At 72.8% G+C, this 42,481-nt stretch carries 33 protein-coding genes; 14 read left to right on the top strand and 19 right to left on the bottom strand.

Features of this window, described 5'->3' with window-relative positions:
- Positions 1–174 precede the first annotated feature (174 nt).
- The 4 genes from ACFYVL_RS43485 to ACFYVL_RS43500 all read right to left on the bottom strand — a co-directional run bounded on the left by ACFYVL_RS43485 (position 175) and on the right by ACFYVL_RS43500 (position 3,727).
- The gene (locus ACFYVL_RS43485) at positions 175–549 is read right to left on the bottom strand and encodes an RNA polymerase-binding protein RbpA (protein WP_142215978.1); all 375 of its coding nucleotides are present in this window, start codon (positions 547–549) and stop codon (positions 175–177) included.
- 259 nt (positions 550–808) lie between these two features.
- Positions 809–2,158: an MFS transporter gene (locus tag ACFYVL_RS43490; RefSeq protein ID WP_389255512.1), complete on the bottom strand. Its 1,350-nt coding sequence runs from the start codon at positions 2,156–2,158 to the stop codon at positions 809–811.
- 55 nt (positions 2,159–2,213) lie between these two features.
- Positions 2,214–2,984: a glycerophosphodiester phosphodiesterase family protein gene (locus ACFYVL_RS43495; protein WP_389255514.1), complete on the bottom strand. Its 771-nt coding sequence runs from the start codon at positions 2,982–2,984 to the stop codon at positions 2,214–2,216.
- 11 nt (positions 2,985–2,995) lie between these two features.
- Positions 2,996–3,727 carry a YitT family protein gene (locus ACFYVL_RS43500; protein WP_389255516.1) on the bottom strand — a complete coding sequence of 244 codons (732 nt, stop codon included), beginning with the start codon at positions 3,725–3,727 and terminating at the stop codon, positions 2,996–2,998.
- 100 nt (positions 3,728–3,827) lie between these two features.
- On the opposite strand from ACFYVL_RS43500, the gene ACFYVL_RS43505 reads away from it, so the two are divergent.
- Positions 3,828–5,327, top strand: a complete 1,500-nt coding sequence (locus ACFYVL_RS43505) for a PLP-dependent aminotransferase family protein (protein ID WP_389255518.1) — start codon at positions 3,828–3,830, stop codon at positions 5,325–5,327.
- A gap of 82 nt (positions 5,328–5,409) precedes the next feature.
- Here the strand turns inward: ACFYVL_RS43505 and ACFYVL_RS43510 are convergent, their stop codons facing one another.
- Both ACFYVL_RS43510 and ACFYVL_RS43515 read right to left on the bottom strand, forming a co-directional pair.
- On the bottom strand, positions 5,410–6,975 hold the full coding sequence (locus tag ACFYVL_RS43510; RefSeq protein WP_389255520.1) for a hypothetical protein: 1,566 nt from the start codon (positions 6,973–6,975) through the stop codon (positions 5,410–5,412).
- 36 nt (positions 6,976–7,011) lie between these two features.
- Positions 7,012–7,206, bottom strand: a complete 195-nt coding sequence (locus ACFYVL_RS43515) for a hypothetical protein (protein ID WP_018534760.1) — start codon at positions 7,204–7,206, stop codon at positions 7,012–7,014.
- A 256-nt stretch (positions 7,207–7,462) separates the two neighbouring features.
- Here ACFYVL_RS43515 and ACFYVL_RS43520 point away from each other — a divergent pair, with 256 nt between their 5' ends.
- Together ACFYVL_RS43520 and ACFYVL_RS43525 are read left to right on the top strand one after the other, a co-directional pair.
- The gene (locus ACFYVL_RS43520) at positions 7,463–7,855 is read left to right on the top strand and encodes an ankyrin repeat domain-containing protein (protein WP_389255522.1); all 393 of its coding nucleotides are present in this window, start codon (positions 7,463–7,465) and stop codon (positions 7,853–7,855) included.
- A 280-nt stretch (positions 7,856–8,135) separates the two neighbouring features.
- Positions 8,136–9,554, top strand: a complete 1,419-nt coding sequence (locus tag ACFYVL_RS43525; RefSeq protein WP_389255524.1) for a HEAT repeat domain-containing protein — start codon at positions 8,136–8,138, stop codon at positions 9,552–9,554.
- A 346-nt stretch (positions 9,555–9,900) separates the two neighbouring features.
- Here the strand turns inward: ACFYVL_RS43525 and ACFYVL_RS43530 are convergent, their stop codons facing one another.
- Genes ACFYVL_RS43530 through ACFYVL_RS43550 form a run of 5 tightly spaced genes read right to left on the bottom strand, consistent with a single transcriptional unit; the run spans position 9,901 to position 14,282 of the window.
- Positions 9,901–10,797: a biotin-dependent carboxyltransferase family protein gene (locus ACFYVL_RS43530; RefSeq protein ID WP_389255526.1), complete on the bottom strand. Its 897-nt coding sequence runs from the start codon at positions 10,795–10,797 to the stop codon at positions 9,901–9,903.
- Positions 10,794–11,432: a 5-oxoprolinase subunit PxpB gene (gene pxpB / locus ACFYVL_RS43535; protein ID WP_389255528.1), complete on the bottom strand. Its 639-nt coding sequence runs from the start codon at positions 11,430–11,432 to the stop codon at positions 10,794–10,796. The genes ACFYVL_RS43530 and pxpB overlap by 4 nt, the downstream gene beginning before the upstream one ends.
- Positions 11,429–12,193 carry a LamB/YcsF family protein gene (locus tag ACFYVL_RS43540; protein WP_389255530.1) on the bottom strand — a complete coding sequence of 255 codons (765 nt, stop codon included), beginning with the start codon at positions 12,191–12,193 and terminating at the stop codon, positions 11,429–11,431. The genes pxpB and ACFYVL_RS43540 overlap by 4 nt, the downstream gene beginning before the upstream one ends.
- A 20-nt stretch (positions 12,194–12,213) precedes the next feature.
- Positions 12,214–13,008, bottom strand: a complete 795-nt coding sequence (locus tag ACFYVL_RS43545) for a putative hydro-lyase (RefSeq protein WP_389255532.1) — start codon at positions 13,006–13,008, stop codon at positions 12,214–12,216.
- Positions 13,005–14,282 carry an MFS transporter gene (locus ACFYVL_RS43550; protein WP_389255568.1) on the bottom strand — a complete coding sequence of 426 codons (1,278 nt, stop codon included), beginning with the start codon at positions 14,280–14,282 and terminating at the stop codon, positions 13,005–13,007. The genes ACFYVL_RS43545 and ACFYVL_RS43550 overlap by 4 nt, the downstream gene beginning before the upstream one ends.
- 224 nt (positions 14,283–14,506) lie before the next feature.
- Here ACFYVL_RS43550 and ACFYVL_RS43555 point away from each other — a divergent pair, with 224 nt between their 5' ends.
- The 4 genes from ACFYVL_RS43555 (at position 14,507) to ACFYVL_RS43570 (ending at position 22,970) form a co-directional block, all read left to right on the top strand.
- Entirely contained in the window at positions 14,507–15,217 is a 711-nt protein-coding gene (locus tag ACFYVL_RS43555; protein WP_389255534.1) for a GntR family transcriptional regulator, read from the top strand.
- 310 nt (positions 15,218–15,527) lie between these two features.
- Positions 15,528–17,054: a hypothetical protein gene (locus ACFYVL_RS43560; RefSeq protein WP_389255536.1), complete on the top strand. Its 1,527-nt coding sequence runs from the start codon at positions 15,528–15,530 to the stop codon at positions 17,052–17,054.
- Positions 17,055–17,205: 151 nt separating this feature from the next.
- On the top strand, positions 17,206–18,096 hold the full coding sequence (locus ACFYVL_RS43565) for a hypothetical protein (protein ID WP_389255538.1): 891 nt from the start codon (positions 17,206–17,208) through the stop codon (positions 18,094–18,096).
- A gap of 41 nt (positions 18,097–18,137) precedes the next feature.
- Positions 18,138–22,970 carry a hypothetical protein gene (locus ACFYVL_RS43570; RefSeq protein WP_389255540.1) on the top strand — a complete coding sequence of 1,611 codons (4,833 nt, stop codon included), beginning with the start codon at positions 18,138–18,140 and terminating at the stop codon, positions 22,968–22,970.
- A 103-nt stretch (positions 22,971–23,073) separates the two neighbouring features.
- Here ACFYVL_RS43570 and ACFYVL_RS43575 read toward each other — a convergent pair whose 3' ends face one another.
- On the bottom strand, positions 23,074–23,517 hold the full coding sequence (locus ACFYVL_RS43575) for a hypothetical protein (protein WP_389255542.1): 444 nt from the start codon (positions 23,515–23,517) through the stop codon (positions 23,074–23,076).
- Positions 23,518–23,956: 439 nt separating this feature from the next.
- Between ACFYVL_RS43575 and ACFYVL_RS43580 the strand changes: the two genes are divergently transcribed.
- The 4 genes from ACFYVL_RS43580 to ACFYVL_RS43595 all read left to right on the top strand — a co-directional run bounded on the left by ACFYVL_RS43580 (position 23,957) and on the right by ACFYVL_RS43595 (position 28,678).
- Entirely contained in the window at positions 23,957–26,956 is a 3,000-nt protein-coding gene (locus ACFYVL_RS43580; protein ID WP_389255544.1) for a nitrate- and nitrite sensing domain-containing protein, read from the top strand.
- A complete protein-coding gene (locus ACFYVL_RS43585; protein ID WP_389255546.1) occupies positions 26,956–27,396 on the top strand; it encodes a roadblock/LC7 domain-containing protein in 441 nt (146 codons plus the stop codon). The genes ACFYVL_RS43580 and ACFYVL_RS43585 overlap by 1 nt, the downstream gene beginning before the upstream one ends.
- Before the next feature lie 86 nt (positions 27,397–27,482).
- The gene (locus ACFYVL_RS43590) at positions 27,483–27,998 is read left to right on the top strand and encodes a DUF742 domain-containing protein (RefSeq protein WP_389255570.1); all 516 of its coding nucleotides are present in this window, start codon (positions 27,483–27,485) and stop codon (positions 27,996–27,998) included.
- Positions 27,999–28,063: 65 nt separating this feature from the next.
- Positions 28,064–28,678: an ATP/GTP-binding protein gene (locus tag ACFYVL_RS43595; RefSeq protein WP_389255548.1), complete on the top strand. Its 615-nt coding sequence runs from the start codon at positions 28,064–28,066 to the stop codon at positions 28,676–28,678.
- Positions 28,679–28,885: 207 nt separating this feature from the next.
- Here ACFYVL_RS43595 and glpK read toward each other — a convergent pair whose 3' ends face one another.
- The 4 genes from glpK to ACFYVL_RS43615 form a co-directional block, all read right to left on the bottom strand.
- A complete protein-coding gene (glpK, locus tag ACFYVL_RS43600; RefSeq protein ID WP_389255550.1) occupies positions 28,886–30,406 on the bottom strand; it encodes a glycerol kinase GlpK in 1,521 nt (506 codons plus the stop codon).
- A gap of 30 nt (positions 30,407–30,436) precedes the next feature.
- On the bottom strand, positions 30,437–31,162 hold the full coding sequence (locus ACFYVL_RS43605; RefSeq protein WP_389255552.1) for an MIP/aquaporin family protein: 726 nt from the start codon (positions 31,160–31,162) through the stop codon (positions 30,437–30,439).
- Between the two features lie 330 nt (positions 31,163–31,492).
- Positions 31,493–31,837, bottom strand: a complete 345-nt coding sequence (locus ACFYVL_RS43610; protein ID WP_389255554.1) for an Mpo1-like protein — start codon at positions 31,835–31,837, stop codon at positions 31,493–31,495.
- A 201-nt stretch (positions 31,838–32,038) separates the two neighbouring features.
- A complete protein-coding gene (locus ACFYVL_RS43615; RefSeq protein ID WP_389255556.1) occupies positions 32,039–32,944 on the bottom strand; it encodes a M15 family metallopeptidase in 906 nt (301 codons plus the stop codon).
- Positions 32,945–33,150: 206 nt separating this feature from the next.
- On the opposite strand from ACFYVL_RS43615, the gene ACFYVL_RS43620 reads away from it, so the two are divergent.
- Positions 33,151–33,768, top strand: coding sequence for an NUDIX domain-containing protein (locus ACFYVL_RS43620; RefSeq protein ID WP_389255572.1), 618 nt, complete (start codon positions 33,151–33,153; stop codon positions 33,766–33,768).
- 203 nt (positions 33,769–33,971) lie between these two features.
- Here the strand turns inward: ACFYVL_RS43620 and ACFYVL_RS43625 are convergent, their stop codons facing one another.
- Positions 33,972–36,359, bottom strand: coding sequence for a glycoside hydrolase family 31 protein (locus tag ACFYVL_RS43625; protein WP_389255558.1), 2,388 nt, complete (start codon positions 36,357–36,359; stop codon positions 33,972–33,974).
- Between the two features lie 458 nt (positions 36,360–36,817).
- On the opposite strand from ACFYVL_RS43625, the gene ACFYVL_RS43630 reads away from it, so the two are divergent.
- Positions 36,818–38,827, top strand: coding sequence for an acetoacetate--CoA ligase (locus ACFYVL_RS43630; RefSeq protein ID WP_389255560.1), 2,010 nt, complete (start codon positions 36,818–36,820; stop codon positions 38,825–38,827).
- A 72-nt stretch (positions 38,828–38,899) separates the two neighbouring features.
- Positions 38,900–39,811 (top strand): hypothetical protein, encoded by a 912-nt coding sequence (locus ACFYVL_RS43635; protein WP_389255562.1) that lies wholly within the window; start codon positions 38,900–38,902, stop codon positions 39,809–39,811.
- A gap of 63 nt (positions 39,812–39,874) precedes the next feature.
- Here the strand turns inward: ACFYVL_RS43635 and ptsP are convergent, their stop codons facing one another.
- Both ptsP and ACFYVL_RS43645 read right to left on the bottom strand, forming a co-directional pair.
- Positions 39,875–41,545: a phosphoenolpyruvate--protein phosphotransferase gene (gene ptsP / locus ACFYVL_RS43640; protein WP_389255564.1), complete on the bottom strand. Its 1,671-nt coding sequence runs from the start codon at positions 41,543–41,545 to the stop codon at positions 39,875–39,877.
- 77 nt (positions 41,546–41,622) lie between these two features.
- Positions 41,623–42,072: a PTS glucose transporter subunit IIA gene (locus ACFYVL_RS43645; RefSeq protein WP_389255566.1), complete on the bottom strand. Its 450-nt coding sequence runs from the start codon at positions 42,070–42,072 to the stop codon at positions 41,623–41,625.
- Positions 42,073–42,481: the final 409 nt, after the last annotated feature.

The following is a 42,481-nucleotide window of genomic DNA, read 5'->3' on the forward strand; positions in this document are numbered from 1 at the left end:
ACCCGCGGGCCCGGCCCGCCACCTACCCCCCGCGCCGGCATCTTGCCCGGCCCGCGAGTGGGGGGTGGCGGCATCTTCCACACTCGCTGGTGGCGGCCCCCCCCCCCCCGCGGCGCCCGCCCCCCCCGCGGCTCTTGCGCTGTTTCTCCCGTGGCCCTTCGCCGGGGTGCGGCGTCAGGCGGACTTGCGGCTGTCCCGCGGATGCACAGCGATGTTCATGGCGCCGGAACGCAGTACCGCGAGCCTTTCGGCCAGGACCTCTTCGAGTTCCTCGCGGGTGCGCCGCTCCATGAGCATGTCCCAGTGCGTACGCGCGGGCTTGCCCTTCTTCTCCTCCGGCCCATCGCCGTCCACCAGGAGTGCCTGGGTCCCGCAGACCTTGCACTCCCACTCCGGCGGAATTTCCGCTTCCACGGAGAAGGGCATCTCAAAGCGATGTCCCTTCTCACATGCGTACTCCACCGCCTGGCGCGGGGCCAGATCGATGCCGCGGTCCGTCTCGTAGCTGGTCACCACGAGCCGCGTACCGCGGAGAGCTCGCTCACTCATGAATCGTGCCTCCCGGGCTTGTCGCCCACAGGACAGGTGTTGTCGCTGTCGTCGTCATCCGGTCAACGTCCGGTCGGCGGTAAAGATTCCCGTTGCGGGTCAGTGCGTCGCCCGTCGTGCCGCCCCTTGTTGTACCCACCAGTGACCGCTTTGTCACATCTGACATCAGATGTCACCTACTCTTTTTCCTGCGTAAGGACGCAGTAACGGTCCGCCTGGTAAGCCAAAGGCGTACACTACCGGCCTTTTACTTCAAGGTCTAAATTCTTTCCGGCACGGGGTTCCCGGCCGCCGCCACGGCCCGTCTCACGGGTACCCGCGCGAGCAGAACGAACCCCACGACGAAGAAGGCCACCAGGGAGATGATGGCGTCCCGGTAGCTTCCCGTCAGCTGGAACGTGAGACCGAACACCAACGGCCCCAGCCAGCTCATGCCCCGGTCGCTCATCTCGTACGCGGAGAAGTACTCGGCCTCCTTGCCGCGCGGCACCAGGTGCGAGAACAGCGAGCGCGACAGCGCCTGGCTGCCGCCGAGCACCAGTCCGATCGCCGCCGCCAGCACGAAGAACCAGACGGGCGCCCCGGCGGGGAGGAAATACCCCACGCCGATCGTCAGCGTCCAGGCGACGAGCGAACCGAGAATGGTCCGCTTGGCGCCGTACCGCTGCGCCAGACGCCCCATGGCGAGCGCCCCGAAGACCGCCAGCACCTGGACCAGCAGGATGGCCGTGATGAGCGTCGTCTGGTCCAGCCCCAGCTCCTCGGACCCGTAGACCGAGGCCTGCGAGATCACCGTCTGGACCCCGTCGTTGTAGAACAGATAGGCCAGCAGGAACGACAGCGTCAGCGGATGCCGCCGCATGTCCTTGAGGGTCGACACCAGTTGCCGCCAGCCCTGCCCCATGGTGAGCCGGCTGCCGTCCGTGGCCACCCGGCGGTCCCGCAGCCGGCGCAGCGGGATCACGGCGAAGGCGCCCCACCAGACGCCGGCCGACGCCAGACAGATCCGTACCGCCGTCGACTCGCTGACCCCGAAGCCGTCGTGGCCGGTGTACAGCACCAGGTTGAGCACCAGGACCAGGGCGCCCGAGGTGTAGCCGAAGGCCCAGCCCCGCGAGGAGACCCGGTCGCGCTCCTCCGGGGTGGCGATCTGCGGCAGATAGGCGTTGTAGAGCGCCATGGACACGGACACCGACGCGTTGGCCACGATCAGCAGCAGCGCGCCCAGCAGATAGCGGTCGCCGTCCAGGAAGAACATGCCCGTGGTCGCGGTGGCGCCCAGGTAAGCGGCGGCGCCGAGCAGCGGCTTCTTGCGTCCCGTACGGTCGGCGACCGCACCGGCCACGGGCATCAGCAGGACCGCGAGGATCACCGACAGGGACACCGAGTACGCGAAGACCGAACCCGCCCGCACCGGGATGCCCAGCGGGTGGACGAAGCCCTCCGCGTCCGCCGCCGCCTTGGCGACCGACGTCAGATAGGGGCCGAGGAAGACGGTCAGCACGCTCGTCGAGTAGACGGAGCACGCGAAGTCGTAGAAGTACCAGCCCCGTTGTTCCCGTCCGCGGTCCTCCGCGGCCTCCTGCGGCTCCACCGATCCGGCCCTCACACGTGCTCCCTGGTCCCCTGCCGACGCGCGCACGGGCGGAGGACGACGGACGCGGTCAGGCCCAGGCCCCCCGCTCGGTCAGCACCGACCGCAGCGTCGCGATCCGGTCCGTCATGATGCCATCCACGCCGAGATCGACAAGAGCGGCCATCCGGTCCGGATCGTTGACCGTCCACACGTGGACCCGCAGGCCCAGCGCGTGCGCCGTCGCCACGAAGCGCCGGTCCACGACACGTACCCCGTTCTGGGCCTCCGGCACCTGGGCGCACACCGCGCCCCGGCGCAGCGGGGCCGGCACCCCCAGCGAGCGCAGCCGCAGCGCGAGCACACCACGCACGCCGTACGACGTCGCGAGCCGCGGTCCGGCGAGCCGCTGCGCCCTGGCCACCCGGCGCTCGCTGAAGGACCCGACGCAGATCCGGTCCCAGGAGTTCGTACGGCGGACCAGGTCGAGAAGGGGGAGCAGCGCGGGCTCCGCCTTGACGTCCACGTTCCAGCGGGCCCCGGGGAACTCTTCGAGCAGCTCCTCGAAGAGCGGGAGGGGCTCGGTGCCCGCCACGCGCGCCTGACGCACCCGGTCCCAGGGAAGCTCCGCGATCCGGCCGCCGGTGTCGGTGACCCGGTCCAGGGTCGGGTCGTGGAAGGCGACCAGCCGGCCGTCCGCCGTGGCGTGCACATCGGTCTCGAAGTACCGGTAGCCCTCCTCGGCGGCGCGCCGGAACGCGGCGGCGGTGTTCTCCAGGCCGTCGGCCGCCCCGCCGCGGTGGGCGAACGGGACGACGGGCCCCGGGTGGTCCAGATAGCGGTGCTGAGGTGCGCGGTTCACCCGGGGAGTGTTCACCCCGGAAGTATCGCCCGCCCCGGCTCCTCGCCGCCGACCGGCCCGGAAGGGACCTCGGCCGCCCCGCCCTCGGGCCGGGCCCCGGGCTCGGCGTCGGAACCGCGGTCCGCGTCGGGCCCGGCAGTCGCGGCCGGGGCGGGGACGGCGAACAGGCGGAGGAAGAACTGCGCGAGCGGGCCGATGGCCAGCGCGTACGCGACCGTGCCCACGCCCACGGAGCCGCCGAGCAGGAAGCCGGTGGCCACCACCGCGATCTCGATGCCGGTACGGACCAGCCGGATCGAGCGGCCGGTCAGCCGGTGCAGTCCGGTCATCAGGCCGTCGCGCGGGCCGGGGCCGAAGCGGGCCGCGATGTACAGGCCGGTGGCCACTCCGTTCAGGACGATGCCGCCGGCCATCAGCGCGACGCGGCCGACGGGGGAGTGCACCTCGGGGAGCAGGGCCAGCGTGCCGTCCATCGCGATGCCGACCACGAACACGTTGGAGACGGTGCCCAGGCCGGGCCGCTGCCGGATCGGTATCCACAGCAGCAGGACGACCGCCCCGACCACGATCGAGACCACCCCGATGGTGAGACCGGTGCGCTCAGCGAGGCCCTGGTGCAGCACCCCCCAGGGCTCCAGGCCCAGCCCCGCGCGGACCAGCGCCGCCGAACTCACTCCGTACAGCGCGAGCCCCACGTACAGCTGCGAAAGCCGTCGGAAGAGTTCTGAGGATGATCCGGACACGTGACGCCCCTCGGGTAGTGGTGGTGGACCGACGCATGACACTCTGTGGCCCGTAGGGACGAGCCATCCATGGCCAATCCGGGGAAGGTGGACTGAAATCATGGCGCAGTGGACTTCGGCGGTGGGGGCGGCGCAGCTCGCCCGGCAGCTCTCCCAGCAGTCCCGTCCGGTCGGCCCCGGCACCCGCAAGCCGCCCGCCTACCGGGCGCTCGCCGACGGAGTGCGCCTCCTCGTGCTGGAGGGCCGGGTGCCGGTCGCGGCACGGCTGCCCGCCGAGCGCGAACTCGCGACGGCCCTCGCGGTCAGCCGCACCACCGTCGCCGCCGCCTACGAGGCGCTGCGGGCCGAGGGCTTCCTGGAGTCGCGCAGGGGCGCGGGCAGCTGGACGGCGGTGCCCGCCGGGAACCCGCTGCCCGCGCGCGGCCTGGAGCCGATGCCGCCGGAGGCGCTCGGCAGCGTCATCGACCTGGGCACCGCCTCGCTGCCGGCACCCGAACCGTGGCTCACCCGCGCCGTCCAGGGCGCCCTGGAGGAGCTGCCGCCGTACGCCCACACCCACGGCGACTACCCGGCCGGCCTCCCCGCCCTGCGGCAGATGCTCGCCGACCGGTACACCGCCAGGGGCATCCCGACCATGCCCGAGCAGATCATGGTCACCACCGGTGCGATGGGCGCCATGGACGCCATCTGTCACCTCTTCGCCGGGCGCGGCGAGCGGATCGCCGTCGAGTCGCCCAGCTACGCCAACATCCTCCAGCTGATGCGCGAGGCCGGGGCGCGGCTGGTGCCCGTCGCGATGGCGGAGGGGCTGACCGGCTGGGACCTGCCGCGCTGGCGGCAGGTGCTGCGCGACGCCGCCCCCCGGCTCGCCTACGTCGTCGCCGACTTCCACAACCCCACCGGCGCCCTCGCGGACGAGGACCAGCGCCGGGCCCTGGTCGAGGCGGCCAGGTCGGCGGGCACCGTACTGGTGGTCGACGAGACCATGACCGAACTCCACCTCGACGACGACATCGACGAGATGCCGCGGCCCGTCTGCGCCTTCGACCCGGCGGGCAGCACCGTGCTCACGGTCGGCTCCGCCAGCAAGGCGTTCTGGGCGGGGATGCGCATCGGCTGGGTGCGGGCCGCCCCCGAGGTCGTCCGCAGCCTCGTGTCGGCGCGTGCCTACGCCGACCTCGGCACGCCCGTCCTCGAACAGCTCGCCATCAACTGGCTGATGAGCACCGGGGGATGGGAGCAGGCGGTGGCGGTCCGGCGCGGCCAGGCCCGGGAGAACCGGGACGCCCTGGTGGCCGCGGTGCGCCGGGAGCTGCCGGACTGGGAGTTCGACGTGCCGGCCGGCGGGCTGACCCTGTGGGTGCGGACCGGGGGCCTGTCGGGCTCGCGGATCGCCGCGGTGGGGGAGCGGGTCGGCGTCCGGGTGCCGTCCGGGCCGCGCTTCGGGGTGGACGGCGCCTTCGAGGGCTACGTCCGGCTGCCGTTCACCGTGAGCGGCCCGGTGGCCGAGGAGGCGGCGGTACGGCTCTCGGCGGCGGCGCGGCTCGTGGAGTCGGGCGCGAGCTCGGGGGCGGAGACCCCGCGTACGGCCGTGGCGTAACGGCGCGCGACAGCGAAGGAGCCCGTGGCCGCACCCTTTTCGGGGGTGCGGCCACGGGCTCCTTGGCTGTACGGCCCCGCGCTCAGCCCTCGGCCGGGACGGGGGACTCCAGCTGTTCGGTCGGGTCCCGGTCCTCCGCCGGCACCGACCGCTCCGGCAGCAGCTCCAGCACCGCCTGCCGGTGCGCCTCGCTCGTGGCGTCGTCGTACGGGTCGGGCGTGGCGGGCACCTGAAGGCGCATCACCGGGCCCGAGCCCAGCCGGGCGTAGCCGCGTCCGGGCGGGACCTCCGGGGTCGGCGTGGTGTGCGGCGGGAGGCCGAGCACCTCCGCGACCTCCTCGGGGGAGGCCGGTCCGAGCACGGCACGCGCACGCGTGTGCGCGCGTACCGAGTCGCTGAGGGTGTCCACGGTGTCGAACTGCTCGGCCACCACGACCGTCACGTTGGCCGCCCTGCCGTGCCGCAGCGGCACCTGGAGCAGTTGCTGCGGGTCGGTGCGGCCGTCGGCGGCGGCCAGGTGGCCCAGGACGCTCGGCCGGTCGAGCAGGATCCACAGCGGGCGCCGGGTGTCGTCGGGCGCGGGACGGCCCGCCTGCCGGGCCAGGTTGGCGGAGATCAGCCGCCGCTCGGTCTCGGCGCAGGCCCACTCCAGGCTCGCCAGCGCGCCGGAGAGTCCGCACTCGACCGCCAGCACACCGCTGCGGCCGGTCAGACAGGCGTACTCGCCGGTGCCGCTGCCCTCGGCGATCAGCACGTCGCCGTCCTCCAGGGCCTGGAGCGCGACCGACCGCAGCAGGCTGGTGGTTCCGCTGCCGGGCTGGCCGACGACCAGCAGGTGCGGCTCGGTGGACCGCGGGCCGGTCCGCCAGATCACCGGAGTGGCGTCGCTCTCCTCGTCGCCGTCCTTGACCGGCACCGTGCGGGGGACCGCGTCGGAGTCGGTGAAGCCGAGGACCGTCTCGCCGGGTGCGGTGACGAAGCGCTGGGCGGCGATCGTCGTGGGGAGCGCGTCCAGCACCGTCATGACGAGCTGGTTGCCCTCCTCGTCCCAGGCGAAGCGGTACTCGCGCCCACGCCCGGACTTGGCGTGCAGCAACTGCTCGATGCGGGCCCGGGAGTCGGCCTCGCCGTCGGGGAAGTACGCGGGGTAGCGGATCAGCAGCCGGGTGGGGCGGCCGGAGTCGTCGAACTCGTAGTCGCTGAAGGCCTTGTCCCACTCGCCGCCGTGCGCGAAGAGCGGTTCGGGGTCCTCGGGAACCGAGAAGTAGGGCACCAGCGCCTCGTAGAGGGACTGGAGCCGTTCGGTCTCCGCCGGGGCGGGACCGGTCTGTACGGGGGCGCGTTCATGGCCCTTCCAGGCGGCCGCGGCCATCACCGTGATCAGGGCGAGCAGCGGCCCGTACGGGATGAGCGCGACCACCAGGACGACCGAGCCCACCAGGAAGAGCGCGGGACCGCGCTTCTCCTTCGGAGTGCCCGCCCACTTGGCGCGACCCGCCGCGGCGAGCTTGCGCAGGCCGCGGCTGATCGTGATCAGGGGATGGAGCACGTCCGTGGCGCTGTCGGCGGCAGTGCGCGCCAGCTCGCGGCTGCGGGCCACCGAGGCACTGCTGCTGCTCAGAATGCGGGGGAGGGGACGCCGGGCCACGTCGGACTCCTGAGGTGGGGGTGGGTGGAGGTGGGGTCAGAACTTGATCCCGCCCAAAAGGCTGGCGAGGCTCGCTCCTCCGGCCTTGATGCTCGGGGCGATGGCGGTACCCGCGAGGTAGAAGCCGAAGAGTGCGCAGACCAGGGCGTGCGACGCCTTCAGCCCGTCCTTGCGGAAGAACAGGAAGACGATGATGCCGAGCAGCACGACGCCGGAGATGGACAGGATCATGAGAGTTCTCCTGGTTGAGGGGGACAGTCACCATGAGTTCTTCCAGGCTCACAGAAAGTATCTATGCCGCAAATCGTGCAGTCGGGTTAAATTTCGTATTTTTCACTGGACTGGCAGAGCCGGATGCGCTCGCGGTGATCTTTGCCGCCCGGGGACCGGGTCATGTCGCCGGACGGCCAGTACTCTGTCGATTCACTCGTACGGCCCTTCCGCCGTGCGCCCCTGGTCATGGCATGCGAAAGGCAGGCACTCCGCGATGAGCGAAGCCCCGGACCCCGAGGTCGTCGAACTGGCGACCAAGATCTTCGAACTCGCCCGGCAGGGCGAGGCGGAGGCCCTCGCCGCATACGTCGACGCGGGTGTCTCGCCGGACCTCACCAACGAGCAGGGGCAGACCCTGGTGATGCTCGCCGCCTACCACGGCCACGCGCGCGCGGTGGAGGCGCTGCTCGCCCGCGGGGCGGACGCGAACCGCCCCAACGACCGGGGCCAGACCCCGCTCGCCGGCGCGGTCTTCAAGGGCGAGGACGAGGTGGCCCGGGTGCTGCTGGCCGGAGGCGCCGACCCCGCCGCCGGTACGCCGTCCGCGCTGGACACCGCGCGGATGTTCGACAAGAAGGACCTGCTCCAGCTGTTCGGCGCTCGCTGACCGCTTCTTGGGTAGGGAGTCCGGGGGACGTCGTAAATGTGGTCGCGGTGCGCAAACTGCTGGGCCATCATGACGACGGATTCACAAACACCAGGTGCGGGCATGAGTCGCCGCATTACGGAAATGTGGAACTGGCCCACTCCGGGCCACCAGACGAGAGGCAGAGGAAGATGGTCTACACCAAGCAAGAGACTGTGACGGGCGGCCGAGCATGTTGTCGCGCGGCGTAGGCACGGCATGATTCCCGGTTGCGTCGACAGCTTGATGTGAGGCTTTTTCCATGTTTGATCCAGTCATAGCGCCGAGCGGCACCTTGCTCGGCCTCCTGCAGAGGGGCCGGGGTGACGGCACGCTGCACGCACTTGCCGCACCCCGTCCGGAAGCCCTGGCGGCCCTGCACCACTGTGTGACCAACGACCCCCGCCACGACTGGCAGGTCGAGAACCGGTCGCTCTACTACGCCCGTCTGTACCTGGACCTCGACGGCGGCCTCGAAGAGATCGAGCGGCACCTCTTCGACGCCGAGGACGTCCTCGACACGGACGAGAACCGGACCGGACTCGCCCTCGCCGTCCTCGGCCACCTCGCCTCGTACGGCAGGGACGACGCACTCGTCCTCCTGCGCTCGTACGCGCGGACCGGCGCCAACTGGGCCTGGGCGCTCGACGAGCTGGCCCTGCGCGACGACGACAGCGGGCTGCGCTCGCTGGCGGGCCCGGTGCTGGCGCGGTTCGCCGAGTCCCCCGAGGGGGACGCGGAACTCGCCGCCGCCGTGCGCGACGCCTACGAGCCCCGGCCCTGGCGCCTGTGGTCCGAGGATCCCCGCGCCGCCGTCGGCGGCCGGGTGCGAGCGGCGCAGGAGCAGGGCTCCTTCGACCGCTGGCAGCGTCAGATGCGTACGACGGGCCCCCGCCCCGAGTGGAGCGTCGACGCGGTCTTCGCCTGGGCCCAGCAAGGGCTGGAGCGCGGCGCGGCGCTGCACGTGCCGGCTGCCCGGTGCCTGTCGGCGGTCGCGGGACCGGAGGATCGTTCAACAATCCTCCGTGTGGCACGTGAGGGTGTGGACGGTGCCCGCTGCACCGCACTCCACTACCTGGCTCAGTCACGCGATCCCGCCGTCCTCGATCTGATCGAGGACGCGGCGCAGAGCACCTCTGTCACCGTCGCCGAAGCCGCGGTCGCCGCCTTCGAGCGGATGTGCGGCCCCGAAGCGGTGGACCGGGCCCGCGGCTGGGTCCACCGGCCGGACGCCCTCGGCGCCTCGGCGGCCGGCGTACTGGCCTGCCGCGGCGGCGCCCAGGACGCCCCCCTGGTCCTCGGCGCCCTGCGTGAGGCCGTCCGGGCGGACGGCCCCGACACCCCCCGGGTGTGGACCCTGGTGGACGGCACCGGCCGCCTCGGCATCGCCGCCGCGGCCCCCGTCCTGCGCCACATCTACCGCGAGACCGCCTCCTCCCACCTGCGGCAGCGCGCGGCCTGCGCCCTGGCCGCCACCGATCCGTCCTTCGCCTCCGGCTTCGCCGTCGAGTGCCTGTGGGACTGCGAGGAGACGACGCGCGAGGTCGCCGCACGGCACGCCGAGACGGGCGACGTGCGGGTGGCCGACCGGCTGCGGCGGCTGGCCGCCGACCCGGCCGAGGAGGCCGAGGTGCAGACCGCCGTACGCAGCAGATTCGGGCCCGACGCGACCGCCGTCTGAGCGCGACCGCGGCAGAGGCAGAGGTGGGGGCGGGGTGCTCCGGAGTGGTCCGGGGCACCCCGCCCCTGCCGTTGGTCCTGTGGTCGCGGGGTCCTGCCGTGGCGGCGCACCGGGCGACCGCTCCGCGCGGGCGCGCGAGACGCGAGGTACGGGATACGGGCCGGGTTCCCGGCGTCCAGGTGCAGGACCGCCCCGCGCGGTGCGACGTACGGGATCCAGGCCGGGTTTCCGGCGTCCAAGTGCAGGACCGCCCCGCGCGGCGCGACGTACCGGATCCAGGCCGCGTTCCCGGCGTCCCGGCGCACGACCGCCCCGCGCGCGGCGCGACGCACGGGCCCTGTGGTGCTCAGCGGCCGGTGGGTGGTCGGGGGAAGCGCCCCGTCGGCACGAAGCGCAGCGGAGTGCCCGGGACCGCCTGGGCCGCCGCGTCCAGGTCCGGCTCCGGTACGACGCCCACCACCGGGTAGCCGCCGGTGGTCGGATGGTCCGCCAGGAACACCGTCGGGTGTCCGTCCGGCGGCACCTGCACCGCACCGAGCACCAGCCCCTCGCTGGGGAGTTCTCCCGGGACCGCGCGCTCCAGGGCGGGGCCCTCGGTGCGCAGACCGATGCGGTTGCTCGCGGAGGACACCCGGTACCGCGCCGTCGCCACCGTGCGCAGGGCCCGCTCCGTGAACCAGTCCGTGCGCGGCCCCGGCCCCAGGCGCAGCACCAGTTCGCGCGGCGGCTCGCGCCAGGGCAGCGCGTCCGCGTACGCGGTCGGCCCCGGTACGCCGGAGTGTCCGAGGGGCAGTACCGCGCCCAGGGCAAGTGGCGGCGGACCCAGCCCGGAGAGCAGGTCCGTGGAACGGCTGCCCAGGACGGACTCCGCCGCGACACCCCCGGCGAACGCCACATAGCTGCGCACCCCCGCCACCGCCCTGCCGACGTCCAGCACCGCCCCGCCCGGCACCTGTACCGGAGCACCCCAGGCGGCCGGCCTGCCGTCGACCGTGACCGGGCACGGCGCCCCCGTCACGGCCACCGTCACCGCCCCGCGCACCCGCACCGCGCAGCCGTCGAGGGTGGTCTCCAGGACGGCGGCCCCGGGGGCGTTGCCCAGGAGGCGGTTGGCCAGGGCGCTCGCCGCCCGGTCCAGCGCCCCCGACAGCGGCACCCCGAGATGGGCGTGGCCGGGACGCCCCTCGTCCTGGACGGTGGTCAGCGCCCCGGGCCGTACGACGGCGAAGGCCCCGTCGGTCACCGTGCCTCCGGCCCGTGTGCCGGCGACGCCACGACGAAGCGGACCCGGTCGCCGGGGGTGAGCAGTGCCGCGGGCACGCGCGCGGGGTCCCACAGCACCGCGTCCGTGGAGCCGATCAGCTGCCAGCCGCCGGGCGAGGAGCGCGGGTAGACGCCGGTGTACGGCCCCGCCAGCGCGACCGAGCCCGGCGGGACGGCCGTGCGGGGCGTGCTGCGCCGGGGCACCGCGTACCGCTCGGGCAGCCCGGTCAGATAGCCGAAGCCGGGCGCGAACCCGCAGAACGCGACCCGGAACCGGGCCGAGGAGTGGATGCGTACCGCCTCCTCCACGGAAACCCCCCACCGGGCCGCGACCTCCGGCAGGTCGGGGCCGTCGTAGCGCACCGGCAGCTCGACGGCCCGCCGCTCGTCCACCACCAGCGGCGGCACCTCCCAGCCCGTCAGCAGCCCGGCGAGGCCGACGGGGTCGTCGAGGCCGTCCAGCAGGACCGTGCGGGCGGCGGGCACGATCTCCCGCACCGGCGGCAGGGAGCCCGCGGCACGGCGGCGCAGCAGCTCCGCGTGGAGTGCCCCGGCCTCCTCGGCGTCGGCCAGTTCCACCAGGAGGGCCCGGTCGCCGACAGGCAGGGTCCTCATGCGAAGGCCTCCACCCGGATCTCCGCGGCCTCCAGCGCCGTGCGGACCCGGTGGGCGAGCCGTACGGCGCCCGGGGTGTCCCCGTGCACACAGAGCGAGCGCGCCCGGACCGCCACCGGCTGTCCGTCCACCGCGCGCACCTCGCCCGAGACCGCCATGCCCACCGCACGCTCCACGACCGCGTGGGCGTCGCTGATCACCGCACCCTCCTGGGACCGGGGCACGAGAGTGGCCTGCGGGGTGTAGGCGCGGTCCGCGAACGCCTCGGGCACGGCGGGCAGCCCCGCCCGGTCCGCGACGCCCAGGAAGCGCGAGCCGGGCAGGCCCAGCACCGGCAGGGAGCCGCCTGCGAGCCGCACCCCCTCGACGACGGCCGCCGCCTGCTCCTCGTCGTGCACCAGGCGGTTGTAGAGGGCGCCGTGCGGTTTCACGTACGACACCCGTGAGCCGGCGGCCCGTGCGAAGACGTCCAGGGCGCCGATCTGGTAGGCCACCTCGGCGGCCAGTTCGGCCGCCGGCACGTCCATGGAGCGGCGTCCGAAGCCCGCCAGGTCGCGGTAGGAGACCTGGGCGCCGATCCGTACCCCGCGCTCGGCGGCCAGCGCGCACACCCGCCGCATGGTGGGTGCGTCGCCCGCATGGAAGCCGCAGGCGACGTTGGCGCTGGTGACGACGGACAGCAGCGCTTCGTCGTCGGTCAGCCGCCAGCGCCCGAAGCCTTCCCCGAGGTCGGCGTTGAGGTCGAGGGATACCGGGGTCATGAACCGCATCATCCTCCTGTTCAGGCCACGCGGTACTGCTCGTCGCGGGCGTCGGTGATCAGCATCTGCCCCGGGGCGTGCGTCAGTGCGAACGGCGGCGCGGACGCCGTCACCGCCGCCTGAAGGGTCACCCCGCAGGCCCAGAACACCGGGATGTCCCCGGGCTCCGCGGTCACCGGGTCGCCGAAGTCCGGGCGTGCGAGGTCGGCGATGCCGAGCCCGCCGGGTTCGCCGCAGTGGACGGGAGCGCCGTGCGCCGCGGGCAGCAGGGCGGTCGCGTTCAGGGCCGTGCCGAGCAGTTCGGGCGGCACGGGCCGCATCGACACCACCAGGGGACCCCGCACCCGCCCGGCCGGCCTGCACTGGCGGGCCGTCGTGTACATCGGCACCGTGCGCCCCTGCTCGATGTGGCGCATCGGCACCCCCGCCTCGCCCAGAGCCGTCTCGAAGGTGAAGCTGCACCCGATCAGGAACGTCACCAGGTCCTCGCGCCAGTACCCGGTGACCTCCGTCGGTTCGTCGAGCAGTTCGCCGTCCGCCCAGACGCGGTAGCCGGGCAGATCCGTCCGCAGGTCGGCGCCCGGGGCCAGGGGAGTGGTCCAGCCGCCGGCCTCGGTGACGTCCAGCACCGGGCAGGGCTTGGGGTTGCGCTGGCAGAACAGCAGCACGTCGTACGCCCAGTCCGCGGGCACCGCCAGCAGGTTCGCCTGCACATGCCCGGGGGCCCAGCCCGCCGTGGTGCCGGTGCCGCCCGCCCGGAACCGCGCGCGGGCCTCCTGGGGCACGCGCGCGGGGGACACGTCCGTCACGTTCACACCAGCTCCTTCCCGCGGGTCTCCGGCAGCCCGAGCAGCGCCAGGACGGCCAGCCCGTACCCGACGGCACCGAACACCAGGGCGCCGCCGACCCCCCAGCTGCCCGCCAGGAAACCCACCGTGGTCGGGAAGACGGCGCCCACCGCACGACCCGTGTTGTACGTGAATCCCTGCCCCGTGCCGCGTACGGCAGTCGGGTACAGCTCGCTGAGGAAGGAGCCGAAACCGCTGAAGATCGCCGACATGCAGAAGCCCAGCGGGAAGCCGAGCACCAGGAGCAGGGTGTTCGCGCCGACCGGGATGTTCGTGTAGGCGAGGATGCACGCGGCCGAGAGCGCGGCGAAGAGCGCGATGTTCTTCTTGCGGCCGAGCACGTCGGTCAGATAGCCGCCGGACAGGTAGCCGATGAAGGCGCCGGAGATCAGGAACGTCAGGTACCAGCCGGTGTTGACCACCGTCAGTCCGCGTTCGCTCTTCAGGTACGTCGGCACCCACGTGGCCAGCGTGTAGTAGCCGCCCTGCACGCCGGTCGACAGCAGGACGGCGAAGAGGGTGGTGCGCAGCAGGTCCGGCCGGAAGATCGCGGTGAAGGACCCCTTGTCCCGGCTTTCGAGCCGCCGGCCGGCCGCCTCGGGGGCGTCGCTGACGTGACGCCGTACGTAGATCACCAGGAGGGCGGGCAGCGCGCCCGTCCAGAACATCACGCGCCACGCGACGTCCGCCTCCAGGAACTGGAAGACGAGCGTGTTGACCACCACCGCGAGCGCCCAGCCCGCCGCCCAGGCGCTCTGCACGGCGCCGAGGGTACGGCCGCGGTGCCTGGCGGTGGAGTACTCGGCGACCAGGATCGCGCCGACCGCCCACTCGCCGCCGAAACCGAGGCCCTGAAGGGCCCGGAAGACCAGCAGCGTCTCGTAGTTGGGCGCGAAACCGCAGGCCACGGTGAACACGGCATAGGTGCCGACCGTGATCATCAGGGCGCGGACCCGGCCGATCCGGTCGGCGGCGATGCCGGCGACGGCGCCGCCGATCGCGGACACCACCAGGGTGACCGTGGTCAGCAGCCCGGTCTGGCCGTTGTCCAGAGCGAAGTACGCGGAGATCGCGACCATGCTCAGGGGGAGCGTGAAGAAGTCGTAGGAGTCGAGGGCGTAGCCGCCGAACGCACCGGCGAAGGCCCGCCGACCGCGCGGCCCCAGAGCCCTGAGCCATGCGAAAGCCCCGCTGTCCGGGGGGAGTTCGCCCTGTTTCCGCTGTGCCTGGGTCGTACTCATCTGCACCTCGCTGGGGTGAGGGGAGAGCCGTTCAGGAGTCGTGCCGTACAGGTGCGGCGGTGCGCTGTTCTCTTGCGCCTTCGTCAACGTAGAGGATTGTTGAACAATCCGACAAGACTTTTGTAGCCTCGTTCTCCACAGCTTCGATTCTCCCTTCCTACGATTGCTCCTACGATGAGTGCAGGTGCCGGAACGCTCCGGCCCGACAAGGGAGTTGGGGTGCCGTGGTGACCACAGAGACAGAAGTCGGAGAACTGGCGGAGGACCGCCCGCTGCTCACCCGCACCAGCACGGCGGAGCGGGTGGCGGACATCCTGCGCACCCGCATCGCCGAGGGCTACTTCCCACCCGGACAGCGGCTCTCCGAGGACAGCATCGGCAAGGCGCTCGGAGTCTCCCGCAACACCCTGCGCGAGGCCTTCAGGCTGCTGACCCACGAACGCCTGCTCGTCCACGTGCTCAACCGGGGCGTCTTCCTGAAGGTCCTCACCGTCGCGGACGTGGAGGACATCTACCGCACCCGCCGCCTCGTGGAGTGTGCGGTGGTACGTCACCTCGGCGAGCCCCCCTTCGCGGTCGACGCGCTCGACGCCGCGGTCACCGCGGGCGAGAACGCGGCGGGGGAGGAGGACTGGAAGCGGGTCTCGACGGCCAACATCCACTTCCACCGCGAGCTGGTCGCCCTCGCCGGCAGCCCGCGCACCGACGAACTGATGCGCAGCGTGCTGGCCGAGCTTCGGCTCGCCTTCCACGTGGTCTCCGACCCCCGCCTGCTCCACGAGCCGTACCTGCTGCGCAACCGGGAGATCGTCCAGGCGCTCGCCGCCGGCGACCGGGCGGCGGGCGAGGAACTGCTGGCCCGCTACCTCGACGACTCGCGCGCCAACCTCGTCGCCGCGTACGGGCACTTCGCGCAGGAGGCCGGACTCGACTGACCGGGGCGGGGGCCGGGGCACCAGGACGCCAGGGCGGGGAATCGGGGGCGGGACGCGCGGCGTGGGGCAGGCGTGGGACTCCGGCCGCCAGGCGCCCCGGCCGGAGTCCCGGCCGGAGGGCGCCCCGGGCACAGGGTGCCCCGGACCCGCGCCCCGCATGTCCCGGCCCCGGTGCGGCGCCCCGGCCGCGGCGCGTCGGTGCGGGGCGTCGGTGCGGGGCGGCCGTCCGGCGGCCCCGCCACCCCTACGGCAAGCGTTCCCATCTGGGCCGTTTCGACCGTTGTCAGTGCGAGGACCTAATCTGTGCCACGTGACTTCGCCTGCCTCGACGGAATTCGTTCCGCCCCAGCTCAGCGCGGGGCCGCGGCCCGCCCAGGGCCCGGCCGCCGACGAAGGGCTCGCGCGGCGCCTTCGCGCGCTCGCCTGCACCGCGCCGCTGCACGACCTCGACGTGCGCAAGGCGAACCTCGCCGGTGAGTACACGGTCTACGCGATGGCCGAGGTGGCCCTCGCCGCGATCGACCTGATCACGCTCAACATGGACTTCGACACCGGCGCCGACCACGACCAGATCGTCGCCAGGCTCCTCCCGCGCGTCGCCGCCCAGGCCCCCCGGCGCCCGGCCGCCGAGCACGAGCGGGTCGCCCGCTGGGTGCTGGAGAACCTCGTCAACGTCGGCAGCGTCGACCGCGGGTTCCGCGCCGTCTACGGCACCTTCTCCGCCGACGGCGTCTACACCCGCCGCGACTACGACTTCAAGCTCGTCGAGGAGGTCGCCGGATACGGCGGCGGGGTGTTCCTGCGCACCACCGACGAGGCCGTCAACGTCCTGGTCGGCGCCCTCGACACCGACGTCACCAGCGCCCAGATCGCCGCCGAGGTCAAGCTGGAGGTCCTGATCAACCGGGGCCGCCTCGCCGACGCCCAGCTCGCCGCCGAACAGGCCCGTTACCGCACCGTCCAGTACGCCGAGACGCTGCGCCGCACCCTGGAGGCCACCCGGCGCAACGTCCGCGCGGTCGACTGGCTCAACGCCGTGCCCGACATGATCGCCGAGGCCCTCGACCACGTCGCCGACCGCTACCGGCACGAGAACGCGATCCTCACCAACATCCGCAGGGCCCGCGACGAGTCGGAGGAGCCCGAGCACAAGCGGCGCGCCGCCGAACTCGTCGACATCGTCAAGGACTGCATCCGCCGCCACACCCAGCTCCAGTCGCGCCTGCTGGAGGCCGGCCCGCTGTTCCGCGCCGAGCAGGACCGCCAGGCCTTCGCGCCCGCCTCCGCGCACTCCGGCCTCGACCTCTACGGACAGCTCGTCGCCCCGCTGCTGCCGCTGCCGCTGGAGCGGGCGATCCGGGTCACCGACGCGTTCTTCGCGCACGGCGCCGGACTGCGCACCCCCACCTCGGTGCGGGTCGGCGACCTGGTCGACATACTGCTCAGCCCGCCGGTGGAGCGCGAGCACCTCGGCGTCGAGATGCCCGAACCGGACCTGATCGCCACCCCGGACGACAGCCGGTTCAGCGAGGAGCAGCTCGCCGACGCCCTGGAACTGCTCGACCTGCCGCACGACGCGCCCCGGCGCCTCTCCGGACTGCTGGCCGACGCCCGCAGGCGCGACGCCGAACTCCCGTACCTGGTGGCCCTGCTGGCCGTGCACGCGGCCAGCCCGCCGGTCGGTACGGCGTACCGGCAGGGCGAGGAGCGGCTGCTTTTCGCCGTCGACGACGGCACCCAGCTCGACGACCCGGAGTTCGGCGGCGCGGACCTCATCGTCGGCACCGCCCTTCTCGACGCGGCCGGCATGGCCTCCGACCGGGCGGAGGCCTCATGAGACGTCCCGCCCCGTCCACCCCCGCACCCCACCGGTGGCCCGGCACCCCCGGCCGCGTACACCGCCCCGCATCCCACCGGCCGCCCGGCACCCCCGGCCGCGTACACCGCCCCGCACCCCAGACCCCCACCGAAGCCGAGGAGCAGCAGTCGTGAGCGAGACCCACGCAGAGCACACCGCGTGGACCGGCGACACCGTCGACGTGCCCGCCGCCCCCGCCGCGGTGACGCCCGCCGACGCCGCCGACGCCGCCCGCCTCGTCTCCTTCGGCCTCCAGCCCAAGCTGCTCCCCGCTCGCGACGCCGAATACGCCGACCTGCTGCGCCGCTACCGCGAGGAGGCCCCCTTCGCGCGCCTCGCCGACGCCGTCGCCACCGGCCTCGGCCTCGTCGTCCTGGAGGTGTCCACGCGCGCGGGGATGGCGGTCTCGGCCGGTGAGGACTCCGTCTTCGCCGTACGGATGGGGGACTACGCCCGGCGCGCCTCGGCCGAGTCCGCCGACCGCTTCCTGCACGGCCTGGCCCACCTCGCCGTGGCCGCCATGGCCTTCCCGCGCCCCGAGGACCTCGCCGACGACGGCTACGTGGGCCGCCTGACGGTCAACGGCGTCGACGCGTTCGTACGACAGGCCTGCCGGCGCCTGGAGGAGCGCGCCGAGGTGGCGGGGGAGAACACCGACCCCGCAACCGAGGCCCCCGGCCTGGAGTCCGCCTGGCGGATCTACGCCCGGCGCAGCGCCACCGGAGCCACCAAGGACGCCCGCCGACTGGCCGGCTCCACCACCGGAATCGTCGGCAAGGCCGTCGCCTTCCTTACCGACTCCGGCTTCCTCCAGCGCACCGGCGACGACGCGGGCGGCGCCTACCGCACCACCGCCCGCTACCAGTTGCAGGTGCGCGACATGGCCGGCAGCGCAGCCATGGCGGAGCTGCTGGAACTGGGCGTCGTACCCGTGACGGACGGCACGGCCACGCTGGTGCCGCCGTCCGACGCCGACGACCTCGACCTGCCGGCCGACGCCGGCCTGCCCTTCCACGCGTAGTCCCGCCGAGACGACCGAAGACACACAGAGACTGAGCCGCCATGTACGAGTTGTCCCGGGTCCGCCTGTACTCCATCGGGCCCGCCGGAGCGCGCTACGCCGACACCGTCCTCGACCTGCGCGGGGTCGGTGAACCCGTCCCGAACCCCGCGCCCGCCCAGGCGGAGTTCTTCGAGGACGAACCGGCCGGCCCGCCCCGCAGGCCCGCCCCCGCGGGCGTGCTCTTCCTGGAGAACGGCGGCGGCAAGTCCGTCCTCCTCAAGCTGATCTTCTCGGTCATGCTCCCCGGCCACCGCAACACCCTCGGCGGCGCCAGCTCCGGCGTGCTCCGCAAGTTCCTGCTCGCCGACGACTGCGGGCACGTCGCCCTGGAGTGGCAGCACACCCTCACCGGCGAGTGCGTCGTCGTCGGCAAGGTCAGCGAGTGGCGCGGCAGGCAGGTCTCGGGCGACCCCCGCAAGTTCGCCGAGACCTGGTACTCCTTCCGCCCCGGCCCCGGGCTGAGCCTGGACTCGCTGCCGGTCGCCGAGTCCACCGCCGTACGACGGCACGCCGAGGGCGCCTCCGGCGCACAGGGCCGCCGCCGCACCATGAAGGGCTTCCGGGACGCGCTCACCGAGGCCGGCAAGTCCTACCCGCACCTCGACATCCACTTCGAGGAGATCCACGACCGCTGGAACGAGCACCTCGGCGAACTCGGCCTCGACCCCGAACTCTTCCGCTACCAGCGGGAGATGAACGCCGACGAGGGCGAGGCGGCCGGACTCTTCGCGGTCAAGAAGGACTCCGACTTCACCGACCTGCTGCTGCGCGCCGTCACCGACACCCGCGACACCGACGGCCTCGCCGACCTGGTCCACGGCTTCGGCAACAAGCTGGGCCGCCGCGCCGAGCTGATGGCCGAACGCGACTTCACCGCGGGCTCCGTCGACCTCCTGGGCCGCATCGTCGAGGCCGCCGACACCCGCGCGCGGTCCCGCGACATCCACACCGCTGCCGAGCGCCGCACCCGCACCCTCGCCCGCCGTCTCTCCGCCCGCGCCGCCCAGGAGCGCGGACGTACGGCGGAACTCGCCCAGCAGGTCGCCGCCGCCGCGCACACCGTCACCGAGGCCGAGACCGCACGCGGCCACAGCTCCCTGATCGCCGCCGAACTCGCCTACCGGCACGCCTCGCTGGCCCTGGCCGCAGCCGAGAAGGGCGCGGGAGCCCAGCGCCGCGAACTCGCCGACGCGCGCACCCTGCACTCCGCCTGGCAGGCCGCCGAAGCCGTCCTGCGCCACCGCGCCGCCGCCGACCGCTCCGCGCGCGTCGCCGTCGCCATCCGCGACGCCGAGCGCGACGCCGCCCCCGCGCTCGCCGCCCGCGCGCAGGCCGCCGCCGACCTCGTACGGGCGCTGCACAGCGCCGCCGAGGACGGCGAGCGGGTCGCCGCCGAGCAGGAGGAACGCTCCGCCGCCCTCCAGGAGGCGGGCGAGGCCGCCCACCGCGACGCCACCGTCGCCGCCACCGAGGCACAGCGCGCCCGCAGCGAGATCGGCCACCTGCGCCAGCGCCTCACCGAGGTCGAGGCGGAGACCGCGGAAGCGGTACGGGCCGGCTGGCTCGACGACACCGCCCCCGACGCCGACCCGGCGCGCGCCGCGCTCGCCGCGTCCGACGCCGAGAAGACCGCCGTCGCCGCCTGGGACACCGCCCGCGAAGCCGCCCGTACGACGGCCGACCGGGCCCGCGAGGCCGCCGCCCAGGACGCCCGCGCCGAGCTGACCGCGGCCCGCGCGGCCGACGCGGCCCGCGCGGCCACCGCCGCCCACGAGGCGGAGCACCGCGCCGCCGCCTCCATCGCGGCCGAGGAACGTCTCGCCGAACTGCTCAGCCTCCCCGGAACCCGTACCTCCACCGGGACCACCGGACTCCCGCAGCCCCGCAGCGGCGACGCGGAGGGCGAGTACGGCACGGGCCAGGACGACCCGCAGAGCGCCTCCGCCCCTGTCGCCCCCCGCGACGCCGACGCCGAAGGACGCCGCCGCAGCGCCACCGCCGTCCACGTCCGCCGCAATCCCCGGCCCGCCGCCGACGGCCCCCTCACCGTCGAGGAACTGGACCGCAACGCCGAGGACCTCCTCGCCCTCCTCGACCAGGGCGTCGCCTCCGCCGAACGGCAGCTCTTCGAACTGCGCACCGCCGCCGCCGACGACTCCCGCATCCTCGGCGCCCTCGGCGACGGCGGACTGCTGCCGCCCAGCCCCGACGTGCTGGCCACCGTGGAGTACCTGGGCGAGCACGGCATCCCCGCTCTGCCCGGCTGGCGCTACCTCGCCCAGGCCGTCGACCCCGCCGACCACGCCGCCGTGCTCGCCGCCCGCCCCGAACTGGTCGACGGCGTCGTCATCACCGACCCCGACTCGCACGCCCGCGCCCGCGACACACTGGCGGGCGCCGCCCTGCTGCCCCGCTCCGCCGTCGCCGTCGGCACGGCCTCGGCGCTGCTCGCCCCCGTCCCCGGAACGGGCACCGGGTCCACCGACCAGGGCTCGGTCTTCCTCGTCCCGCCGAACCCGGCCATGCACGACGAGCACGCCGCCGACGAGGAGCGCCAGGCGCTGCGGGCCAGGGCCGCGGTCCGCGACGAGGAGATCCGCACCCTCGCGGCCCGGCTCACCGGCGACCGCACCCTCGCCGCCCGGCTCGGTGCCTGGCGCGCCGACTGCCCGTCCGGCATGCTCGCCGAACTGGCCCTGGCCGCCACCACCGCCCGCGAGGCGGCGGAGGCCGCGGAGGCCGTCCTCGCCGAGGCCCGTACGGTGCGTGCCGAGGCCGACGAGGCCGCCGCGGACGCCGCCCGGGTGCGCGACGAGCGCCAGGAGGCCGCCCAGCGCGCCCGCCGGGTCGCCGACGTGCTCGCGGGCCTCGCCCACCGGCTGCGCGAACGCGCCGGCTGGCAGGCCAAACTGCGCGAACTCGCCGACGAGGCCGCCGAGTCCGAGGCCCGTGCCGCCACCCTCCTGGAGCGCGCCAAGGCCGCCGACGAGGACCGGCGCACCGCCCAGCGCACCGCCGACGACGCCCACCGCACCTCCCGCACGCTGCGCGCCGAACGCGCCGAGATCGCGGGAGCGCCCGAGTCGCTCCCGGAGCCCGACCCCGACGCGCCGCGCGCCGCGCTCCCCGCCCTGCGCGAGGCCTACCGGGCCGCCTCCCAGCTGTACGAGAAGGTCGGCGTCGGCGCCGACCTGCGCGCCGAACAGGCCCGCGCCGAGAGCGACGAGAGCGCCGCACTCGCCGAGCTGAACCGCCTCAGCAACAAGGTCCGCAACCGGGCCGGCCAGCTCCTGGAGGGCACCGACGGCGCCGACGGACCCTCCCGGCAGGCCGCCGCCGCCCGCGCCGAATCGCTCGTCCAGACCCTGGAGTCCCGGGCGTCGGCCGCCAGCGAGCAGCTCGGACGACTGCGCGGCGAGGCCGAGCGGCTCGCCCCCGAGGACGGCGCCGCCCACACCGAACTGCCCCAGGACCTGGCGCCCGCCGACGCCGAGCACGCCCAGACCCTGCTGCGCACCGCCACCACCGAACTCGCCACCCGCACCGACGCGCTGGACGTCGCCCGCGCCGCGCACGGCGAACTCCTGCACGCCCACCGGGCCGCCGAGGACGCCGCAGGCGGCTTCGACGAGACGGCGGCCCTCCTGCGCGACCTGCTGCGCGACCACGACCAGGACGAGGAGGGCGAGGAGGCTCCCGAGCCCCACCCCGGCACCCTGGAGGAGGCCCGCAACTCGGCCGCCGAGGCCCGCCGTTCGCTGCGCGGCTGCGCGGGCGACCTGTCCGCGGCCGAGGCGTCGGTACGGGAGGCGAGCGACGTCCTGGTACGGCACGCCAACTCCACCCGGTACGAGCAGGTGCGCACCCCCGCCCGCCAGCAGATCCGGGAACTGCCCGCCGCCGCGCTGCCCGAGCACGCGGCGGCCTGGGCGGCGGCGTTCGCACCCCGGCTGCGCGTCCTCACCGACGAACTGGCGCAGCTGGAGCGCAACCGCGACAGCATCGTCGACCGGCTGCGCGGACTGGTGGAGTCCGCCCTGGCGACCCTGCGCTCCGCCCAGCGGCTCTCGCAGCTGCCCGAGGGACTGGGGGAGTGGTCCGGGCAGGAGTTCCTGCGCATCCGCTTCGAGGAACCCGACCAGGCCACGCTGGTGGAGCGGCTCGGCGAAGTCGTCGACGAGGCCACCCGCGCGGCGGTCAGGAAGAACTCGGACATGCGGCGCGACGGCATGTCACTGCTGCTGCGCGGCGTGCAGGCGGCGCTGGAGCCCAGGGGCATCGCGGTCGAGATCCTCAAGCCGGACGCCGTACTGCGTGCCGAGCGGGTGCCGGTCGGGCAGATGGGCGACGTGTTCTCCGGCGGCCAGCTGCTCACCGCGGCCATCGCCCTCTACTGCACGATGGCCGCGCTGCGCAGCAACGACCGGGGCCGCGACAAGCACCGGCACGCCGGCACGCTGTTCCTGGACAACCCGATCGGCCGCGCCAACGCCACGTACCTGCTGGAACTCCAGCGGGCGGTCTCGGACGCGCTGGGCGTCCAGCTCCTCTACACGACCGGGCTGTTCGACACCACGGCGCTCGCCGAGTTCCCGCTGGTCATCCGGCTGCGCAACGACGCGGACCTCAGGGCGGGCCTGAAGTACATCAGCGTCGAGGAGCACCTGCGGCCGGGGCTGCCGCAGCAGAGCACCGAGGGCGAGACCATCCACGGCGAGATCACCGCGACCCGGATGTTCAAGCGCGCCGCGGCGGACGAGCCGCGGGAGGCGGACAAGGCGGCGACCGGAGAGCAGGCACCGGCCGAACGGCTGACACCGGCCGAGCGCTAGCCGCCCGCGGCCCCGCCGGGCGACGGCGGGGCCATGCCGGGCACACCGGGCGACGGCGGGGCCACACCGCGCACACCCACCGACGTCTGGGCCGCCGCGGCTCTCACGCCTCCGAGAGCTGCCGGGCGCGACCGCGGCCCGTGCCCGCCACCCGGTCCTTCTCCCGTATTCGTGCTTCCCTGCGCGCCGAGCGCCGTGCCGAACGGCGCTCCCTGCGCAGCTGCCGCGCCGTGCTGCTGGGCATGGACACCACACCGTTGCGCTGGTTCCACACCTGGCGGGTGACCCACACGTCCAGCACGCCCCAGGTCGCGGCGACCGTACTTGCCACACTGCTCAGCACCATCGGGAACGCCAGCCAGGACCCGGTCAGGCTGAACAGATAGGCCACCATCGCCTGGATCAGGGTCACCGACACTATGACCACGGCCCGCACCGCGGACGTACGCACCGGATCCGGCAGCCGCCAGCGCAGCGCCGGTTCCTCGACCCACAGCTGCCGGTGCGCCGCCGGCCCCGACTCCGCCGGAAGCTCCTCCGCCTTCATGACCCCACTCCCCACCACGTACCGCCCAACCAGCGCCCGTAATAAGCGCCTTCAGCTCTGACTGCCCGGCTTGTGCCGCTTTACGCGGCCGTCGGGCTCCCCATTCGTCTCCCCGTACAAAGGGACGAACAACCCGTCCGAAAGATTCCCGGACCACCGCCATGGAGCGAACAATTCCAGCCATCCGCAAAGATGCGGAATATGCCGGGAGGTGCGGTGTCCTTTGCCAAAGGCACGGTTGCCAACTCCCTTGATTCCGGGACAAGTCATGATCGGGCGCTGGTGGGGCGGCTGAAAACAGTCCGGACGTGCCTTCGAGTTGGCTATGGGTCAGTAGTAGGCTCACGCCGTTTGTTGACGGACTGCGTTGACGGATCAGCTGACGGATCAGATCGACGGAACACCACCCCCGCCGAGCGGGGTTGAGCTGGGGGAGGCCATGCGCTTTCGCGGGAAGTCCATCCGCCGGAAGATCGTGGCGTTGCTGCTGGTGCCGCTCGTCTCCCTCACCGCGCTGTGGGGATTCGCGACCGTGCTCACCGGCCGCGAGGCGAGCGAACTGCTGGACATCGCCTACGTGGTCGAGAAGATCGGCTCCCCGGTCGAGGACGCCGTCCAGGTCGTCCAGCAGGAGCGCAGACAGACCCTCGTCTACCTCGCCGACAAGCGGAACTCCGAGGCCCTGCCCGCTCTGGTCCGCCAGCGCGTCGCCACCGACACCGCCGTGGCGACGATCCGCAAGAACTCCCAGGACCCCGATGTCGCCGACGAACTGACACCGCAGGCCCGCGAACGCCTCGCCGCCCTGCTCGAAGCGTTCGACGGCATCTCCGCCCTGCGCCGCTCGGTGGAGAACAACACCGTCACCCGCAGCCAGGCACTCGACCTCTACAGCAGGCTCATCGACCCCTGCCACACCTTCCTCGCCAACCTCCACGTCCTGCGGGACGTCGAGATGGACAAGCAGGGCCGCGCCCTCGTCGGCACCACCCGGGCCCGCGAACTCGTCTCCCGCGAGGACGCGCTGATCGCCTCCGCCCTCACCCTGCGGCAGATCACCTCCGCGGAACTGCGCCAGCTCACCGGCCTGATCGCCAGCCGCACGACGCTGTACGAGACCAGCCTGGAGCAACTGCCCGCCTCCGAGCGGCAGCGCTACGAACAGCTCTGGAAGGGCCCCGACACGGCCGCCCTGCGCACCGCCGAGGAGAAGCTCCTCCAGCAGGGCCCCACCCGCAACCCCAGCGCCGTACCGGTCACCTCCTGGGAGGCCGCCGCGCCGCCGGTCCTCCAACTGCTCGCCACCCGCGGCGACGAGGCCAGCTACGACTACCAGACCCGTGTCGAGCCGGTCGCCTTCGGCGTCCTCCTCAAGGCGGGCGCGGCCGGCGTCCTCGGCTTCCTCGCCCTGATCGTCTCCGTCGTGGTGTCCGTGCGCGTCGGCCGCGACCTGGTCCGCGACCTCAAGCGGCTCCGCAAGGAGGCCCACGAGGCCTCCGGCGTCCGGCTGCCCTCCGTCATGCGCCGCCTCGCCGCCGGTGAGGCCGTCGACGTCGAGACCGAGGCCCCCCGCCTGGAGTACGAGAAGGACGAACTGGGCCAGGTCGGCCAGGCGCTCAACACCCTCCAGCGGGCCGCCGTCGAGTCCGCCGTGCGCCAGGCCGACATGCGGCGCGGCGTCTCCGAGGTCTTCGTCAACCTGGCCCGCCGCAACCAGGTGCTGCTGCACCGCCAGCTGACGCTCCTGGACACCATGGAGCGCCGCACCGAGGACACCGACGAACTCGCCGACCTCTTCCGCCTCGACCACCTCACCACCCGTATGCGCCGGCACGCCGAGGGCCTGGTGATCCTCTCCGGCGCCGCCCCCTCCCGGCAGTGGCGCAAGCCCGTCCAGCTGATGGACGTCGTACGGGCCGCCGTCGCCGAGGTCGAGGACTACGAGCGCATCGAGGTGCGGCGGCTGCCGCGGATCGGCGTCGGCGGCCCCGCCGTCGCCGACCTCACCCACCTGATCGCCGAACTCCTGGAGAACGCCACGGTGTTCTCGCCCCCGCACACCGCGGTGCAGGTGCTCGGCGAGCGCGTCGCCAACGGCTTCACCCTGGAGATCCACGACCGCGGCCTCGGCATGGCCGCCGACCTGCTCCTCGACGCCAACCTGCGGCTGGCCGAGACCCCCGAGTTCGAACTCTCCGACACCGACCGGCTCGGCCTCTTCGTGGTCAGCCGGCTCGCCCAGCGGCAGAACGTCCGCGTGTCCCTCCAGCAGTCCCCGTACGGCGGCACCACCGCCGTCGTGTTCATTCCGGCCACCCTCCTCACCGATGCACCGGACACCGACGGTGCCGGTTTCCGCGCCGACCACGAGGGCGACCGCGAGCACGGCAGGGGCCGCCCCGGCGAGAGCGCACCGACCGGCCCCGGAGGCCGCCCCGGGCTGACCGCCCTCGGCCGTACGACCCCGGGCCGGGCCGCCCCCTCCGTCCTGGACGGCCCCGTCGAACTGGAACCGCCGCTGGGCACCCTCGGCCTGGAGCCCGCGCCCGCCCTCGGGGCGGCCACCGGCTCCTCCTTCGGCGACCTGGAGGACACCGAGAGCGAGCGCGGCGGCATCTTCCGCGCCCGCGGCCTGGAGAAGCAGCGCGGAACCGGCGGACGGTCCGGCCGCGGCCGCATCGCCGACGCCGCCCGCGTCCAGCACCAGCAGGCCGCCGACCTCACCAGGGACGGTGCCGACACGGCCCGCCCCGACGGTCCCGTACCGCTGCCCCGCCGCAAGCCCGCGCTGGTCGCCGAGCACGGCCGCCGCATCACCCCCCAGCAGCCCGCGGAACCCCGGCACACCGGCGAGTCCCGGCAGCCCGCGGAGCCACGGCACACCGGCGAACCCCGGCAGTCCCGGCCGTTCCTGGAGCCCATGGAGAGCGCCGGACCCGCGGGATCCCCGGAGCCCCAGCCGCTCCGGCCCTCCCGCGGCCGCACCGCGCCCCTCAACGGAGCCGCGCCCGAGCGCCCGGCCGCCGCCCCCGGGGACCCGGCCCCCTCCCTCGGCGGTCTGCCCCGCCGGGTGCGCCAGGCCAGCCTCGCCCCACAGCTGAAGAAGGAAGCGGAGGCCGCCCGTACGGCGGAGAACACCCGCCCGGCACCCGTCGAGGAGACCGAGCGCGACGCCGACGAGGTACGCAGCCGGATGGCCTCGCTCCAGCGGGGCTGGCAGCGCGGCCGCCGCCAGAACGAGGACGAGGCCGCCGAAACGGCTGAGATCACCAGTTCCAACACACCCGACACACTGGGCACACTGGGCACGAACACCGCACCGCCGCACCGCACCGCCGCCACCGCCGAATCCGCCGCCGACGCCACCGGGCCACGCACAGGGAACGACACCGGAACGGCCGAGACAGCATCAGGAACGACAGCAGAGGGAGACGGTTGATGACCGCACCGCACGCCGCAGCACACAATGCCTCGGGCCGGGGGTCCGGCGAACTCAACTGGCTCCTCGACGAGCTGGTCCAGCGCGTCGGCAGCATCCGCAAGGCGCTGGTGCTCTCCAGCGACGGGCTCCCCACCGGTGCCTCGCAGAGCCTCACCAGGGAGGACGGCGAGCACCTCGCCGCCGTCGCCTCCGGCTTCCACAGCCTGGCCAAGGGCGTCGGCCGCCACTTCGAGGCGGGCAGGGTCCGCCAGACCGTGGTCGAGCTCGACGACGCGTTCCTCTTCGTCACCGCCGCGGGCGACGGCAGCTGCCTCGCCGTCCTCTCCGACGCCGACTCCGACGTCGGCCAGGTCGCGTACGAGATGACGCTGATGGTCAAGCGCGTCGGTGCCCACCTCAGGACGGCACCACGGTCCGGTCTGCCCACCGGCGGGTGAGCGGTTCCGGGATGAACGACGCAGGCACGGACACGGACCGGGACGCGACCGCCGGCGCGGGCCCCCGCAGGAGCGCGTGGCCACGGGTGCGACCCGTACCGCGCGCGGACACGGGACCACGTGCCGGCGCCGGACCGCACCCGGACACCGCGGGAGCGCGCCCGACGGGCGAAGGACGGCAGCCGGACTCCGCGGCACGGGAGGCGGACCCGGCGGGACGCCAGGAACCCTCCCACTGGTTCGACGACGAGGCGGGCCCCGTCGTCCGCCCGTACGCGATGACCCGGGGGCGTACGAGCAGTGCGATCCGGCACCGGCTCGACCTGATCGCCATCGTCATCCCCGAACCCGCGGCGGACGAACCCGACCGGGACCAGACGCTCGCCCCCGAGCACGTCGAGATCGTCGAACTGTGCAACGAGAGCCCGCAGTCCATCGCGGAACTGGCCGCCACCCTCGACCTGCCGGTCGGCGTCGTGCGAGTACTGGTCGGAGACCTCGTCGAGGACCAACTGGTGCATGTCACCCGGCCGGTGGAGCCCGCGGAGCTGCCGGACGAGAGCCTGCTGCGCGAAGTGATCGACGGCCTCAGAGCCCTCTGAACCAGCCCTTGGACACACGGCGCGGAACAAACCCCTCCGCGCAGCGAGATCAGGAGAACTGAACGATGGTCTTCGGGCGTTCCAGCCGCAAGAAGCGGCCCGTGGAGCCGGTGACGCTGAAGATTCTGGTCGCCGGCGGATTCGGGGTGGGCAAGACCACCCTGGTCGGCGCGGTCAGCGAGATCAGACCGCTGCGCACCGAGGAAACCCTCAGCGAGGCGGGCCGGCCCATCGACGACACCCAGGGCGTCGAGGCCAAGACGACCACCACCGTCGCCATGGACTTTGGCCGCATCACCCTGCGCGAGGACCTCGTCCTCTATCTCTTCGGCACCCCGGGACAGGACCGCTTCTGGTTCCTGTGGGACGAGCTGGCCCAGGGCGCGCTCGGCGCCGTCGTGCTCGCCGACACCCGCAGGCTGGAGGACTGCTTCGCGGCCGTCGACTACTTCGAACGCCGCGGCATCCCCTTCACCGTCGCCGTCAACTGCTTCGACGGCGCGGACCGGCACCCCGCCGAGACCATCAGCGCCGCCCTCGACCTCGACCCGGACGTTCCCGTCATGCTGTGCGACGCCCGCGACCGCGAGTCCGCCAAGGACGTGCTGATCGCGGTCGTCGAACACGCCCTGGAACTCTCCGCGTCCCGGCGCAGGGCCGCCGCGGCCGTCACCCCGTAGCACCCGGACGGCACCCCGGCCACGGCACGGCCTGCGCGGAGGAGAGCGGCCCGCACCCCCGCCGACTGGGGTGCGGACCGCGGCAGTTGCCCCTCCCGCGCGACGCACGGCCCTGTGGCCGGGCGGCGGGGCGACCGGACGGCAGGCCCACGGCGCTGCCGGACGACGGGCGACCGGGACGTGCGACGCCCGTCGATGGTAGTGCGGTTACTCCGCTCCGTCCTCCTGCCAGCCGAAGCTGCGCTCCACCGCCTTGCGCCAGTTGCGGTACTCGCGGTCGCGCTCCGGCGCGCCCATCCGCGGCTCCCACTCCGCGTCGCGCTGCCAGTGCGCCTTCAGCTCGTCCAGGTCCGACCACACCCCGGTCGCGAGCCCGGCCGCGTACGCGGCACCCAGGCAGGTCGTCTCGGACACCTTCGGCCGGATCACCGGCACACCCAGCACATCCGCCTGATGCTGCATCAGGAGATTGTTGACGGTCATCCCGCCGTCCACCTTGAGCGTGCTGATCCGCACCCCCGAGTCCTGGTACATGGCGTCGACGACCTCCCGCGTCTGCCAGCTCGTCGACTCCAGCACCGCCCGCGCCAGGTGCGCCTTGGTCACGTACCGGGTCAGGCCGGTGATGACACCGCGCGCGTCGGAGCGCCAGTAGGGCGCGAACAGACCGGAGAACGCCGGCACGATGTACGCCCCGCCGTTGTCCGTCACGCTCGCCGCGAGCGGTTCTATCTCCTCCGCACTGCGGATGATCCCGAGCTGGTCGCGGAACCACTGCACCAGCGCCCCGGTGATCGCGATCGAGCCCTCCAGGCAGTAGACCGGCGCCTCGGAGCCGATCTTGTAGCCCATGGTGGTGAGCAGCCCGTTCTTCGAGGGCACCGGCCGGTTCCCGGTGTTCAGCAACAGGAAGCTGCCCGTCCCGTACGTGTTCTTGGCCGTGCCGGTGTCGTAGCAGGCCTGCCCGAACACCGCCGCCTGCTGGTCGCCGAGCGCGGAGGCCACCGGCACCCCGGCGAGCTGCCCGACGGCCGTCCCGTACACCTCCGCCGACGACCTGATCTCCGGCAGTGCGGCCTCGGGGACCCGCATCGCGGAGAGGATCCCGGGGTCCCACTGGAGGGTCTCCAGGTTCATCAGCATGGTCCGGCCGGCATTGGTGACGTCGGTGACGTGGACGCCGCCCTGCGTGCCGCCGGTCAGGTTCCAGATCAGCCACGAGTCGATCGTGCCGAAGGCGATCTCGCCGCGCTCGGCCCGGTTGCGCAGCCCGGGGACGTTGTCGAGCAGCCAGGCCGCCTTGGGGCCGGAGAAGTAGCTGGCCAGCGGCAGACCGGTCCGGTCGCGGAACCGGTCCTGCCCGTCGGTGCCGCCCAGCTCTGTGCAGAGCGCGGAGGTACGGGTGTCCTGCCAGACGATCGCGTTGTGCACCGGCTTGCCGGTCGAGCGGTCCCAGAGCACGGTCGTCTCGCGCTGATTGGTGATGCCCAGCGCGCTCAGCTGGTCCGCGCGCAGCCCCGCCCTGGCGAGCGCCCCCGCGACGACCGCCTGCACCTTGGCCCAGATCTCGGTGGCGTCGTGCTCCACCCAGCCCGGCTTGGGAAAGATCTGACGGTGCTCGCGCTGGTCGACGGCGACGATCGCGCCGTCGTGGTCGAAGATGATGCAGCGGCTGGATGTGGTGCCCTGGTCGATCGCCGCGACGAACTTCTCGCTGCTGTCGGTCATGAGGTCCCCTCGCTCGATAGCTGCTTGGTGCTAGAACGCCAGGTTGTAGACGAGGCCGCCGAGTGCCCCGCCGATCAGCGGACCGGCCACCGGGACCCACGCGTAACTCCAGTCGGAGGTGCCCTTGTTGGGGATCGGCAGCACGGCGTGCACGAGGCGCGGTCCGAGGTCGCGGGCCGGGTTGATCGCATAGCCCGTGGGCCCGCCGAGCGACAGGCCGATCCCGACCACCAGGAACGCGACGATGAGCGTCTTGGTGCCGGAGGTGCCAAGACCCTCCGTCAGACCGAACGCCAGGATGGGCAGGACCAGCGCGAAGGTGGCGATGGTCTCGGTGAGCAGGTTGGCGACCGGGTTCCTGATCTCGGGAATCGTGGAGAAGATCCCGAGGGTGGGCAGCGACTGCTCGGTCTCCCGGTTGGCGCCGAACTGCGCGTAGTAGACGAGCCAGGTGAGGACGGCGCCGATCATGGCGCCCACCATCTGCCCGAGCACGTACACCCAGACCTGCCCCCACTTCCCGGACTCGACCGCGATGCCGAGGGTGACGGCCGGGTTGAGGTGGCCGCCGGAGAGCGGACCGGCGGTGTACGCGCCGGCCATCACGCCGAAGCCCCAGCCGAAGGCGATGACGATCCAGCCGGCCGCCTTCGCCTTGGAGAACCTCAGCGTGACGGCGGCGCACACGCCCGCACCGAACAGAATCAGGATCGCGGTGCCTATGACTTCCCCGCGGAAGACTTCCCCATTGGTCATGACGTCCATGGCGGCTCCTGGGCTCGCCCGGGGCGGGCCCCGGTCCTCGACTGGGCAGGGCGCGGCGCGGCCCGATCCCGGTGCGGGATGTGGCCGGTGAGGCGACGGCGCCGACTGACACCGGGAAGTGTTCACCGGCCGGAATGGGGCGTCAAGAAGCCTGACAGCAACGGGAGTCGGGGTTCCGCCGCGCCGCCGGGAAGGGGCGGCACGCGGGCAGGGCCGGGCGTACGCCCCGGTGGACGCGCGTGGCGCCCCCTTGGCCCGGGGTGGCCATCCCGCGCCAGGGGTACGGCCGCCCCCTCGGGGCTCAGGACATCCGCCGACGCCTCAGCGGTTCTCGGCGAGCCACTTGGCGGCGGTCTCCGCCAGCTCCGCGTCGCGCCCCGCCAGCATCGTGCGGATCATCTGGATGTCCCCGCGCAGCGACCAGGCGGGGTGGCCGAAGGTCGCCGGGTTGTTCTTCTCGATCAGGAAGTGGGCGGGCCAGGCGGTTCCGTACCCGATGAGCGGAAGGGCGGCGGCGTACCGTTTGCGGCCGCGCGCCAGGCCGTACGCGGTGACGGCCAGACCGGTGAGAGTGCCGGTCAGATGGACCCAGCGGGTGGCGGCGCGGGAGTGCATCGCGACGTAGTAGGGCCAGAACTCCTCGTACGAATCAAATGTCTGCTCCATGGGGGCACCGTAGGCGCTCGGCGGAATTCGGGAAACGGGGGAGCGGGTACGGGAACCGCTCAGAAGAACTCCTGGGACGGAGAACCGGATACGGGGAAACGGCGTCCGGTAGGGGAGAGAGCGGGTTGCCGGGACCGACGGGGGTGGCCCTGGCAACCCGCTCTTCCTTCCACCACTCGCTTCCGGAGGCACCGGTTCGGCTCAATCGCGGGCGGCTCGATCTCCGGCGGCTCGATGTCCGGCGACGGAGCGGCGCGAGACCGGAAAGTCGAAGTAGGTGTCGGGAAAGAGTTCCGGTTTGTGCGTGAAGTGCCACCATTCCTCGGGGAGATTGGTGAATCCCTGGGCGCCGAGGGTGTTCTTCAGCAGTTGCCGATGCGCGCGCTGCACACCCGGGACACGGGGGTCGTCGGTGTGCGACAGCGTGTCGAAGCAGTCGTAGCCGGTCCCCATGTCCACGGAGTTGTCCGGGAACCGCTCTGCCTTCGGTGCGAAACAGGGCGCCAGCTTCTCGCCCGGTACGTACGGCCTGGTGCGGCGGGCGGGCAGTTCGACGATCGTCAGGTCGACGGTACTGCCCCTGCTGTGACCGGACTTCTCGGCGATGTACCCGTCCGCGAACAGCCGTGACTTGTCCACCCGCGGATAGAACTCCTGCTTCATGGCGGTGTCCTTGAGGTCCTTCGCCCACCGTACGAAGTGGTCGACGGCCCGCTGCGGGCGGTAGCAGTCGTACACCTTGAGCGTGTAACCGGAGCGGAGCAGCACCCGCTGTGCCTTGCGCAGGGCCTGGGCGGCGGGCCGGGTCAGAATGCAGACCGGCTGCCGGTACCCGTCGACGGGCTCGCCCATGAAGTTGTGGGCGGTGGAGTACCGCATGTCCAGCAAGATCGTCGGATCCACTTTCCCCAACGAAACAAACTCCTTGGGAGCCCTCGCCTCCGCCCCACCCGAACCGAACCCCCCGCCTCCCTGCCCCTGCTCCTTCCCCTGACCCGCACCCGACCCTTCCGCAGGAACGGGAGCCGCCCCCACGGAACCCACCAGCAGGGCGACACCCCCCAACACCCCACCGACCCGCCCCACAACTCCCACACGCCGTCTCATACGCCCCCACCTACCACCCCACCCCCCAACCCAACCCCGAGCCCCCGCCCCCTTGGGCGGCGGGGCCGCCCCCGGGGGCGGAACGGGCGGGCAAGAGGGCGGCCCCCGGCGAAGCCGCACACCCCGCCCCCGCCCGGCCAACGCACCGCCCCCCACGCCTCACGCTCCGCCCACCCGACGCTCCACCTCCCCCCCCTCATAACCCCATTCACCCGAACCCCACCCCACCCTCACCCCCTTCCCCTAACCTCACCCCCGTGACCCACACCCACTGCCCCCACTGCGGCACCCCCTACCCCACCTCCGCCACCACCTCCTGGCCCCGCACCTGCCCCTCCTGCCAGGAGACGACCTACCGCAACCCCCTCCCCGTAGCAGTCGCCCTGCTTCCCGTACACGCCACAACAACCACCCCCACCACAACAACCACCTCCACCACCTCGGCCGCCCCCACCCCCTCCACCGGCCTCCTGGTAATCACCCGCACCATCGAGCCCCAGAACGGCGCCCTAGCTCTCCCCGGCGGCTTCATCGACCACGCCGAGGACTGGCGGAACGCCGTAGTCCGCGAACTCCGCGAGGAAACAGGTATCGAGGCCCACGCAGCGGACGTCCAACTGGCCGACGCCCTCAGCTCCCCGACCGACCACCTCCTCCTCTTCGGGCTCCTTCCGGCCGTCGAAGAATCGGAACTTCCCCCCTCGGTTCCCACGGCGGAGACCGCCGGATGGCAGGTCCTGTACGCCCCGACAGAACTCGCCTTCCCCCTCCACACCCAGGCCGCCCGAGCCTGGTTCGCCGGCACCTACACCCGCCGCCCCTGAACCCCGCCCCTCGCTCGCGCACCAGGCTGACCACTCACCACCAGTGCATCACCCCAGCCCCCCACCCCAGCCCCTCCCGCCACTCAAGGCCTCACCACTCCAAGCCCCTGCCACTCAAGCCCCACACCTGCCCCACCCCTCACGCGCCCCGCCCCTCCCAGCCCGACTCCTCACGCCAAGCCCCGCCACTCACGACCCACCCCTCAAGCCCCACCCCCTCTCACCCGAACCCGAACACCCACCTCCCCACCCCCCTCCCGCTCCACCACGACCCGCCCCTCCCGCACGCACGAAGTGAACCGCTCCACCGGAGGCTGTTCCCACCCGTCGCCCCCGTCCCGCACCAGCAGCCCACCGCCCGTACGGCCGACGGCCGGAGCCCATACCTCCAGGACGAGTTCCCCGTCCGGCTCCCGCACCGGAATCACTGCCCCGCCCCGCACCAGCACCGGAATCCGTGACTCCGCACTCTCCGCCCCGGGGGAATCCACAAGCACCTGCCCCGGCCCGTCGTACGCCTCCCCGGTGGCCGTGTCGTACCAGCGTCCCCGCGGCAACCGCACGGCCCGTCTGCCGACCCCCGGCTCCAGCACCGGTGCCACCAGCAGCGCGTCCCCCAGCAAAAAGGCGTCCTCGCAGTCCCGCAGCGCCCGGTCACCGGGCGATCCCCACCACACCGGCCGCACATAGGGCGCCCCGGTGAGCCGGGCCAGGTGCGACAGCGTCACGAAGTACGGCAGCAACCGCTCCCGCTCCAGCAGGGCCGCCCGCGCGTGCTCCAGCACCCGCGGTCCGAACTCCCAGGGCTCCCGGCGCCCCGCGTCGATCGCCGCATGCGTACGGAACAACGGCAGCCACGCCCCCAACTGGAACCACCGCAGATACAGCTCACCCCCCGGACGTCCCCCGAAGCCGCCCACGTCCGGCCCCGAGTACGGAACCCCGCACAGCCCGAGCCCCAGGACCAGCGACAGCGAAGCCCGGAGACCCGGCCACCCGGTGGACACGTCCCCCGACCAGGTCCCCCCGTACCGCTGCATTCCGGCCCACCCCGACCGCGAGAACAGGAACGGCCGCTCCTCCGGCCGCAACCGCCGCAGCCCCTCGTACCCCGCCCGCGCCATCGCCAGCCCGTACACGTTGTGCGCCTCACGGTGATCACCACCGCGCCCCTCCAACGCGTGCCGCGCCGACCGCGGCAGCGTGGCGTCGCCGAACGCGGAGAACGACACCGGCTCGTTCATGTCGTGCCACACCCCGGAGAACCCCTGGTCCAGCCGTTCCTGATACAGGTCGCCCCACCACTCCCGCACCCCGGGATCCGTGAAGTCCGGGAAGGCGCACTCCCCGGGCCACACCTCTCCCCGCACCTCCCGGCCCCGCGCGTCCCGTACGAACGCCCCGGCCGCGACCCCGCTCGCGTACACCGGATCGCCTGCCGACGCCCGCACCGCCGGATCCACGATCGACACCAGCCTTACGCCCTCCTCACGCAACTCCCGGGCCAGCCCCGGCAGATCAGGAAAAGCGGCACGGTCCACCGTGAACACCCGGTGCCGGTCGTAGTGGTCGATGTCGAGATGCACGGCGGACAGCGGCAGCCCGCGCTCCCGATACCCGGCGACCACCCGCCGCACCTCCTCCGCACTCCCGAACCCCCACCGGGCGTGCTGCGGTCCGAGCGCCCAGGACGGCGGCCGTACGGGGCGGCCGGTGAGCGCCGTCCACCCCTGGAGCACCCGCGCGGGCGTGCCCACCACCACCCAGCACCGCAACGGCCCACCGGTCATGCGCAGTTCACTGCACCCCGCCCGGTCGTGCCCCGAACCACCCCCCTCCTCGCCCTCGCGCAGCAGCACGCGCCCGTCCCACGAGTTGTCGTAGAACGCGAGATGCGCCCCCGCGTCCGACACCACGAACTGCACCGGCATCGTCAGATACAGCGGATCGTCCCCCGGCTCGAACTCCCCGCCCGGATCGGTGTTCCACAGCCGGTACGTACCGTCCCGCAGCCGAGGCCCGTCCGCCCGCCCGCCGAGCCCGAAGAAGCGTGCGTCGGCCGCCACCTCGGACCGCTGCAACCACCGCCCCTCACCCACCGCGTCGGCCCTGGCATCCTGGACCGCGTCCACCGGCTCCCACCACCGGGGCGGCAGCTCCCGCCGCAGCAGCACCCCGCCCGGGGTCCGCACCTCGATCGCCCCGTGCCGGGAGACCGCCACCGTCACCCGCTCCGCGACCACCTGCCAGCCACCGTCCTTGTCCGGCTCCAGCACCACCCGCGGATCAGGACCAGGACTCAGCCCGGCCAACGCGTACGACGGCTCCGGTGCCGCCCCGTCCCAGCCCCAGAACACCGCCCCACCCGCGGCCACCAGGATCCGCAGCTCGGACCGGGCGAAATGGACCGTCCCACCCCCGGGCAACGCCTCCGCACCGGTCACGACCCCCGGCACCCGCGCCCGCTCCGCCCGCCGAGGAGGCAGCCCCCAGGCGTCCGCGCGCCGTCTGCGCCAAGCGGACCGCACGGCCCGCAGTCCCTGCACCGAACCGACCATCTTCACCGAACGCACCAGGTCACGACCGCTCATGGCCCCCACCCTGCCACCGTCCCACCAGTCAATGAGCTCCGTTCAACTTCCGTTCACCCAGCCCGACTCCACCACTCCCCGTCCCTCGCCGTTCCTCCTCTCCCCGCACCGCCGACACCCGCTCCCACCAGCACGGTCGCCCACCCGCCCTGGTGCGGATGTCGATCACGTGGCATCGTCCCCCTCAGTCCGCACAGCGCGCCCGTCCGCGACGGCGGGGACACCGGCCCGAACCCCGGGCCGGCCCACCCCCTCCCGACCGGAGCCCGAGCGCGACCGCGCCCCACGGGGAGTGATCCCGCACGCACTCCCCGCACCACGCCCCGCGGGCCGGAACACCGACCAGCTCAGCCAGCACCCCGGGCCCCACAGGGCCGACCAGCACCACCGCACGGACAGACACCACCGCACGGACAGAACCGCAGAACCGCAGAGCCGTAGAACCCGGGAGCCGTTCCATGACCTCGACCTCCGCGACGAACACCGCGCCCCAGCCGGAGCCCCTCTGGCAGCCGAGCCCCGACCGCATCGCCGAAGCGACGGTCACCCGCTTCCAGGCCTGGGCCGCGGACCGCTACGGAGCCCCTGCCGAAGGCGGCTACGAAGCACTCCACCGCTGGTCGGTCACCGAACTCGACACATTCTGGAAAGCCGTCGCCGAGTGGTTCGACATCCGGTTCTCCACCCCGTACGACGCCGTGCTCGGCGAGCGCACCATGCCCGGCGCACAGTGGTTCCCCGGCTCCACCCTGAACTACGCGGAGCACGCCCTGCGCACCGCCGAGGACCCGGCCCGCGCCGACGAGCCCGCCCTGCTGCACGTCGACGAGACCCAGAACCCGCAGCCCGTCACCTGGTCCGAGCTCCGCCGCCAGGTCGGCTCCCTGGCCGCCGAACTACGTGCCCTCGGCGTACGCCCCGGGGACCGCGTCAGCGGATATCTCCCCAACATTCCCCAAGCGATCACCGCCCTCCTCGCCACCGCCGCCGTCGGCGCCGTGTGGACCTCCTGCGCCCCCGACTTCGGCGCCCGCAGTGTCCTCGACCGTTTCCAGCAGGTCGAGCCGGTCGTCCTCTTCGCGGTCGACGGCTACCGCTACGGCGGCAAGACCCACGACCGCACGGAAACCGTCGCCGAACTCCGCCGCGAACTCCCGACCCTCCGCGCCGTCGTCCACATCCCCCTGCTCGACACCCCTGCCCCCTCCGGCACGCTCGAATGGTCTTCCCTTACTGAGAGTGACAACGAGCCGGTCTTCGAGCAAGTTCCCTTCGATCACCCCCTCTGGGTTCTTTATTCCTCGGGCACCACCGGACTGCCCAAAGCGATCGTCCAGTCCCAGGGCGGCATCCTGCTCGAACACTTCAAGCAGCTCGGCCTGCACTGCGACCTCGGCCCCGAGGACCGCTTCTTCTGGTACACCTCCACCGGCTGGATGATGTGGAACTTCCTCGTCTCCGGCCTGCTCACCGGCACCACGATCGTGCTGTACGACGGCAGCCCCGGGTACCCCGACACCGGGGCCCAGTGGGCCGTCGCCGAAAAGACCGGTGCCACCCTCTTCGGCACCTCCGCCGCCTACGTCATGGCCTGCCGAAAGGCGGACGTCCACCCGGCCGCCGACCACGACCTCTCCCGCGTCAAGTGCGTCGCCACCACCGGATCGCCGCTCCCGCCCGACGGCTTCCGCTGGCTCCACGACGAATTCGCGCAGGCCGACCACGACCTCTGGATCGCCTCCGTCAGCGGCGGCACCGACGTCTGCAGCTGCTTCGCCGGCGCCGTGCCCACCCTCCCCGTCCACATCGGGGAACTCCAGGCCGCCTGCCTCGGCACCGACCTCCAGGCCTGGGACCCCCAGGGCAAGCCGCTCACCGGAGAGGTCGGCGAACTGGTCGTCACCAGCCCCATGCCGTCCATGCCGATCCGCTTCTGGAACGACCCCGACGGCACCCGCTACCACGACAGCTACTTCGACACCTACCCCGGCGTCTGGCGCCACGGCGACTGGATCACGATCACCGACCACCACTCCGTGGTCATCCACGGCCGCTCCGACTCCACCCTCAACCGCCAGGGCGTCCGCATGGGCTCCGCCGACATCTACGAAGCGGTCGAACGCCTCCCCGAAATCAGGGAATCCCTCGTCATCGGCCTGGAAGAGCCCAACGGCGGCTACTGGATGCCGCTCTTCGTCCACCTCGCCGAAGGCGCCGAGCTCAACGACGAGCTGCGCACCCGCATCAAGAACACCATCCGCACCGCACTGTCCCCCCGCCACGTCCCCGACGAGGTCATCGCCGTGCCCGCCGTGCCCCACACCCTCACCGGCAAGCGCATCGAGGTCCCCGTCAAGCGCCTCCTCCAGGGCACCCCGCTGGCCAAGGCCGTCAACCCCGGCTCGGTCGACAACATCGACCTCCTGCACTTCTACGAGGACCTGGCCCGCACCCGCACCCAGGGCTGACACCGCCCACGCTCCGTTGTCAGTGCCCCCGATTACTCTGAGTGAGCAATGATCGAGCGCTCAGGGGGAGCAATGGAGAACGCCAGGAACCACAGCAGTCCACACCGCAGCACCCGAAGCATGCGCCGCGACCTGCGCCGCGAAGTCCCCGGAACCGTAGGCCTGTTGGTCGACGAGGAGGACTTCGCGGCCATGGCCGGCTACCGCACCTTCACCTTCGACGATCACACGGTCTACCTCCAGCAGGTCGACGCCCTGCTCACCGCCCTCGCCTCCGAAGGCCTGCACACCAGCGTCGCCCTCTTCGACCCGGAGGAGTTCGCGGAGTTCTGTACGACCACGGGCCTGGACCCCGACAGACCGGAGACCCGCGCCCGCTTCACCGCGGAGGTCGCCGCCCACGGCGCCTGCGTCCCCTACACGGGCCAGCCGCTCGACAGCCTGGTCCCGCTCCTCGTCGACGAAGCGGTCCGGAAGGCCACCTGGGACTGTGCCTCCCTCCTCCTAGCCGACCTGGGCAACTGCGCCGAATGCGGCCAGGACATCGGACGCGAAGCCTTCGAACGGGCCTCGCACGCCCTGGTCGGCCTGCTCCAGGGGGCGGGCCCCGGCGCCCACCATCTCGTGTGCAGCGTCCCCGCGGACGAGGAACAGCTGCTCGCCGTGCTCCACGCCGCGGTGGACGAACACGGCGTCCCCGAGCTGGACGAGGAGGAGGGCGCCGAGTTCGTGACCCTCCTCGCCGCGGGCATGGCCCTCGAACGCCACGGGGGAGTGGTGCTGCGCACGACCCGCGCCGGTGAACCCGACCGGGTCCACGGATGGCGCCTCGACCACGGCGACCTCGCCGCGCTGACCTCCGGCGAGGTCTTCAACGCCTACTGCACCGACGCGGAGACGGGCGAACCGGTCGCCCCCGAATCGGGCGTCGACTACTGCGCGGGCTACCCGGTCATGAACACCCCGGGCAGCCCCCACCACTGAAAAGCCCGAGGGGCCGCCGGAAGAACCGGCGGCCCCTCGGACCCGAACATCAACGCTGCCCGGTCACTCCCCGGACAGCACCGCCTGCGCGGCCACACGGGCCTCCTCGGCGGTGTCCACGGCACGCGCCGCGGCAGCCGCACGCTCGCACTGGGCCAGCGTGTACTTCGCCAGCGTCGCGCGCACGTAAGGAATCGCCTTCGCACCCATCGACAGGGAGGTGACACCCAGACCGGTCAGCACACAGGCGAGCAGCGGGTCGGCCGCAGCCTCACCACAGACGCCACAGCTCTTGCCCTCGGCCTTGGCGGCGTCGGCGGAAGCCGCCACCAGGTCGAGCAGCGCGGGCTGCCACGGGTCCTGGAGCCGGGACACCGCACCGACCTGACGGTCGGCGGCGAAGGTGTACTGCGCCAGGTCGTTGGTACCCAGCGAGAGGAACTCGACCTCCTGCAGGATCGAACGCGCCCGGAGCGCGGCGGACGGAATCTCCACCATCGCGCCGAACTTCGCCTGCAGCCCGGCCTCACGGCACGCGTCCGCGAACGCCTTGGCGTCCGTACGGTCCGCGACCATCGGCGCCATGACCTCCAGGTACACCGGCAGACCCTCGGACGCCTTGGCGAGCGCGGTCAGCTGGGTACGGAGCACCTCGGGGTGGTCGAGCAGCGAGCGCAGACCACGCACGCCCAGCGCCGGGTTGGGCTCCTCGGCCGGCGTCAGGAATTCGAGCGGCTTGTCCGCACCGGCATCCAGCACACGCACGACGACGCGACCCTCGGGGAAGGCCTCCAGCACCTTGCGGTACGCCTCGACCTGGGACTCCTCCGACGGCGCGTGCTTGCTGTCGTCGAGGAAGAGGAACTCGGTCCGGAACAGACCGACACCCTCGGCACCGGCCTCCACGGCCGCGTCGACATCGGCGGGACCGCCGATGTTGGCGAGCAGCGGAACCTTGTGCCCGTCGGACGTCGCACCGGGACCGGTCGACGCGGCCAGCGCCGCCTTGCGCTCGGCGGCGGCGGCCTCCAGCTCGGCGCGCTTCTCGGCGCTCGGCTCGACGAAGATGTCGCCCGTGCTGCCGTCGACGGCCACGACCGTGCCCTCGACCAGCTCACCGGCACCCGGCAGCGCCACCACGGCGGGCACACCCAGCGCCCGCGCGAGGATCGCGCTGTGGCTGGTCGGCCCGCCCTCCTCGGTCACGAACCCGAGCACGAGGGCCGGGTCGAGCAGAGCGGTGTCCGCGGGCGCCAGGTCCCGCGCGATGAGCACGTAGGGCTCGTCGCTGTCGGGAACACCCGGCATAGGTACGCCCAGCAGACGCGCGACGATGCGGTTGCGCACGTCGTCGAGGTCGGCCACGCGACCGGCCAGGTACTCGCCGGCACCGGCAAGCAGTGCACGGTAGGCGGCGAACGCGTCGTACACACCACGCTCGGCGGTGCTGCCGACGGCAATCCGACGGTCCACATCGGCCATCAGCTCAGGGTCCTGAGCCATCAGGGCCTGAGCCTCCAGTACGGCCTGGGCCTCGCCGCCGGCCAGATTGCCCCGCGCGATCAGGTCGGCCGCCACAGCTTCCACCGCCTGTCGCGCGCGCCCCTGCTCGCGCTCGGCGTCCTCGGTGGGAATCTGCTTGGCCGGCGGCTCCAGAACCGCCGTGCCCATGTGCCGTACTTCGCCGATCGCCACACCGTGGCTCACGCCGACGCCTCGCAGCGTTGTCTCCATTTCACCGTCTCCGCTAGTTGCGACGGACCCTGCCGCCGCGATGGATGTACTACCCGCCGTCTTTACGGCGCCGACGTCTACTTCCAGCTGAAGAGAGCGTCGCCGACCTTCACGTCGCTGTCCTCGGCCACGTCGGAGAGAGCGTCGGCGGTGGCCTCAAGCGCCACGACCGGGCAGATGGGCGACTTGCCGGCGGCCTCGACCGCCGCCGGGTTCCAGCGAACGACCTCCTGCCCGCGCGTCACGGTGTCGCCCTTGTTGACGAGCAGCTCGAAGCCCTCGCCGTTGAGCTGAACGGTGTCAATGCCAAGGTGGGTCAGTACACCGTGGCCTTCGCCGTCGACGACGACAAAGGCGTGGGGGTGCAGGGAGACGACAACACCGTCGACGGGGGACACGGCCGCGGAGGGCTCGCGTACGGGGTCGACAGCGGTGCCGGGACCGACCATGGCTCCGGAGAACACGGGGTCGGGAACTGCGGCAAGTCCGATGGCGCGACCTTCAAGAGGGGACGTCACGCTGGTCATGGGGGCCTCCCAGGGGCGGAGTTCGTGAGGCGCCGTCACTACCTGTCCAGGACGGCATACCTTCTCAGAGGGTAAGTCATAAGAAGTCCCAGTTCCGCACGAGAGGTCCCGCTTGGATGACCTAGGGATGCACCGGAAACGATTTGCCTCGACAAGCGGCTCCATGTACTGTCGTACTCCTGCCTGACCCCAACGCGTAATCACTTCGCTGTGAAGCGTGTGTCGGCAGCGCCTCTTGCAAGTGTTGATCCTATCTCGGATCGCTATTCCTGCATGCCATGGAATAGGTGGTCAGAGACACGGAAATCCACTGGTAGAGTCGGAATCGCCGGAAAGGGAAAACGCGAAAGCGAAGAACCTGGAAAGCACCGAGGAAATCGGCACCGGAAACGGTCTGATAGAGTCGGAA

The organism is Streptomyces sp. NPDC004111, from assembly GCF_042874215.1.
In the GTDB taxonomy this organism is placed as follows: Bacteria; Actinomycetota; Actinomycetes; order Streptomycetales; family Streptomycetaceae; genus Streptomyces.

Coding starts and splice junctions, on each gene's coding strand:
- ACFYVL_RS43485 (WP_142215978.1), bottom strand. CDS start 549: ATGAGTGAGCGAGCTCTCCGCGGTACGCGGCTCGTGGTGACCAGCTAC.
- ACFYVL_RS43505 (WP_389255518.1), top strand. CDS start 3,828: ATGGCGCAGTGGACTTCGGCGGTGGGGGCGGCGCAGCTCGCCCGGCAG.
- ACFYVL_RS43515 (WP_018534760.1), bottom strand. CDS start 7,206: ATGATCCTGTCCATCTCCGGCGTCGTGCTGCTCGGCATCATCGTCTTC.
- ACFYVL_RS43520 (WP_389255522.1), top strand. CDS start 7,463: ATGAGCGAAGCCCCGGACCCCGAGGTCGTCGAACTGGCGACCAAGATC.
- ACFYVL_RS43525 (WP_389255524.1), top strand. CDS start 8,136: ATGTTTGATCCAGTCATAGCGCCGAGCGGCACCTTGCTCGGCCTCCTG.
- pxpB (WP_389255528.1), bottom strand. CDS start 11,432: ATGAGGACCCTGCCTGTCGGCGACCGGGCCCTCCTGGTGGAACTGGCC.
- ACFYVL_RS43540 (WP_389255530.1), bottom strand. CDS start 12,193: ATGACCCCGGTATCCCTCGACCTCAACGCCGACCTCGGGGAAGGCTTC.
- ACFYVL_RS43550 (WP_389255568.1), bottom strand. CDS start 14,282: ATGAGTACGACCCAGGCACAGCGGAAACAGGGCGAACTCCCCCCGGAC.
- ACFYVL_RS43570 (WP_389255540.1), top strand. CDS start 18,138: ATGTACGAGTTGTCCCGGGTCCGCCTGTACTCCATCGGGCCCGCCGGA.
- ACFYVL_RS43575 (WP_389255542.1), bottom strand. CDS start 23,517: ATGAAGGCGGAGGAGCTTCCGGCGGAGTCGGGGCCGGCGGCGCACCGG.
- ACFYVL_RS43580 (WP_389255544.1), top strand. CDS start 23,957: ATGCGCTTTCGCGGGAAGTCCATCCGCCGGAAGATCGTGGCGTTGCTG.
- ACFYVL_RS43585 (WP_389255546.1), top strand. CDS start 26,956: ATGACCGCACCGCACGCCGCAGCACACAATGCCTCGGGCCGGGGGTCC.
- ACFYVL_RS43595 (WP_389255548.1), top strand. CDS start 28,064: ATGGTCTTCGGGCGTTCCAGCCGCAAGAAGCGGCCCGTGGAGCCGGTG.
- glpK (WP_389255550.1), bottom strand. CDS start 30,406: ATGACCGACAGCAGCGAGAAGTTCGTCGCGGCGATCGACCAGGGCACC.
- ACFYVL_RS43605 (WP_389255552.1), bottom strand. CDS start 31,162: ATGACCAATGGGGAAGTCTTCCGCGGGGAAGTCATAGGCACCGCGATC.
- ACFYVL_RS43610 (WP_389255554.1), bottom strand. CDS start 31,837: ATGGAGCAGACATTTGATTCGTACGAGGAGTTCTGGCCCTACTACGTC.
- ACFYVL_RS43615 (WP_389255556.1), bottom strand. CDS start 32,944: ATGAGACGGCGTGTGGGAGTTGTGGGGCGGGTCGGTGGGGTGTTGGGG.
- ACFYVL_RS43625 (WP_389255558.1), bottom strand. CDS start 36,359: ATGAGCGGTCGTGACCTGGTGCGTTCGGTGAAGATGGTCGGTTCGGTG.
- ACFYVL_RS43630 (WP_389255560.1), top strand. CDS start 36,818: ATGACCTCGACCTCCGCGACGAACACCGCGCCCCAGCCGGAGCCCCTC.
- ACFYVL_RS43635 (WP_389255562.1), top strand. CDS start 38,900: ATGGAGAACGCCAGGAACCACAGCAGTCCACACCGCAGCACCCGAAGC.
- ptsP (WP_389255564.1), bottom strand. CDS start 41,545: ATGGAGACAACGCTGCGAGGCGTCGGCGTGAGCCACGGTGTGGCGATC.
- ACFYVL_RS43645 (WP_389255566.1), bottom strand. CDS start 42,072: ATGACCAGCGTGACGTCCCCTCTTGAAGGTCGCGCCATCGGACTTGCC.